Origin of the sequence: Bacillus sp. MSP13 (assembly GCF_000815295.1) — a bacterium.
In the GTDB taxonomy this organism is placed as follows: domain Bacteria; phylum Bacillota; class Bacilli; order Bacillales; family Bacillaceae; genus Bacillus; species Bacillus vallismortis.
Genome location: NZ_JXAQ01000013.1, coordinates 113,500 through 169,678, shown reverse-complemented (window position 1 = coordinate 169,678; position 56,179 = coordinate 113,500). Strand labels below are relative to the sequence as shown.

At 45.8% G+C, this 56,179-nt stretch carries 59 protein-coding genes and 4 pseudogenes (1 of these 63 cut by a window edge); 37 read left to right on the top strand and 26 right to left on the bottom strand.

All coding sequences use genetic code 11. The features are described 5' to 3' along the window. Window positions 1–1,162 carry the 3' portion of an aminotransferase-like domain-containing protein gene (locus SC79_RS15850; RefSeq protein WP_039075874.1) on the top strand. 173 nt of this gene lie to the left of the window's left edge, so 1,162 of the gene's 1,335 nt are visible here — the last part of the coding sequence; its start codon lies beyond the left edge, outside the window; it ends in the stop codon at window positions 1,160–1,162. Here the strand turns inward: SC79_RS15850 and SC79_RS15845 are convergent. From SC79_RS15845 to bsdA, 10 genes are all read right to left on the bottom strand, one after another. Then, window positions 1,157–1,831: a 4'-phosphopantetheinyl transferase family protein gene (locus tag SC79_RS15845; RefSeq protein ID WP_039075873.1), complete on the bottom strand. Its 675-nt coding sequence runs from the start codon at window positions 1,829–1,831 to the stop codon at window positions 1,157–1,159. The two genes, SC79_RS15850 and SC79_RS15845, sit on opposite strands and share 6 nt — an antisense overlap. Before the next feature lie 53 nt (window positions 1,832–1,884). After that, a complete protein-coding gene (locus SC79_RS15840; protein WP_231559202.1) occupies window positions 1,885–2,751 on the bottom strand; it encodes a TIGR03943 family putative permease subunit in 867 nt (288 codons plus the stop codon). Window positions 2,752–2,754: 3 nt separating this feature from the next. Continuing rightward, the gene (locus SC79_RS15835; protein WP_039075871.1) at window positions 2,755–3,747 is read right to left on the bottom strand and encodes a permease; all 993 of its coding nucleotides are present in this window, start codon (window positions 3,745–3,747) and stop codon (window positions 2,755–2,757) included. Window positions 3,748–3,875: 128 nt separating this feature from the next. Continuing rightward, window positions 3,876–4,523 (bottom strand): YczE/YyaS/YitT family protein, encoded by a 648-nt coding sequence (locus SC79_RS15830; RefSeq protein WP_039075870.1) that lies wholly within the window; start codon window positions 4,521–4,523, stop codon window positions 3,876–3,878. Window positions 4,524–4,641: 118 nt separating this feature from the next. Further along, a complete protein-coding gene (locus SC79_RS21555; RefSeq protein ID WP_257392407.1) occupies window positions 4,642–4,764 on the bottom strand; it encodes a hypothetical protein in 123 nt (40 codons plus the stop codon). Continuing rightward, complete coding sequence (locus tag SC79_RS15825) at window positions 4,764–5,894, bottom strand: Rap family tetratricopeptide repeat protein (RefSeq protein ID WP_039075869.1); 1,131 nt, start codon at window positions 5,892–5,894, stop codon at window positions 4,764–4,766. Before SC79_RS15825 ends, SC79_RS21555 begins: the two co-directional genes overlap by 1 nt. A 151-nt stretch (window positions 5,895–6,045) precedes the next feature. Further along, the gene (tcyC, locus tag SC79_RS15820; RefSeq protein ID WP_010330778.1) at window positions 6,046–6,789 is read right to left on the bottom strand and encodes a cystine ABC transporter ATP-binding protein TcyC; all 744 of its coding nucleotides are present in this window, start codon (window positions 6,787–6,789) and stop codon (window positions 6,046–6,048) included. A 13-nt stretch (window positions 6,790–6,802) separates the two neighbouring features. Further along, window positions 6,803–7,507, bottom strand: coding sequence for a cystine ABC transporter permease TcyB (gene tcyB, locus SC79_RS15815; RefSeq protein ID WP_039075868.1), 705 nt, complete (start codon window positions 7,505–7,507; stop codon window positions 6,803–6,805). After that, window positions 7,494–8,300, bottom strand: coding sequence for a cystine ABC transporter substrate-binding lipoprotein TcyA (gene tcyA, locus SC79_RS15810; protein WP_039075867.1), 807 nt, complete (start codon window positions 8,298–8,300; stop codon window positions 7,494–7,496). The genes tcyB and tcyA overlap by 14 nt, the downstream gene beginning before the upstream one ends. A gap of 114 nt (window positions 8,301–8,414) precedes the next feature. Beyond that, on the bottom strand, window positions 8,415–9,287 hold the full coding sequence (gene bsdA / locus SC79_RS15805) for a transcriptional regulator BsdA (RefSeq protein WP_039075866.1): 873 nt from the start codon (window positions 9,285–9,287) through the stop codon (window positions 8,415–8,417). 88 nt (window positions 9,288–9,375) lie between these two features. Between bsdA and SC79_RS15800 the strand changes: the two are divergent. The 4 genes and pseudogenes from SC79_RS15800 (at window position 9,376) to SC79_RS15785 (ending at window position 12,120) form a co-directional block, all read left to right on the top strand. Next, window positions 9,376–9,991: pseudogene (locus SC79_RS15800) on the top strand (non-oxidative hydroxyarylic acid decarboxylases subunit B). Window positions 9,992–9,993: 2 nt separating this feature from the next. After that, complete coding sequence (gene bsdC, locus SC79_RS15795; RefSeq protein WP_010330782.1) at window positions 9,994–11,415, top strand: phenolic acid decarboxylase BsdC; 1,422 nt, start codon at window positions 9,994–9,996, stop codon at window positions 11,413–11,415. 16 nt (window positions 11,416–11,431) lie between these two features. Then, window positions 11,432–11,659: a phenolic acid decarboxylase subunit BsdD gene (gene bsdD / locus SC79_RS15790; protein WP_039075865.1), complete on the top strand. Its 228-nt coding sequence runs from the start codon at window positions 11,432–11,434 to the stop codon at window positions 11,657–11,659. Beyond that, complete coding sequence (locus tag SC79_RS15785; protein ID WP_039075864.1) at window positions 11,656–12,120, top strand: pyridoxamine 5'-phosphate oxidase family protein; 465 nt, start codon at window positions 11,656–11,658, stop codon at window positions 12,118–12,120. The genes bsdD and SC79_RS15785 overlap by 4 nt, the downstream gene beginning before the upstream one ends. A gap of 193 nt (window positions 12,121–12,313) precedes the next feature. On the opposite strand, the gene SC79_RS15775 is transcribed toward SC79_RS15785, so the two are convergent. Beyond that, window positions 12,314–13,792 carry a peptide MFS transporter gene (locus SC79_RS15775; RefSeq protein WP_039075862.1) on the bottom strand — a complete coding sequence of 493 codons (1,479 nt, stop codon included), beginning with the start codon at window positions 13,790–13,792 and terminating at the stop codon, window positions 12,314–12,316. 279 nt (window positions 13,793–14,071) lie between these two features. On the opposite strand from SC79_RS15775, the gene SC79_RS15770 reads away from it, so the two are divergent. Beyond that, on the top strand, window positions 14,072–15,826 hold the full coding sequence (locus tag SC79_RS15770) for a right-handed parallel beta-helix repeat-containing protein (RefSeq protein WP_039075861.1): 1,755 nt from the start codon (window positions 14,072–14,074) through the stop codon (window positions 15,824–15,826). Window positions 15,827–15,828: 2 nt separating this feature from the next. On the opposite strand, the gene SC79_RS15765 is transcribed toward SC79_RS15770, so the two are convergent. After that, entirely contained in the window at window positions 15,829–16,062 is a 234-nt protein-coding gene (locus SC79_RS15765) for a hypothetical protein (protein WP_039075860.1), read from the bottom strand. Window positions 16,063–16,192: 130 nt separating this feature from the next. On the opposite strand from SC79_RS15765, the gene gerKA reads away from it, so the two are divergent. From gerKA to phrC, 5 genes are all read left to right on the top strand, one after another. Beyond that, window positions 16,193–17,818 carry a spore germination protein GerKA gene (gene gerKA, locus SC79_RS15760; protein ID WP_039075859.1) on the top strand — a complete coding sequence of 542 codons (1,626 nt, stop codon included), beginning with the start codon at window positions 16,193–16,195 and terminating at the stop codon, window positions 17,816–17,818. Further along, complete coding sequence (locus tag SC79_RS15755; protein ID WP_039075858.1) at window positions 17,808–19,028, top strand: Ger(x)C family spore germination protein; 1,221 nt, start codon at window positions 17,808–17,810, stop codon at window positions 19,026–19,028. Before gerKA ends, SC79_RS15755 begins: the two co-directional genes overlap by 11 nt. Window positions 19,029–19,056: 28 nt before the next feature. After that, complete coding sequence (locus SC79_RS15750) at window positions 19,057–20,181, top strand: GerAB/ArcD/ProY family transporter (RefSeq protein WP_039076032.1); 1,125 nt, start codon at window positions 19,057–19,059, stop codon at window positions 20,179–20,181. A gap of 150 nt (window positions 20,182–20,331) precedes the next feature. Next, a complete protein-coding gene (gene rapC / locus SC79_RS15745; protein WP_039075857.1) occupies window positions 20,332–21,480 on the top strand; it encodes a response regulator aspartate phosphatase RapC in 1,149 nt (382 codons plus the stop codon). Next, a complete protein-coding gene (gene phrC / locus SC79_RS15740) occupies window positions 21,464–21,586 on the top strand; it encodes a phosphatase RapC inhibitor PhrC (RefSeq protein WP_010330797.1) in 123 nt (40 codons plus the stop codon). Before rapC ends, phrC begins: the two co-directional genes overlap by 17 nt. 97 nt (window positions 21,587–21,683) lie before the next feature. Here phrC and SC79_RS20725 read toward each other — a convergent pair whose 3' ends face one another. From SC79_RS20725 to SC79_RS15725, 3 genes are all read right to left on the bottom strand, one after another. Then, window positions 21,684–21,779 carry a YjcZ family sporulation protein gene (locus SC79_RS20725; RefSeq protein WP_026014550.1) on the bottom strand — a complete coding sequence of 32 codons (96 nt, stop codon included), beginning with the start codon at window positions 21,777–21,779 and terminating at the stop codon, window positions 21,684–21,686. Between the two features lie 136 nt (window positions 21,780–21,915). After that, window positions 21,916–22,029, bottom strand: coding sequence for a YjcZ family sporulation protein (locus SC79_RS15730; RefSeq protein ID WP_039075856.1), 114 nt, complete (start codon window positions 22,027–22,029; stop codon window positions 21,916–21,918). A 154-nt stretch (window positions 22,030–22,183) separates the two neighbouring features. After that, a complete protein-coding gene (locus SC79_RS15725) occupies window positions 22,184–23,548 on the bottom strand; it encodes an aspartate kinase (protein WP_039075855.1) in 1,365 nt (454 codons plus the stop codon). Between the two features lie 387 nt (window positions 23,549–23,935). Between SC79_RS15725 and yclN the strand changes: the two genes are divergently transcribed. From yclN to SC79_RS15705, 4 genes are read left to right on the top strand one after another with little or no spacing between them, the layout of a single operon-like run. Then, window positions 23,936–24,886, top strand: coding sequence for a petrobactin ABC transporter permease YclN (yclN, locus tag SC79_RS15720; protein ID WP_039075854.1), 951 nt, complete (start codon window positions 23,936–23,938; stop codon window positions 24,884–24,886). Then, window positions 24,879–25,826, top strand: a complete 948-nt coding sequence (gene yclO, locus SC79_RS15715; protein WP_039075853.1) for a petrobactin ABC transporter permease YclO — start codon at window positions 24,879–24,881, stop codon at window positions 25,824–25,826. Before yclN ends, yclO begins: the two co-directional genes overlap by 8 nt. Further along, window positions 25,820–26,578, top strand: coding sequence for a petrobactin ABC transporter ATP-binding protein YclP (yclP, locus tag SC79_RS15710; RefSeq protein WP_039075852.1), 759 nt, complete (start codon window positions 25,820–25,822; stop codon window positions 26,576–26,578). Before yclO ends, yclP begins: the two co-directional genes overlap by 7 nt. A 21-nt stretch (window positions 26,579–26,599) precedes the next feature. Then, entirely contained in the window at window positions 26,600–27,556 is a 957-nt protein-coding gene (locus SC79_RS15705) for a siderophore ABC transporter substrate-binding protein (protein WP_039075851.1), read from the top strand. Between the two features lie 44 nt (window positions 27,557–27,600). On the opposite strand, the gene SC79_RS15700 is transcribed toward SC79_RS15705, so the two are convergent. The 4 genes from SC79_RS15700 to SC79_RS15685 all read right to left on the bottom strand — a co-directional run bounded on the left by SC79_RS15700 (window position 27,601) and on the right by SC79_RS15685 (window position 31,132). After that, window positions 27,601–29,007 carry an MDR family MFS transporter gene (locus SC79_RS15700; protein ID WP_039076031.1) on the bottom strand — a complete coding sequence of 469 codons (1,407 nt, stop codon included), beginning with the start codon at window positions 29,005–29,007 and terminating at the stop codon, window positions 27,601–27,603. A gap of 31 nt (window positions 29,008–29,038) precedes the next feature. Further along, window positions 29,039–29,917: a TetR/AcrR family transcriptional regulator gene (locus SC79_RS15695; RefSeq protein WP_039075850.1), complete on the bottom strand. Its 879-nt coding sequence runs from the start codon at window positions 29,915–29,917 to the stop codon at window positions 29,039–29,041. Window positions 29,918–30,079: 162 nt separating this feature from the next. Continuing rightward, window positions 30,080–30,829, bottom strand: coding sequence for an NADPH-dependent oxidoreductase (locus tag SC79_RS15690; protein WP_039075849.1), 750 nt, complete (start codon window positions 30,827–30,829; stop codon window positions 30,080–30,082). A gap of 15 nt (window positions 30,830–30,844) precedes the next feature. Beyond that, window positions 30,845–31,132, bottom strand: coding sequence for a putative quinol monooxygenase (locus SC79_RS15685; protein ID WP_019713321.1), 288 nt, complete (start codon window positions 31,130–31,132; stop codon window positions 30,845–30,847). Between the two features lie 140 nt (window positions 31,133–31,272). On the opposite strand from SC79_RS15685, the gene SC79_RS20190 reads away from it, so the two are divergent. After that, on the top strand, window positions 31,273–31,587 hold the full coding sequence (locus SC79_RS20190) for an ArsR/SmtB family transcription factor (protein ID WP_010330808.1): 315 nt from the start codon (window positions 31,273–31,275) through the stop codon (window positions 31,585–31,587). A 17-nt stretch (window positions 31,588–31,604) separates the two neighbouring features. Here the strand turns inward: SC79_RS20190 and SC79_RS15680 are convergent. Further along, window positions 31,605–32,072, bottom strand: a pseudogene (locus tag SC79_RS15680) (GntR family transcriptional regulator); the annotation flags it as partial. Between SC79_RS15680 and SC79_RS15675 the strand changes: the two are divergent. The 4 genes and pseudogenes from SC79_RS15675 to gdh form a co-directional block, all read left to right on the top strand. Further along, window positions 32,064–32,632: pseudogene (locus tag SC79_RS15675) on the top strand (aminotransferase class III-fold pyridoxal phosphate-dependent enzyme); the annotation flags it as partial. The pseudogenes SC79_RS15680 and SC79_RS15675 overlap by 9 nt on opposite strands. Before the next feature lie 69 nt (window positions 32,633–32,701). Further along, window positions 32,702–34,090, top strand: a complete 1,389-nt coding sequence (gabD, locus tag SC79_RS15670; RefSeq protein WP_039075847.1) for a succinate-semialdehyde dehydrogenase — start codon at window positions 32,702–32,704, stop codon at window positions 34,088–34,090. 124 nt (window positions 34,091–34,214) lie between these two features. After that, window positions 34,215–35,078 (top strand): glucose uptake protein GlcU, encoded by an 864-nt coding sequence (glcU, locus tag SC79_RS15665; protein ID WP_039075846.1) that lies wholly within the window; start codon window positions 34,215–34,217, stop codon window positions 35,076–35,078. Window positions 35,079–35,097: 19 nt separating this feature from the next. After that, complete coding sequence (gene gdh / locus SC79_RS15660; RefSeq protein ID WP_039075845.1) at window positions 35,098–35,883, top strand: glucose 1-dehydrogenase; 786 nt, start codon at window positions 35,098–35,100, stop codon at window positions 35,881–35,883. 44 nt (window positions 35,884–35,927) lie between these two features. Here the strand turns inward: gdh and SC79_RS15655 are convergent, their stop codons facing one another. From SC79_RS15655 to SC79_RS15645, 3 genes are read right to left on the bottom strand one after another with little or no spacing between them, the layout of a single operon-like run. After that, a complete protein-coding gene (locus SC79_RS15655; protein ID WP_039075844.1) occupies window positions 35,928–36,542 on the bottom strand; it encodes a YcnI family copper-binding membrane protein in 615 nt (204 codons plus the stop codon). 14 nt (window positions 36,543–36,556) lie between these two features. After that, window positions 36,557–38,182: a copper resistance CopC/CopD family protein gene (locus SC79_RS15650; protein WP_039075843.1), complete on the bottom strand. Its 1,626-nt coding sequence runs from the start codon at window positions 38,180–38,182 to the stop codon at window positions 36,557–36,559. Between the two features lie 34 nt (window positions 38,183–38,216). Further along, window positions 38,217–38,789: a DeoR family transcriptional regulator gene (locus tag SC79_RS15645; RefSeq protein WP_039075842.1), complete on the bottom strand. Its 573-nt coding sequence runs from the start codon at window positions 38,787–38,789 to the stop codon at window positions 38,217–38,219. 164 nt (window positions 38,790–38,953) lie between these two features. Between SC79_RS15645 and SC79_RS15640 the strand changes: the two genes are divergently transcribed. The 6 genes from SC79_RS15640 to sipU all read left to right on the top strand — a co-directional run bounded on the left by SC79_RS15640 (window position 38,954) and on the right by sipU (window position 44,347). Further along, window positions 38,954–39,307, top strand: a complete 354-nt coding sequence (locus SC79_RS15640) for a hypothetical protein (protein ID WP_039076030.1) — start codon at window positions 38,954–38,956, stop codon at window positions 39,305–39,307. A gap of 179 nt (window positions 39,308–39,486) precedes the next feature. Then, entirely contained in the window at window positions 39,487–40,920 is a 1,434-nt protein-coding gene (locus SC79_RS15635) for a PTS mannitol transporter subunit IICB (RefSeq protein ID WP_039075841.1), read from the top strand. 24 nt (window positions 40,921–40,944) lie between these two features. Then, entirely contained in the window at window positions 40,945–41,376 is a 432-nt protein-coding gene (locus tag SC79_RS21360) for a PTS sugar transporter subunit IIA (protein WP_039075840.1), read from the top strand. Window position 41,377: 1 nt separating this feature from the next. Continuing rightward, a complete protein-coding gene (locus SC79_RS15625) occupies window positions 41,378–42,499 on the top strand; it encodes a mannitol-1-phosphate 5-dehydrogenase (protein WP_039075839.1) in 1,122 nt (373 codons plus the stop codon). An 87-nt stretch (window positions 42,500–42,586) separates the two neighbouring features. Beyond that, on the top strand, window positions 42,587–43,651 hold the full coding sequence (locus SC79_RS15620; protein ID WP_082022762.1) for a tartrate dehydrogenase: 1,065 nt from the start codon (window positions 42,587–42,589) through the stop codon (window positions 43,649–43,651). A 132-nt stretch (window positions 43,652–43,783) separates the two neighbouring features. After that, complete coding sequence (gene sipU, locus SC79_RS15615) at window positions 43,784–44,347, top strand: signal peptidase I sipU (protein ID WP_039075838.1); 564 nt, start codon at window positions 43,784–43,786, stop codon at window positions 44,345–44,347. A 51-nt stretch (window positions 44,348–44,398) separates the two neighbouring features. Here the strand turns inward: sipU and SC79_RS15610 are convergent. Further along, window positions 44,399–44,974 (bottom strand): annotated as a pseudogene (locus SC79_RS15610) (dienelactone hydrolase family protein); the annotation flags it as partial. A gap of 84 nt (window positions 44,975–45,058) precedes the next feature. On the opposite strand from SC79_RS15610, the gene SC79_RS15605 reads away from it, so the two are divergent. Continuing rightward, a complete protein-coding gene (locus SC79_RS15605) occupies window positions 45,059–45,451 on the top strand; it encodes a 3-hydroxyacyl-ACP dehydratase FabZ family protein (protein ID WP_039075837.1) in 393 nt (130 codons plus the stop codon). A 35-nt stretch (window positions 45,452–45,486) separates the two neighbouring features. Here SC79_RS15605 and SC79_RS20185 read toward each other — a convergent pair whose 3' ends face one another. After that, complete coding sequence (locus SC79_RS20185; RefSeq protein WP_010330829.1) at window positions 45,487–45,651, bottom strand: hypothetical protein; 165 nt, start codon at window positions 45,649–45,651, stop codon at window positions 45,487–45,489. A gap of 132 nt (window positions 45,652–45,783) precedes the next feature. Here SC79_RS20185 and SC79_RS15600 point away from each other — a divergent pair, with 132 nt between their 5' ends. The 9 genes from SC79_RS15600 (at window position 45,784) to SC79_RS15560 (ending at window position 53,456) form a co-directional block, all read left to right on the top strand. Then, entirely contained in the window at window positions 45,784–46,533 is a 750-nt protein-coding gene (locus tag SC79_RS15600) for a Cof-type HAD-IIB family hydrolase (protein WP_039075836.1), read from the top strand. A 202-nt stretch (window positions 46,534–46,735) separates the two neighbouring features. Continuing rightward, complete coding sequence (pxpA, locus tag SC79_RS15595; protein WP_039075835.1) at window positions 46,736–47,509, top strand: 5-oxoprolinase subunit PpxA; 774 nt, start codon at window positions 46,736–46,738, stop codon at window positions 47,507–47,509. Window positions 47,510–47,523: 14 nt separating this feature from the next. Then, window positions 47,524–48,738, top strand: coding sequence for an NRAMP family divalent metal transporter (locus SC79_RS15590; RefSeq protein WP_039075834.1), 1,215 nt, complete (start codon window positions 47,524–47,526; stop codon window positions 48,736–48,738). A 5-nt stretch (window positions 48,739–48,743) separates the two neighbouring features. Continuing rightward, on the top strand, window positions 48,744–49,535 hold the full coding sequence (locus SC79_RS15585; RefSeq protein ID WP_039075833.1) for a putative hydro-lyase: 792 nt from the start codon (window positions 48,744–48,746) through the stop codon (window positions 49,533–49,535). A 44-nt stretch (window positions 49,536–49,579) separates the two neighbouring features. Beyond that, window positions 49,580–50,299, top strand: coding sequence for a 5-oxoprolinase subunit PxpB (pxpB, locus tag SC79_RS15580; protein ID WP_039075832.1), 720 nt, complete (start codon window positions 49,580–49,582; stop codon window positions 50,297–50,299). Window positions 50,300–50,301: 2 nt separating this feature from the next. Further along, entirely contained in the window at window positions 50,302–51,309 is a 1,008-nt protein-coding gene (locus tag SC79_RS15575; protein WP_082022789.1) for a biotin-dependent carboxyltransferase family protein, read from the top strand. Between the two features lie 15 nt (window positions 51,310–51,324). Next, window positions 51,325–52,077: an IclR family transcriptional regulator gene (locus SC79_RS15570; protein ID WP_039075830.1), complete on the top strand. Its 753-nt coding sequence runs from the start codon at window positions 51,325–51,327 to the stop codon at window positions 52,075–52,077. A 63-nt stretch (window positions 52,078–52,140) separates the two neighbouring features. Continuing rightward, entirely contained in the window at window positions 52,141–52,782 is a 642-nt protein-coding gene (locus SC79_RS15565) for a GDSL-type esterase/lipase family protein (protein ID WP_039075829.1), read from the top strand. A 428-nt stretch (window positions 52,783–53,210) separates the two neighbouring features. After that, window positions 53,211–53,456, top strand: coding sequence for a YczI family protein (locus tag SC79_RS15560; RefSeq protein ID WP_010330838.1), 246 nt, complete (start codon window positions 53,211–53,213; stop codon window positions 53,454–53,456). A gap of 5 nt (window positions 53,457–53,461) precedes the next feature. On the opposite strand, the gene SC79_RS15555 is transcribed toward SC79_RS15560, so the two are convergent. Then, window positions 53,462–53,731, bottom strand: a complete 270-nt coding sequence (locus SC79_RS15555; protein WP_039075828.1) for an antibiotic biosynthesis monooxygenase family protein — start codon at window positions 53,729–53,731, stop codon at window positions 53,462–53,464. A 169-nt stretch (window positions 53,732–53,900) separates the two neighbouring features. On the opposite strand from SC79_RS15555, the gene pbpC reads away from it, so the two are divergent. Then, window positions 53,901–55,907 (top strand): penicillin-binding protein 3, encoded by a 2,007-nt coding sequence (pbpC, locus tag SC79_RS15550; protein WP_052245617.1) that lies wholly within the window; start codon window positions 53,901–53,903, stop codon window positions 55,905–55,907. The last annotated feature ends 272 nt before the right edge of the window (window positions 55,908–56,179 follow it).

Here is a 56,179-nt window from a genome sequence, read left to right as displayed (position 1 = left end):
CGTTCCGAAAAGCGGCTATTATATTGTGAAAAAGACGGGCACACCAAAAAGCGGACAGCCGGGGCTCATCGACTTTGCCACATCTGCGCCAGATCCCGACGTATTTCCGTATCTTGATTTTCAGCACTGCATCAACAAAGCCATTGATACATACAAAAACGATTTGTTTATTTATGGGACGCCAAAGGGGCTTCCGTCGCTCATCCGTGTACTCCGAAAGCTGCTCGCCAATCAGCAGGTATTTGCGGACGAACGGCACATTTTCATTACATCAGGTGTCCAGCAGGCGTTATCCCTGCTTTGCGCCATGCCGTTTCCAAATGGGAAAGAGAAGATCGCCATTGAGCAGCCGGGCTATCATTTGATGATTGAACAGCTTGAAACGCTTGGGATTCCTGCCATCGGAGTAAAACGAACGGAAGAGGGGCTTGATATGAACGAGATTGAGCGGCTGTTTCAGACGGAATCGATCAAATGGTTTTATACGATGCCCCGCTTCCATAACCCGCTAGGCTGCTCTTTGTCAGAGCGTGATAAACAGGAACTTGTAAGACTGGCGGAAACGTATGATGTCTATCTCGTTGAGGATGATTATCTCGCTGATTTGGAGGAAAATAAAAAGGCAGATCCGCTGTACGCATATGATCTGTCCTCGCATGTCATCTATTTGAAAAGCTTCTCAAAAATGATGTTCCCCGGCCTTCGCGTGGGGACCGCTGTTTTGCCGGATGCGCTGGCTGACACGTTTCATACGTACAAAAAACTGAACGATATCGACAGTTCTATGATTTCTCAAGCGGCGTTGGAAATCTATTTGAAAAGCGGCATGTATGGCAGGCATAAGGAGAAAATCCGCACATCCTATAAGGAACGGTCACTGAGGCTTCATCAGGCCATTCAAACACATAGGAGTCTGGGAAGCGGCCGCTTTGCGTTCTCCAGCGGACAGGCGCCCTGCATGCATACCCATCTGGTGCTCCCTCGGGATTTGCAGGCCTCAAGGGTAATGCAAAAGCTGAAAAAACAAGGGGTTCTCCTTGAGGCGATAGACCGTCATTATTTATCAGATTATCCGAGAGAAAATCTATTAAAAATCAATATTTCCAATGTGAAAACGGAAGATATTGAACACGGCGTCAAGCTGCTGATGAGCCATTTATAAAAGCGCATCGTATGAGACCATTGTGATATCCTCAGGGAAATCAGGGTGCGCGGCGCATACGGCCATTTTGTAGCCCGGATCTACTTCATATGTTTTGATATAGCATGGTGAATGTCTGTCCGGAAGCTCAATGGTTACTCGTCCGTCCTGATGCAGGCGCACCGAAAAGGAGTCAAGCGGAAGCGATAAGCCTTTGCCTTCCTGTTTGATAAAACTTTCTTTCATTGACCATAGATGATAAAAATAGTCTGTCTGCTGGTCGATGTTTTTGGCTATAAGGTCGTTGTACTCTGTTTTTGAAAAGAAGCGTTTGGCGATATCGAGACTGATCGGTTTCATTTTTTCAATATCCACGCCGATCGGCTGTGAATCAAACGCGCAAACGACCCAGCGGCCGGAGTGAGAAATATTGAAATGGGCGTCAGGAAGATCAGGGATGCAAGGCTTCCCGTATTCCTGCGCGCTGAAGCGGATCTCGGCTTTGTCCAGCTGATACTGCCCGCTGATAACAGAGCGAACGAGCACATCTCCCAGCAGGGTGCGGTGAGCATCTTCTTTATGATAAAATCTCCGGCATTTCTCCCGTTTTTCAGGCGATATGAAAGACATGAACCGTTCAGTCTCTTCCTGTGAAAGCGGGCGGTCCATATACATTCCGTAAATCTTCATTCTAAGTCCTCCGTCTGCAAAAGATTGTCAAAACCATCCTATCATATTTTGTTTTACTTCGGAGTAAGATCCTCGATAATCTCGTATACGTAGGGGTTTTTTGGTGTACTAATTGTTTGCGTGTGTGTGACGGATAAGATCGGAAGCTGTTTGCCGTTCTTATCAAATACAGTCAGTTTTCCGGTGATCTGAACCCACTCGCCTTCCTTTATATCATGTTTTTCTGAGAAAGAAGCCGGCAGTCCGTATACCGCAGCATCTGCAATACAGCAGGATATGCCGTAACGTCCAACGATATAGCGATCCAGCTGTTCATCAAAATAGACAAATCCTTTCATGTCGATCTCTTTTCCTGCATACGCTTCTGCATGTTCCAGCAATAGATTGACAATGGGCACATAATACTTGTCTGAAACCGGAATGACATTCTTCCGTTCCAGCTCCCGCGAAAGTTCTTTTTCATAACCACTGGGCAGGACGGCGGCCGTTCCTGCTTCATGAGAGGATTCCGCCTGAGTATTAGATTTCCTCTGTTCCGGGCTTTTGGCACTGTTTGCTGAGAAGATTCTGTTTTGTGCCACTTCCTTTGTCAGCACATGATCAGGGAAAAGGAAACCGGTAACGATAGGAATCAGAAAAAAACTGTACAGCCATGGGTGAGACGGAGAATGTGTTTGACTGCCGGCACATGCACAGCAGGTATGCGGACTGTCTTGTTTTCTCCAGATCAATGACAGTATGCCAAGCGCAAATGCAGCGACGATAAAAAACTTCGCAAACCAAAGCATCCGCGGAGAAATGAAATGCAAAATATGCCCTGTCAGATAAAGTTTAAAGATCATTAAAGCAAAGCCGACCAATAGAAGCCCCCGGACAACAGCATCAAAAGAATACGGTTTATTTTGTTTCAATTCACTCATCCTTTATGAGGTAATCAAACCATAAAGCCAAGCTATTGCAAGAACTGAAGCGGAAATCACAACAAAAAATACAAACACAAAGCGTTTTTTAAAAAATGAAGCATACACAAACGTGTTTTTTACATCTAACATTGGGCCGTACAGCATGAAGGAGAGGAGGGAAGCGTGAGAATAGGTGCCTGAAAAAGTAGACGCGACAAACGCATCCGCATGTGAGCAAAGTGACAGGACAAATGCCAGTCCCATCATGACAGCGGAACCAGACAGGTCGCTTGTCCCCAGCTCAGCGAGAGCCCCGCGGTTTAGAAACGTTTGAAACAGGCTGGCGATACATGCGCCCATGATCAAATAGCGGCCCATATCGAAAAATTCTTCTACAGCATGGGTGACGATAGGTTTCAAGCGTTTTCCGTGCTGCTGATGACTGTGTTCCAAGGCAGCTGTTTTATGCGGTTTCAGCATGTTCTTTTTTCCGAATATCCAATACATCAGGAGCCCGATTATGATACAAATAACGACGGAGAGCCCAATCCTCGCGAACACAAGTTCCAAATGCTTGCTGAAGGCATAGTAGGTGGAGAGGATGACAATCGGATTTAAGATGGGCGCCCCAACTAAGATAACCGCGCCGACATGCAGAGGGAGCCCTTTTTGAATGAGACGGCGCACCACCGGAATGACCGCACACTCACATACAGGGGAGAGAATACTGATGGCGACAGCGGACCCTATTGCGCCATAAGGGTTTTTGACGATCCATTTGGCCATCCATTCATCTGAGACAAAGAATTCAATGCACGAAGAAAAAAAGATGCCGAGCATGATAAATGGAATGGATTCAAGCAAAATACTCAGGAAAATGGTATTCACATTTAGCAGTGAAACTGGAATAGCAAAAGACAGTTTTGCAGGTTCAAGCAGAATAAAACAATACAGTAAAAAGAAAAAGAGCAATATGCTGAAGGAGCGTCTTGCAAAGCGTTGGAGAGCTTCCATCATGATACCTTCCGATTCTAGTATTTCTCTTTCTCAGAGATAGTACCAATCTATGAGACAAGCCTGCCAAACATGAGTGAAAACAAAAAACGGGCCATTGAATTGGTCCGTTTTTCTTTGACAAAAGATTAGTGCAGAGGCGGAGATGTTTTCACAGCGGCTGTCCGCCTTGCCACCGCATAATTCAGCAGCTGGATTGACTGCGGCAATGAAAAGCGCAGAATGAGTCCGGTGAGAATGGCGGTCAAAATGGTGCCAAAACCGATCGGACCGCCCATGCCCCATGCCGCCAACAAAATGATGATTTCCATGCCGTTCCGCACCCATTGCACATTCCAGCCGGTTTTTTCTGTAATCAGCATCATCAGTGAATCACGCGGGCCCGCGCCAAGGCCTGCCGATACATAAACACCGACGCCGTAGCCGATCATGACCACGCCAAGAGAGAAGACGATGACGGAGCCCGTATAAGTGGAGGGGGCAGGCAGAAGAAAATTGAAAAAATCTATAAAAACACCAATGAGTACCATGTTCAGGATCGCCCCAATTTTTGGCCAAGCCTTCGTAAACAATGACGTTAATCCAACGATGAGCGCGCCAATCATGATGGACCACTGGCCGACGGTAAACCCGAAGTGCTGAAACAGGCTGTAATGAAATGCATCCCACGGGCTAATGCCGAGCGCTTTCCCTTCAATCGTCAGGGATACACCAAAAGCCAATATGATCAAACCGGCAAAATAAAATGTCCAACGCAGCACAAGTTCTCGCTTCACGTGAGGTCCCTTCTTTCGTAAAAATCAGTCGAGTGTCATTGTAGCACATCTGACAGAAGGGCGGAATAGGCGAAGGGGACTCAACAAAAAAACAGGGCTGCCGCAGCCCTGTTTTGGTTTAAATATTTATTGCCTTTTCTGCTACATGAAATGAATCTGACTCGTTAGCGTATGATCCAGCAGTTAATAAACCAGCAAAAAGGAAACCAATCAAACCGGTGCTAATAATAAGTTTTTTCATTATAGCGCCTCCGTAACTTTTAGTATTTGATTTTGGGCATTAATAGCCCTTTTTAAGAAATTCCTCCCTTCTATAAAATTTCCTGTATCAAAATGAAAATCCCCTATTTTTTCTGTTAATTCGGCATATTCAGACCACAAGTGTTTCTTTTCCAAATAGTTAAGGCTTTGCTCCACTTCTTTCTCATTATACTCTTCATAAATTGAATAAATGATTGTTAATTTTGCTTTATACTCTTCTTCGTTACAATGTAAAGCTAGTTTTAATGCTTTTTCATAGAACGAACGCGCTTCTTCCTGTTTAGAAGATTGATAAAGCACATTTGCCATCATATATAATGTCCTAACGCCATTAGCTGTGTTTAGGTGATCTTTCATTTCTAATGCTTTTCTAAAAAAATACTCAGCATCTGTTAGATTTTCGCTTCTTGCTGATACAAGCCCTAAGTTGTGGTGGATTATCCCGATAATCCGGTTTGCTTGTTTCCCTTTCAAATGTTCAGCCGTTTGCAAAGCCTCTCGATAATAGGTTTCAGCTTCAGAGAGACGATGCATATCATACATATTTGCTCCAAACATCATATTGCATCCGATAACTTTTACTTTGTAAAAACGATTACTTTCAAACAAATTTTTTGCTATTGTTAGATGATTCAACGAAACAAAATGTTGATCAATTTGATAATATGCATCAGCTAGTTTGTAATGAAATTCTGCTTTTTCAATCTCATCAGTAACTTCATTCAACTCTTTCTCGGCTTCTCGATAATAATGGATTGCTTTTACATATTCTTTTTGGTCAAATTCATACATTCCTCTGAAAAATAATGAATAATATTTAAGAAGGCCAGTTAGCCTTTTTTGGTGGTTTTCAATTTTCTCAAGCAGTTCTGAGATGCTTGGTCGTTCATATTTCTTTTCTGGCGGTTCTAAGGAGTCTAACATTAATTGGTGGCGAAAACACATAAGAGAATAATAGAGAAGCAAATCTTGGTCCTCTTTCATTATCTTTATTTCTAGCTCAACCTCTGCCTTTAAAACTTCAGCATCCGGTACACTAAATTGTCGAATCATCTTATACCATTCGTTAATTTTAACACCTACATGAGATGATGGTACTGCTGACCCCATGGTTCATCCTCCCTAATAACCCTTTTTATGTAATATTTTATCATTTTCCATATGCTGCTTGTCCGCAAAAAAACCGCAAACTTCTAGGAGCTTTTTTTAATCTAATAAAAGAAAAAACCCAAAACGGCAATCGTTTTGGGTTTTAAAGATTTTACAACGGGTTCAAAATCCGGTTCAAGAACCGCTGCGTCCGTTCTTCTTTTGGTGCGGAGAAGATTTGCTCCGGCGGTCCCTGTTCCACGATGACGCCGCCGTCAATGAAGACGACTTCGTCCGCCACATCCTGGGCGAATTTGATTTCGTGGGTTACAACGACCATGGTCCAGCCTTCATTGGCCAAATCCTTGATCACCTTCAGCACCTCTCCGACAAGTTCGGGGTCAAGAGCTGAGGTCGGTTCGTCAAACAGCATGAGTTCAGGCTGAATCGCAAGAGCGCGGGCGATGCCGACGCGCTGCTGCTGTCCTCCGGAAAGCTGGAACGGATATAAATTCATTTTGTCCTTCAGTCCGACTTTCTCAAGTAACTGAATCGCTTCTTTTCTGACTTCCTCTTTGTTTCGTTTTTGCACCTGAACAGGGCCCTCCATCACGTTCTCAAGGGCTGTGCGGTGCGGGAACAGGTGATAGGCCTGAAACACCATTCCGGATTTCCGGCGAAGCTTGAGGATATCTGCCTGTTTCACCTTTTTAGAGAAATCAATGGAGAAATCGTCAAATGCAAGCTCCCCGCGATTGGGGATCTCCAGCGCGTTCAGGCAGCGGAGCAGCGTCGTTTTCCCTGAACCTGAAGGCCCAAGTATGGCGATGACTTTCCCTTTTTCAATCTTCATATCTATCTTTTTTAAAATTTCATTTTCACCGAATGATTTGTTTAATCCTGTTACGGTAAGCATACCCGGAACCTCCTTATTTGGCCACGTAGCGGTCAAGACGCCGTTCGATGACATGCTGGACGAGTGAAAGCAGGAAGCAGATCATCCAATAAATAAAGGCTGCTTCAATATAGATCACTAAAATCTGGTCAAGATTCCGCGCGCCGATTTCTTGGGCTTTTCTGAACAGTTCAGCGACCAGAATTTGAGAGGCGAGGGATGTATCTTTGATCAGGCTGATAAAGGTATTGGATAATGGCGGGATCGACACACGAAACGCCTGCGGCAAAATGACGCGGAACAGCGTTTTCTGATGGGTCATGCCAATTGTATAGCCGGCTTCCCACTGTCCTTTCGGCACGGATAAAATAGATGCCCGGATGATTTCAGATGCATAGGCGCCGACGTTAAGTGAAAAGGCGATAACTGCGCTTGGAAATGGATCTAATGTGATATTAAAGGCCGGGAACAGATAGAAAATGATGAACAATTGAACGAGAAGAGGAGTGCCGCGTATCGCGGATACGTATACGCTGAACACCCATCTCAAAGGTTTCATTTTCGACATTCTGGCAAGCGCTGTAATCAGCGCGATGATCATCCCAAATAGGAAGGAAAGAATCGTAAGGGGAATCGTATAGTAGATTCCCCCTGAAAGGATCGGCCAGAATGACTGCTGCACCAGATCCCACGGGATCGCCGTGCCAAGCGTCAATGCCGGCAGATTATTTAGAAACATCTTCGCCGAACCATTTTTTCGAAATGCTAGAAAGAGTCCCGTCCTCTTTCATTTCTTTTAATGCTTTATTGACTTGATCCACAACCTCGCCGCTTCCTTTGCGGAATGCGAAATAGGTGAACTGCGGATCGCCTGTTTCAAAAGCGATTTTTACGTTTTTGTTGTCTGATGTTTTTAAGTAGTTCAATACAGCAAGCTTATCGTTGTATGTCATATCGACGCGGCCTTGCTGGATGAGCTGAAGGGATTGTGCCAAGCCTTCTACGCCTTCAACTTTCGCGCCTGCATCTGTAGCTAATTTGTTGTAATTGCTTGTCAGTGATTGTGCCGATGTTTTTCCTTTTACATCTGCTTCAGACTGAATATCGTTGTTGTCTTTTTTCGTCACGACAACGGCTCTTGAAGTTGTATATTTATCAGAGAAATCGTATTTGTCTTCACGGTCTGTTTTTCCGACTTGGTTGGCAATGACGTCAAACCGTTTGGAATTCAGGCCGGCAAACATACTATCCCATTGTGTTTCCTTAAAATCGACTTTCAGCCCTAGGCGTTTTGCGGCTTCTGTAATGACTTCCACATCATAACCAGTCAGCTTATCAGTGTCTTTGTCGTGGAAAGTGAACGGTTCATATGTTCCTTCCGTACCGACTGTCAGCTCACCTTTTTTCTTAATTGAAGCCCAAAGATCGCCGTCTTTGGCGTTGTCTTTTGACTGATTGTCATTTCCTGCTCCGCAAGCTGCGAGCACTGCAATGCTTACGATCATGAATAAAGCCAAAAATGCTTTTTTCATCTTATTCCCCACTTTTCTGGTTGATTTTATTGAAATAAAAAATTAGCTTACAAATCTAAAGGATAACTTTTTTTAGTATGAGTCAAGTAATTGGTTTTCATAAGGCGATTTCTCTTAAAATAAATCCAAAAATTGCTGTACCGGTTTTGGCAAATAACTGTCAGTTCTCCACATCACAGCCGGTTTCATAATAAAGGGATTGTTTTCGATACGAATGGTATGAACGTGGTTCCTCATGTGAACAGGAATCATTGTGACGGGCAGAATGGAAGCGCCGAATCCGGATGAGACGAGGCTGAGCAAAGTTGCGGAATCGTGGCATTCACAAACAGTACGCGGCTCCAGATTCAAACGCTGAAATTCATTCATGACCTGATTATAGACGCCCTTCCCGTTGACAGGCCGCAGCAGAATCAGCGGAAAGGAAGGGATGTCTTCCATTTTAATGGTGTCCCCGCACGGATATCCTGCTTCTTCTGAAAGCACCAGTACACATGGAATATCATCAAGCTGTTTGAATTGAACTGTATCGCTTTTGATCAGCGTCGTGGTGACCGCCGCATCAATTTGACGGCTTTCCAGAAGTTCTAACAGTGTCGCGGGCTCATTCTCCCAAATGTTAAAGGTGAGGTGCGGGTATTTCTCTTTCATCTGTGTGACTTTTTCAAGCATCAGAGAGGCGCAATAAATCGTTGACCCCACAGCCAGCGTGCCGGCAACTTCCTCCTTCAGCTCTTGTACCTCGATGACGGCATCTTCAAACCTATGCAGAATCTCTTTGGCTCTTTTCAGAAAAACAGTTCCTTCATATGTAAGCGTCATTTGTTTTTTCTTATTCCGGTCAAAGAGAATGACACCTAGCTCGTCCTCCAGCTGTTTCAGCTGTCTGCTTAAAGGCGGCTGTGCCATGTGGAGTTTTTTGGCGGCGGATGTGATTTTTTGTTCTTGGGCGATGGTAATAAAATATCGAAGCTGGCGAATGTCCAAAAAAAGCGCCTCCTCAGTATACCTTTTAGGTATGATATATAGATTTTAGAGATATTTTTCATATGGATATATCAGGAGTATGATGGAAATGAAAGCGGAATTCAAGCGTAAAGGAGGGGGCAAAAATGAAACTCGTTGTCGGAATGACAGGGGCAACAGGGGCCATTTTCGGAGTCAGGCTGCTGGAGTGGCTGAAAGCGGCCGGAGTGGAAACCCATCTCGTTGTGTCTCCTTGGGCGAACGTCACGATCAAACACGAAACAGGCTATACCTTAAAACAAGTGGAACAGCTGGCTACATACACATATTCGCATAAGGATCAGGCTGCAGCCATTTCTAGCGGATCGTTTGATACCGATGGAATGATTGTCGCGCCATGCAGCATGAAATCTCTCGCAAGCATTCGCACCGGGATGGCGGATAATCTGCTGACACGTGCGGCGGATGTCATGCTCAAGGAGAGAAAAAAACTCGTCCTCTTAACGAGGGAGACGCCTTTGAACCAGATTCATCTCGAAAATATGCTAGCGCTTACGAAAATGGGCGCCATCATTCTTCCTCCAATGCCGGCCTTTTATAACCAGCCCGGCAGCTTAGAGGAAATGGTCGACCATATTGTATTCAGAACATTGGACCAATTCGGTATTCGCCTTCCTGAAGCGAAACGCTGGAATGGGATTGAAAAGCAAAAAGGAGGAGCTTGATCATGGCTTATCAAGATTTCAGAGAATTTCTCACTGCCCTTGAAAAAGAAGGGCAGCTGCTGACAGTGAAGGAAGAGGTAAAGCCGGAGCCGGATTTAGGGGCCGCGGCACGAGCAGCCAGCAATCTGGGCGATAAAAGCCCCGCGCTTTTATTTAACAACATTTACGGCTATCACAATGCTCAAATTGCGATGAATGTAATCGGTTCCTGGCCGAACCATGCGATGATGCTCGGCATGCCGAAAGACACGCCGGTAAAAGAACAGTTTTTTGAATTCGCCAAGCGTTATGAACAGTTCCCGATGCCGGTCAAACGTGAGGAAACAGCGCCGTTTCATGAAAATGAAATCACAGAAGACATCAATTTGTTCGATATCTTGCCTCTTTTTAGAATTAACCAAGGGGACGGCGGCTACTATTTAGATAAAGCATGTGTCATTTCCCGCGATCTTGAAGATCCTGAGAATTTTGGCAAACAAAACGTCGGCATTTACAGAATGCAGGTCAAAGGAAAAGACCGCCTCGGCATTCAGCCTGTGCCGCAGCATGATATTGCGATCCATTTGCGTCAAGCTGAAGAACGCGGCATCAATCTTCCAGTCACGATTGCGCTCGGCTGTGAGCCGGTTATTACAACGGCGGCGTCGACTCCGCTTCTTTATGATCAATCAGAATACGAAATGGCGGGCGCAATTCAAGGCGAGCCGTATCGCATCGTCAAATCTAAGCTGTCTGATCTTGATGTTCCATGGGGCGCTGAAGTTGTGCTTGAAGGTGAAATCGTGGCCGGAGAACGTGAATATGAAGGCCCGTTTGGTGAATTCACAGGCCACTATTCCGGCGGACGCAGCATGCCGATTATCAAAATTAAACGCGTATATCATAGAAACAATCCGATTTTTGAACATTTATACTTAGGCATGCCTTGGACAGAATGCGATTACATGATCGGCATTAACACTTGTGTGCCGCTTTATCAGCAGTTAAAAGAAGCATATCCGAATGAAATTGTCGCTGTGAACGCCATGTACACACACGGTTTAATCGCGATTGTTTCCACAAAAACCCGCTATGGCGGATTTGCAAAAGCGGTCGGTATGCGTGCACTCACAACACCGCACGGACTCGGCTACTGCAAAATGGTCATTGTTGTTGACGAGGATGTCGATCCATTCAATCTGCCGCAGGTCATGTGGGCGCTTTCGACTAAAATGCATCCAAAACACGACGCGGTCATCATTCCAGACTTATCTGTCCTGCCGCTTGACCCTGGATCTAATCCATCAGGGATCACTCACAAAATGATTCTGGACGCCACTACGCCGGTTGCGCCGGAAACAAGAGGCCATTATTCACAGCCGCTTGATTCACCATTAACAACGAAAGAATGGGAACAAAAATTAATGGACTTGATGAATAAATAAGGAAAGGATGATCGACATGCATACATGTCCTCGATGCGATTCAAAAAAGGGAGAAGTCATGAGCAAATCGCCTGTAGAAGGCGCCTGGGAAGTTTATCAGTGCCAAACATGCTTTTTTACATGGAGATCCTGTGAGCCGGATAGCATTACAAACCCGGCGAAATACAATCCGGCGTTTAAAATTGATCCGAGTGAAACAGAAACAGCAGTTGAAGTTCCGGCTGTGCCGGAACGAAAGGCTTGATCAGCGTGAACTGTCTATCAGACCCCCTTTTTGAGCTGCTTGACGGGAATCGCTTGGATGAGAAGCAGCATGAGGCTTTCGTTCTGCAAACGGTATCGGATGATGGCTGGCCGCATGCCGCCATGATTAGCGTGGGAGAAATCATCGCTCTCAGCCGAACAGAAATCCGAATCGCTCTGTGGAAAAACACAGCGACTGCAGCCAACATCCGTCGCAGAGGAAAAGCGCAGTTTATGGCATGGTGGAAGGGAGCCGCCCATTATGTGAAGCTGCAATGTGAGCCTTTGCCGTCTTTGAAAGAAGCTGAATATGAAAGAGACCGTTTTGCCTGCCGCATCGTTTCGGTGAAGGAGGATGTGGCGAAATATGCAGATTTGACTTCCGGTGTCCGAATCCAGCTTCACAGCCCTGAAGAGGTGCTGAACAGATGGGAAAAGACACGAAAGGAATTGAAACGGTAATATGACAGAGCCTGACGCCATGCGTCAGGTTTTTATTTTTAATAATAAAAATGAAATGGGGGGCCGCACCTCCAACAATCCATTCAGGATGCATTTCCTGAATGAACAGCGGGTCTTTGATCAAAGCTCAGCAAATGGATGGACAAATAAAAAAACAGCCCGTGGGATCAAAAATCCGCGGGCTGTTTTTTTATTATAAGACCCCTTTCATCGCACGCTTGATAATTGGCGAAAGCAGCAGCAGAATGCCGCCGAGCACGATAGAAATCAAGCCGATGGTGCCGAAGTAAGTTGTTTCAGGAATTTTATCAAACAATCCGGCTACTTGGGCATTGATTGCTTGGGCGGCTGCGTTAGTCAAAAACCACATGCTCATTGTTTGTGCAGAGAATGCAGCTGGTGCTAGTTTCGTTGTGACGGATAAACCGACTGGAGACAGGCACAGCTCTCCAAGCACGACAAGCAGGAAGCTGAGAACGAGCCAAAGCGGGCTTACGAGTACATCTTTCCCTTGCATAGCCGGGAATACCATAATGATAAATGACAATCCGGCTAGAATAATTCCGATTGAGAATTTAACTGGTGTGGACGGCTGGCGTTTGCCAAGCTTCATCCATAACCAAGCGAAAATTGGCGCGAAAATGACGACAAACAATGGATTTAATGATTGGAACCAAGATGACTGAAGTTCTAATCCGCCCAATGAAAGCTTTATGCGTTCATCAGCGTAAACCGCAAGAATGGTCGCTCCCTGTTCCTGAATGGCCCAGAACATGACAGCGCCGATAAATAAAGGAATGTAAGCGGCAAGACGAGATTTTTCAGTTTTGTCCGCTTTTTTGCTAGTAAACATGATGATGAAATAAACAATAGGGATCAGAATACCGAGAATACTCACAAGGTCGATGAAACGATTGATCGTCAGCGCGCCTGTTTGTACAGAGACCATCACTGCGATCGCTAAAATGATAATACCGATTCCAGTGCCAATCGCAGATTTTTTAGACAGCGGATTCGGCACATTTGAGCCTGCGAGCCCTAGGTTTTTCTTTCTTGTTACAGCATATACGATAAGTCCGAGAAGCATTCCGACTGCGGCCACTCCGAAGCCAAGATGATAGTTGTACTTCTGTCCGAGTGTTCCGACAATTAACGGCGCGAGCAAACCGCCGAGGTTAATCCCCATGTAGAAAATACTAAAACCTGAGTCGCGGCGCGGGTCTTCTTTCGTGTAAAGATCTCCAACCACGCTTGAAACGTTTGGTTTTAATAAGCCTGTTCCGATAATGATAAGCGCCATGCTGATATAGAATGCTGTCGCGCTGCCCGGAAAGGCGAGTGCAATGTGGCCGAACATAATGAATATGCCGCCGTAAAACACGGTGTTTGCGGTTCCGAATACCCGGTCAGCAAGCCATCCGCCAATAATAGTCGACATGTATACGAGAGATCCGTAAATTGACATAATGGCTACCGCTGTGCCTTTGTCAAAGCCAAGCCCTCCGTTTATCGTCTCTGTATACAAATAGTAAAGTAAGATTGCTCTCATTCCATAGTAAGAGAAACGTTCCCAAAATTCGGTGAAAAAGAGCGTAAATAGTCCCCTCGGGTGACCAAAGAACCCTTTTTGCGGGACGCTTTTAATGATACTTTCGTTATCAATTGAAGCCATGTCAGCCAAACCCTTTCTTAAAAAAGTGTATTATAAAAATCATATTCTTATATAATACTTGTGTCAATATAATTTATACGCATTTCAAATAGTTCCATAATGGAAAAATTGTAACAGTATAAAGATAGTGATTTTATCCTAATGATTAAGTCCTTTTTCCGTAAGGTTTTCTGACAAAACGATTCCTTTATATTTTTTCAATAAAATTTTAGAGAAATGTACAAGCGGATCGGGCCGTTATGAGTATCATGATAGTATCATGAAGAAGGAGGCTCGCAATTGGCTGAATTCATATTAAATGCGGCTGATTTCGGTATTTCAGGAGATGGCAAAACGGATTCAACAGAACTGATTAATCAATGCCTCAGTACCGCTGTTTCGAAAGGATATCATACGGTCTGGTTTCCAAAGGGAACATATTTAGTAGACGGAACGCTTGGGGGTGATCCCAATCAGAGGTTTCGAAACGCGGGGATAAAAGTTCCTGCCAACCTTGAGATTGTGATGGACCCCGAGTGTATCATGAAAGTCATTCCGAACAGTTCGTGGGGTTATTCCGCATTTTATGTAGGCAAGCAAGAGAATATAACCATTTCCGGAGGACAAATCATCGGCGATCGCGATGAGCATACGTATGCGTCCGCGGGCATCAGGTCAACCCATGAATGGGGCTTCGGCATATGTATTGAAGGATGTTTGAATGTTGTGATTGATGATGTCAAAATTTCTGGTTTTACCGGAGACGGGATCATTGTCAGTCCGAGAGGATTAAAGACAAATGATGATTATCGAACGTCAGAGCATGTCACCATCAGCCGCTGTGAGGTTCGGCGGTCGAGAAGGAATAACATTTCCATTACCGGATGTGACATGGTCACAGTGGAGGGATGCTTGATTGAGGACGCCGGAACGGGAAATGGAACAGCTCCGAAGTTCGGAATTGACATAGAAGGATATGGCGAAGGTGATATTGACTATGAAGAACCGGTCAATGTATCCATTCGTAATAACCATTTTACGGGAAATGTTTCGAGTTCTGTGACCAACTTTAACGGGTACGGCATTTCAATAGAAGGTAACCACTCAGACAATACGATCAGCTATGGGTATGGAACGCAAACGGTGATCAAAGGAAATATTCTCAGATGGGAGAAAGACGCGGCTGCCGCACCTAGAGTCGGGATTACGGGACTCGGTGTGTCACAAGGAAAAGAGAGCAGTGATGCGGTCATCGCCGGCAACCTCATTACCGGGTTTTCAACAGGGATTGATGTCAGGGGAAAGAGCGTGCTTGTCACGAACAACAAAATCAGCAACTTTCAAAACACAGGCATATTGGTATATCAGTCTTCCGACGTAAAGGTGGACGGCAACCAGATTCAAAACGGATTGTCTGAAACAAGGCGCAGCACCGGCCTTCGCGCAGTGCTGTCAGATGATACCGCATTTTTGAATAACTGCCTCATTCAAGTCATTGACGGCGTGAACATTTCCGGCGGCGATATGATCATAAAAGATAATGTGATGAGAAAATTCAGCCGGGGGATCTGGATCGCTCAAGGAAACGCCGTGATTGAAGGAAATACAATGATCCCCGATGCGTTTGAAGGCGCCTTGGAGTCGTATACCATTTCCGTCACGAACAATGCGAGCGCTATCATCAAAAACAACACATGTAAAGCGTTTAAAAACTACCCGATCTACTGTTCAACAAGGGCGAAAACCTCAATTATCGGCAACCATTTTGAGAGATCTCCGCTTTTGGTCACCATCTATATCAACGCTGGTGTGCATGAGATTTTTGATAATACCATTTCAGTCAACAGAACAGCTGGGAATCCGATTGTGATATATGTGAACGATTCAGCAGGCTCTATCATCTCTGGAAATACCATCAATAACCTCTCCGCAGGCACGGCGACAGCCATCCAAACAAACACCTCAACCAATTCCAAAATCATCGGCAATCACATCTTCAAAGGAACCATCAGCAAACATAGCAGTGATACCGCAGACGGCAATATCATCTCCTAAAATTAGCGCCCCGCCTTGGGGTTCTTTTTTTTCGAGTGATACATTACTATCCCTTTTTTGATTAACAAAAGAGCATAAGCAAAAAGCAAAACCCACTCAGCGAATGTGGTCATTCTAAAGGTGGAGAAATTATTATAAATGGCTTCTTGTAGTGTGAAGTTTTGCAGAATATCCATGGAAATGGAGATCAGGATCAAACAAATTAACATAGATGCAATGGCGGCTAACAATTTCATTAGTTTTGCTCCTTTCAGTTTTCATTTTGTTCATCTATCCGCATGTTATGCAAATGATGACAAGTGAATAATTCCAAGAAGAAGCGGAAAAATATGAAAAAAACAGGAAAGGTTTTTTGCATATGCCTTCATTTTTCAAAGAAAAAAGAAAACAGAGAAAAACGACAGACAGGACAACGCAAAAAATCATCGACAAGCAGAAGTTCCGACTGAGCCTGTTTCTCCCATCCTGACAAAAAATATATCGCGATTAAAGCGAGCCGTAGGGGGAAGTGCAGATGTTGTGATCCGTGAAGTGAGAACGGGAGAACAGGATAACTTGCATATGGCGGTCATCTACTTTGCCGGCCTGGTTGATCAAAAAACGATAAATGAGTCTTTGATTGAGCCCTTGGTCGAAAATCAATCCTTACACCATCCTCATGCCGTTGAGAAATTATTAGGTGGAACACTCCCTCTTGGCGGTGTAAAACAAGAGAAGCTGTGGGATAAGCTCATTTCAGAATTCATGCAAGGCAATGCGGTGATATTCATTGAAGGTTGCGATAAAGCACTGATTGCAAGCACACAAGGCGGAAAAGAGCGTTCAATTCAAGAGCCTGGAACACAAGTCGCTTTTCGCGGCCCGCGGCAAGGATTCACAGAATCCTTGCAAACCAATATCTCAATGATCCGAAGGTACATTAAGAACCCTGATTTATGGGTAGAGAAGATGAAAATCGGATCAGTTACTCATACTGATGTCGCGCTCATGTATATCCATGGGATTTGCGAAGAAAAAGTATTGCGGGAAGTGCGGAGACGTTTAAAAAAAATTGATATCGACAGTGTATTAGAATCCGGATATATCGAACAGTTGATAGAGGATGAAACGTTCTCGACGTTTCCCACCATCTATCACACAGAGCGGCCGGATGTGGTCGCCGGCAATCTGCTCGAAGGGAGGTTCGCAATCGTTGTTGACGGGACTCCGTTCGTGCTGATCGCTCCTGCTTTGTTTGTTCAGTTTTTTCAGTCCGTTGAAGATTACTATTCCCGCTTTGATATTGCGACCAGCATACGTGTGCTGCGAATTTTGGTTTTTTTCATTTCCCTTGTCTTACCGGCCATTTACGTAGCGGGCACGACATTTCATCAGGAGATGATCCCGACACAGCTTTTGGTGGTGATCGCCGCGCAAAGGGAGGTTGTCCCATTTCCGGCTGTGATTGAAGCATTGACGATGGAAGTCGCTTTTGAAATTCTCAGAGAAGCAGGTGTGCGGCTTCCCCGCGTTGTCGGATCCGCTGTTTCGATTGTCGGAGCGCTTGTGATTGGACAGGCGGCTGTCCAGGCGGGCATCGTATCGCCGGCCATGGTTATCATTGTTGCTTTGACAGCGATTTCTAGTTTTGCGACACCTGCTTTTGCCATGGCCATATCCGCCCGGCTGATCCGTTTTCTTTTGATTATCGCTGCCGCTTTTATGGGATTTTTCGGCTTGATATTGGGGATATTGGTTATGACAATTCACTTGTGCAGCCTGAGGTCTTTCGGTGTGCCTTATATGTCCCCGCTTGCACCATTTTCGCCAGAAGGTATGAAAGACGCTCTTTTTCGTGTTCCGTGGTGGGCGGATGACAAAAGACCGGAAGCTATCAGTGAACTGGATGAAAAGCGACAGCCAAAAGGGGAACGCCCTTTACCTGATACGGCGCGCGGTATGATAAACAAAGAATTGAAAAAAGGGAAAAAAGGAGACCGTGATGATGCGTAGGTGCGGATTAGTGATGATCATGTTACTCAGCTTGAGTATGGTTCCGGGTTGCTGGGATAAGCAAGAACTGACAGATCTTGCGATTATCTCAGCCATCGGTATTGATCGAACAAATGATGGAAAATATCTGGTGCATTTTCAAATCATTAATCCCGGAAATGTGGCAGGCGGTCTGCAAGGAGGAGGCACGGGAGACAGACCGCCGGTTTCTGTTTATTCGATGTCAGGCGATAATTTGGCGGAGGCATTGCGAAAAGGTGCGCAGAAAGTGTCAAGACGGCTATATTTTGCCCATACAAGCCTGATTGTCCTTAGTGAAAACCTTGCAAAGAAAGAGGGGCTTTATGCTGTTTTGGACAATATTGACCGCGATACGGAAATCAGATCCACTTCAACACTTGTCATCGCTCATGAAACAAAAGCGGAAAATATTGTGAAAACCCTCACGCCTATAGATAAAATCCCTTCAAATAAAGTGAACAAGACACTCAAATTTGCGAATTCCCAATATGGAGGCACCATCAAAACAAGTATTCAGGAGGTCATTCAATGTTTAGCCGCTAAAACGAAGACACCGGTTATTCCGGGTTATGTAATCGTTGGAGACAGTAAAAAAGGAGTGAGCATGGAAAATACGCAGGCTACAGATCCAAACACGATTTTGAAAGCGAACGGATTAGCGGTATTTGATGAAAATGGTCGCTTAAAGTACTGGATTGAAGGTGACACAAGTGTGGGAGCTGTTTGGCTGAAGAATAAAGTCAAACAGACGTATGTAAATGCGGATTGGAAAGGTGTGAATCCTGCGGTCAGCTTTCAGGTGATCCGTCAAAAAACGAAGCTGTCTCCAAAAATGGAAAACGGAAAGCTCAAGTTTGATGTGAAGATTTCTGCGGAAGGGACGATAGACGCTGTCAATTATCCTTTTCACTTATCAGATCCAAAAGTGCTTCTTCAATTAGAAAGATTGGTCGGCAAGCAGATTGAAAAAGACATGAATAAAACAGTAAAAGAGATTCAGGATAAAAAAGTAGATTTTGTCGGATTTGGTGAGAAGGTGCTCCGTACGTACCCAGATTATTGGAAAAAAGTAGAAAGTGAATGGAACGAACAAACTTTCGCCAACATACCAATACACGTAAATGCAGACGTTTTTATCAGGCGTACAGGCTTACGAAATGACCCGCTTCGTTACCAAATAAAGCAATAAGTAAAACGAGAAAGGGGGGCAAATGCAGGTGGAAAAGGCCAAAATAAATATAAGACAGCTATTTGTCATGATTGTGCTATTTGAACTTGGGAGCTCTTTATTAATTCCCCCTGGAGCAATGGCGGGGAGGGATGCTTGGCTTGCCATACTCCTAGGCTGCGCGGCGGGCCTGATTCCGTACTATATATACCAGGGATTATATCAATACTATCCTGAGAATTCTCCGAAAGGTTATTTGAATGATTTGCTTGGCAAGAAGTTGAGCTGGATCATCTCATTTATATACATTCTATATTTTGCTTATATCGCAGCGCGTGTTTTGCGCGATTTCGGAGAGATGCTTCTTACATTTGCATATGAAGATACCCCCATCATTGTCGTAAACGCCTTATTGGTAATCGTCTGTCTTTATGCAGTTAAAAAAGGGATTGAAGTCCTAGCGAGAGCGTCAGAACTTCTTTTTGGCGCTGTTCTTTTGTTAGGCGTAACGGGACTCATTCTTATCATTGCTTCAGGTTCAATCGACATTCATTATTTGAAACCGGTTCTCGCCGATGGCATAGCCCCTGTTTTCCGTGCTGTTTTTTCTCAAACCATGTATGTGCCCTTTGGGGAACTTGTCCTGTTTGTTGTCATCTTTCCCAGTCTGAATGATAGAAAAGGCGTAAAGAAAGCAGGGATGCTGGCAATCGGATTAAGCGGCATATTGATTGCCCTTAGCTCTGCGGTTAACATCAGCGTATTAGATGTCGATATAATGGTGCGTTCCCAATTTCCGTTATTAAGTACGATTCGCACCATTAAAGTAGCCGAATTTCTTGACCGTTTGGATGTATTCTTTATGTTGGGTTTGATTATTGGCGGTTTTGTTAAGGTCAGTCTTTTTTTATATGCCGTTGTCATTGGTGCTTCAACGCTTTTTAAGGTGAAGAATCCGTCACAAATTGCAATGCCTATTGGATGTGTGGTATTAGTGCTGTCGATTACAATTGCCACAAATATTTCAGAGCATTTAAATGAAGGATTAAACGTAGTGCCGCTTTACATACATTTGCCCTTTCAAGTGCTGTTTCCTTTATTGCTATTTTTACTTGCCGTTATGAAAAATCGAAAAAAGAAAAAGAACAAGCCTGCGGAAAAAAATAGGCAATAAAAAGAGCGGGGATGCAGCCGCCTTTTTTTACACACCGCTTCGGTTGATTGCGTGCCCCCGAAACAAAGATTGCGTATTTTTCGGGGCGGGACGGTCTCCAAACATGATAAAATATGACATAAACAGTTTTTGATGGGAGAGGGTGAAGGAATGAAGAGCGGGGTAATTCCTTCTTCAGCGGTCGGTCAAAAAATTAACGAGTGGTACAAATATATCCGCACATTCAGCGTGCCGGATGCCGAAGTGTTGAAAGCTGAAATCCAGCAGGAACTGAAACACATGCAGCATGATTCCAACTTGCTGCTTTATTATTCACTAATGGAATTCCGCCACCAGCTTATGCTTGATTATCTTGAGCCGTTAGAGAAGTTAAATATCGAGGACCAGCCAAGCCTGTCTGAATTATCAAGAAACATTGACAGCAACCAGGCGGATCTCAAAGGGCTGCTCGACTATTATGTGAATTTTTTCCGTGGGATGTATGAGTTTGATAAACGGGAATTTATTTCTGCGATTACATATTATAAACAGGCGGAAAAAAAGCTTTCCTTTGTCGCAGACCATATTGAGCGTGCTGAATTCTATTTTAAAATCGCGGAAGCTTATTATTATATGAAGCAAACGTACTTTTCACTGATTAATATAAAAAACGCCTATGAAATTTATGTGGAGCAGGAAACCTATAATGTGAGAATCATTCAATGCCATTTTGTCTTCGGGGTTAACCTGATGGATGAAAGGAATTTTGAACAAGCCGCACGCCATTTCAAATTGGCGCTCGATATGGCCGAAGCAGAACAAAAAGCTCAGCTGGTCGGAAGGGCATACTACAATCTCGGATTATGCTATTACAATCAAGACATTCTCGACCCTGCTATTGACTACTTTGAAAAAGCGGTCTCCACGTTTGAAAGCAGCCGGATCATCAATTCTCTGCCGCAAGCCTATTTTTTAATCACCCTGATTTATTATAAACGGGGAAAACATGATAAAGCTTGGGAATATCACAAGCGGGGCTATGAATATGCTAAAGAAACAGACGATGCAGACTACGCGGTAAAATTCGAGTTTTTGCAATCCCTATATCAGCAACAGCCCAATGAAGAAGGAATCGATCAATGTTTCCAATACTTAAAAAATAAAAATATGTACGCTGATATAGAGGATTTAGCCCTAGAAGTAGCAAAATATTACTATGAACAGAAATGGTTCAAACTGTCTGCTTCCTACTTTTTACAAGTTGAAGAGGCAAGAAAACAAATACAAAGGAGTGAAGGTTTGTATGAAATTGAAATCTAAGTTGTTTGTTATATGTTTAGCCGCAGCTGCGATTTTTACAGCTGCCGGCGTCTCTGCTAACGCGGAAGCACCCGACTTTCATGTGGCGGAAAGAGGAATGACATAAAAAACAGCCCCTTCTCATTGCGAGAAGGGGTTTTTTACAGTAACAGCGCCGCAAGACATGTCTCTTTCGGCGCTGCCCTTCCATGGAGAATATTTTCTTAGTATCCTCCGTTATAAAACGCAGTACCCACAATAATCAAGAGGATAAATAACACAACGATCAAAGCAAATGAGTTTCCTCCATAACCTGACATCTTGTGCCACCTCCTTGTGAGATTACCTTATTATATGCGCAATAGCCAGAAGAGGATTGGGTATAGACATATCAAAACAAAAACGCCGTAAGACTAATTTTAGTCTTACGGCGCCTATGAGGTAAGTGAAAAAGGTTTAGTAGAAGCCGCCGCCTACATATGCCGCTCCAACAATAATCAAAAGAATAAACAATACAACGATTAAAGCGAATGAATTATTGTAACCGCCGCCGCCAGTGTATCCTGACATAAGGCTCCACCTCCCTATCATGGATACTATAAGATATGCGCAACAGATTCATTTGACAGGGCCATTAGTGGACAAGAGAAAAAATGGTCAATTCGGCTATGAGCCAGATCGCATAAAAAAAATAGCGGGGCGTTTGCGCCCGCTATTTATGTAACTAAGAGATCAGCACGCCCGCGAAAAATTCCTGATATAACGCTTGAACGGCTTTTCTTTCTTCGGCTTCTTTTACGCCGAACATCATGCTTACTTCAGAAGATCCCTGATTGATCATTTCAATATTCACTTTTGCCTCTGATAATGCTTTGGCCGCTCTTGCCGTTGTGCCGACATTATGGCGCATTGCTTCTCCAACAACCATAATCAGTGCGAGATGATGCTCGACAATGACTTCGTCGGCCTGCAGATCCTTTTCGATCTGTTTGATCACGCTGCGTTCGGAGGCGGTATCCATTTGACCCTCGCGCAAGATGATGGTCATGTCATCAATCCCCGATGGAACATGCTCATACGTCAAACCATGTTCTTCGAGGATTTGAAGGGCTCTGCGGCCAAATCCGATTTCTCTGTTCATTAAATACTTGCTGATATAAATGCTGCAAAAGCCTGTATCGCTGGCGATGCCGACGACAGGGCCGTTTGTGTTATCCCGCTTGTTGACGACGCGGGTGCCTTGGGCTGACGGGTTATTCGTATTTTTGATTTGCACGGGAATCCCCGCTCTAAACGCCGGAATGAGCGCTTCGTCATGAAACACTGAAAACCCCGCGTAGGACAGCTCCCGCATCTCTCTATATGTCAGCTCGCTGATTTCCTTGGGATTTTTAACGAAGGACGGATTGACAGAGTACACAGCGTCTACGTCTGTAAAGTTTTCGTACAAATCGGCTTGAAGCCCGTTGGCAAGAATGGAACCGGTAATATCAGAACCGCTCCGTGAGAATGTGATCACATCGCCAGTCTTGCTGAATCCGAAAAAACCGGGAAAAATGATAAGGCCGTCACGTTCCCGAAGACGATAGAGGTTTTCATAGGATTCAGGAAGAACTTGCGCGTTGCCGGGTTCATTTGTCACAAAAAGGCCGGCATCCTTCGGGTTGACATATTCCGCTTTGACACCTTTATGGCGAAAATAGGCGGCGATCAGCTTGGCATTGTTATCCTCTCCGCTGGCTTTGACTGCGTCAAGATATTGCTCGGGATTGTTTTGCTCTCCTTCTAAAAGCGTAAACAGATCATCGCGGATTTTTTCGATAATGCTTTGCTCCAATTGAAGCTCATTGGCGATGAGGGCATACCGTTCCATAACAGCTTCCGCCAATTCAGGGGCGCTGCCTGATGCCAAATATTGTTCTGCACATGCGATTAAGAGATCAGTCACTTTCGTATCCCCAGCATAGCGTTTTCCCGGAGCTGAAACGACGACAGCTTTCCGTGCCGGGTCTGAGGTTACGATGTGAAACACCTTTTCAAGTTGGGCACTTGAAGCAAGTGAGCTGCCTCCGAATTTAACGACCTTCATGTTCACATCTCCTAATGTTTAAAATTTTCAAATAAATTTAGTATACATTATCTCTCTTTCAGTCCTGTAAATCAAGGATAATTTCTTTCTGTAATGAACATTTGTGTTTTCCACGAGGATTAATGTCAGGTTTACTGACCGCATACATGCGTTGTGAAGATAAATATGATAAACAGCCTAACGATTTGGGATGGAAAATGAATCGAATGATTAGTAAAATTGAATAAATGACCACATTAATATTTTGAAAGAATATTGACTAACACTAGAAAAATGGTAATATTGTAAATGATAATGATAATCAATTACTATATGGCCATATTGTTTTGAGTCCTTGCGGAAGTAGGAGATACGTTCTTTTTGCTGTAAGGATTGTAAGGAGGCAGCATGAAGCTACGTTACTTATTTATTCTACTTATCATATTAGCAATCACATCTGTGTTTATCGGCGTAGAAGATCTGTCGCCGCTTGATCTCTTCGATTTAAGCAAACAAGAGGCATCAACGCTGTTTGCAAGCCGTTTGCCGCGATTGATCAGCATTCTTATCGCGGGCTTAAGCATGAGCATTTGCGGTTTGATTATGCAGCAGATCAGCAGAAACAAATTCGTGTCACCAACAACGGCGGGCACGGTGGATTGGGCGAGGCTCGGCATTTTAATTTCTTTGCTGCTGTTTACATCCGCCAGTCCTTTAATCAAAATGCTGGTCGCGTTTGTCTTTGCCCTTGCAGGGAATTTTCTGTTTATGAAAATTCTTGAAAGAATCAAGTTCAACGACACCATTTTTATTCCTCTTGTCGGTTTAATGCTCGGGAATATCGTCAGTTCCATCGCGACATTTATCGCATATAAGTATGACTTGATCCAGAATGTGTCATCATGGCTTCAGGGAGACTTCTCTTTAGTCGTGAAAGGAAGATACGAGCTTCTTTTTCTGAGTATTCCGCTCGTCATCATTGCCTATTTCTATGCGGATAAATTTACAGTGGCCGGTATGGGAGAAAGCTTTTCTGTCAATCTCGGCCTCAAGTATAAACGAGTTGTGAACATCGGGCTCATGATCGTGTCCCTGATCACGTCTCTTGTCATTTTGACTGTCGGTATGCTTCCGTTTCTCGGTTTAATCATCCCGAATATTGTATCGATGTACAGAGGAGACAATTTGAAGAACAGCCTGCCGCACACGGCGCTATTGGGAGCGGTTTTTGTACTGTTTTGTGATATATTGGGCAGAATCATTATCTTCCCTTATGAAATCTCGATTGGCCTGATGGTCGGAATCATCGGCAGCGGCATTTTCCTGTTTATGCTGTTAAGGAGAAAAGCATATGCGTAACCAGATGAAAATTGCGTTGCTCGTTGGTTTATCCATTGTATGTATCGGCTTATTTCTATTTTATGATGTAGGCAATTGGGATTACACCCTGCCGAGAAGAATCAAAAAGGTCGCCGCCATTGTGCTGACGGGGGGAGCGATTGCGTTTTCGACGATGATCTTTCAAACGATTACGAACAACCGCATTCTGACACCGGGCATCTTGGGCCTAGATTCTCTCTACATGCTGATTCAGACCGGCATCATCTTTTTGTTCGGTTCTGGAAATATGGTCATCATGAATAAAAACATGAACTTTATCATCTCTGTTTTGCTGATGATCGTGTTTTCTCTAGTTTTGTATCAGCTCATGTTCAAGGGAGAGGGGAGAAATATCTTTTTCCTTCTGCTCGTCGGAATCGTGTTTGGCACGCTGTTTGGCAGCCTGTCTTCCTTTATGCAGATGCTGATTGACCCGAATGAGTTTCAAGTTGTACAGGACAAGATGTTTGCCAGCTTTAACAACATTAATACGGATTTGTTATGGCTTGCGTTCATCATCTTCCTGCTGACAGGCGTTTATGTCTGGCGTTTTACGAAGTTTTTTGACGTGCTGTCGCTCGGGCGCGAGCACGCCGTGAATTTGGGCATTGACTACGACAAAGTGGTGAAGCAGATGCTGATCGTGGTTGCGATCCTTGTTTCTGTTTCAACAGCGCTAGTCGGGCCGATCATGTTTTTAGGGCTTCTTGTCGTCAACCTGGCGAGAGAATTCTTGAATACATATAAGCACTCATACTTAATCGCAGGCTCCGTCTTGATCAGCATCATTGCGCTGGTGGGAGGACAGTTTGTGGTTGAGAAAGTATTTACCTTCTCAACGACACTGAGCGTCATTATCAATTTTGCCGGCGGGATTTATTTTATCTACTTGCTGTTAAAGGAGAATAAATCATGGTAGAGGTCAAAAATGTAAGCAAACAATATGGGGGGAAAGTTGTCCTTGAAGAGACGTCAGTCACGATTCAAAAAGGCAAAATCACCTCGTTTATCGGGCCTAACGGCGCCGGCAAAAGTACGCTGCTGTCTTTGATGAGCCGCCTGATCAAAAAAGACTCCGGCGAGATTTTCATAGACGGCCAAGAGATTGGATCCTGCGACAGCAAAGAGCTTGCTAAAAAAATGAGCATTTTGAAGCAGGCGAACCAAATCAACATCAGGCTCACCATCAAAGATCTTGTCAGCTTCGGCAGATTTCCGTACTCACAAGGCCGGCTGACAGAGGAGGATTGGGTTCATATCAACCAGGCGCTCGGCTATATGAAGCTGGAAGACATTCAGGACAAATACCTGGATCAGCTGAGCGGCGGACAGTGCCAAAGGGCATTTATCGCAATGGTCATTGCCCAGGACACCGATTATATTTTTCTGGATGAGCCGCTGAACAATCTGGATATGAAACATTCAGTTGAAATTATGAAACTGCTGAAACGGCTGGTGGAGGAGCTAGGAAAAACAATCGTGATCGTGATTCATGATATCAACTTCGCATCCGTCTACTCCGATCATATCGTGGCCTTGAAGAACGGCCGAATCGTAAACGAGGGGCCGCCTGAGGAGATTATTGAAACCTCTGTGCTTGAGGAAATTTACGATATGACCATCCCGATTCAGACAATTGATCATCAAAGAATAGGTGTTTATTTTTCTTAATATATAGAAGAGGTGAGGAGCATGAAAAAATTCGCATTACTATTCATCGCGTTGGTAACGGCAGTTGTGATTTCTGCATGCGGAAACCAAAGCACAAGCAGCAGCAAAGGTTCTGATTCAAAGAATGAACAAATCACAGTGAAACACCAGCTGGACAAAGACGGCACAAAAGTGCCAAAGAATCCGAAAAAAGTCGTCGTATTTGATTTTGGAAGCTTAGATACGTTAGATAAACTCGGTCTTGATGATAAAGTGGCGGGCCTGCCGAAACAAGCCCTTCCTAAGTATCTGTCCCAATTCAAAGATGACAAATATGCTGATGTGGGAAGCTTAAAAGAGCCTGACTTTGAAAAAGTGGCTGAAATAGACCCTGACCTGATCATTATTTCAGGAAGACAATCTGAGTCATACAAAGAATTCTCTGATATCGCGCCGACGATTTACCTTGGCGTGGACACAGCGAGATACATGGAGTCATTTAAGTCAGACGCGGAAATAATCGGTAAGATCTTTGATAAAGAAGATGAAGTAAAAGATGAACTTGCAACAATTGATAGCTCCATTGCAGACCTTAAGAAAACAGCTGAAAAGCTTAACAAAAACGGTCTTGTCATCATGGCGAACGACGGAAAAATCAGCGCGTTCGGTTCTAAATCAAGATACGGCTTGATCCACGACGTATTCGGTGTGACTCCGGCTGATAAAAACATCAAAGCGTCTACTCACGGACAAAGCGTTTCTTATGAGTACATCTCAAAAACGAACCCGGATTATCTGTTTGTCATTGACCGCGGAACAGCGATCGGAGAAACATCATCTACAAAACAAGTCGTTGAAAACGATTATGTGAAAAACGTAAACGCAGTGAAAAATGATCATGTCGTTTACCTTGATTCTGCTACTTGGTACTTATCAGGAGGCGGACTTGAGTCTATGACGCAAATGATTAAAGAAGTGAAAGACGGTTTAGAGAAGTAAAAAAAATGAGCCTCCGCTTAAAAGCGGGGCTCTTTTTTTATGAATCAGCGTGCCGCCTGCTGTTCGGCAGGGCGCTGAGGTTTCTTTAATGTAAAAGAGAGAAGGAAGCCGGCAAGCGCGATGCAGGCTGCCACAAGAAATGCGGCGTTCATGCCGTGCAGGGCTGCGTGTTTCGCATTTGTCGTGCCTGCGTGTGCCGCTTGGTTGCTCATGACGGATACCAATAGTGCGGTTCCGATCGAGCCGCCGACTTGGCGGATGGTGTTGTTCATCGCTGTTCCGTGCGGGATCAGGTGGCGCGGCAACGCGTTGATTCCGGCAGTGGTCACCGGCATCATGATCATGGCGGTACCTAAGAGACGAACGGTATACAACATAACAATCCAAGCGAGTGACGTATGGTCGGTCAGCTGCATAAACGGCAGCGATGTCAGGAAGATGATGCAGAAACCGGTGATCGCCAGCCCTCTTCCGCCGACACGGTCAAAGATTCTGCCGATAATCGGTGACATGAAGCCCATCACAATGGCCCCCGGGAGAAGCATGAGTCCTGTATCAAAAGCTGTAACGTCTCTGACGTTTTGTGTATAAAGCGGCAGGATGGTTTCCGTACCGATCAATAGTGCAAAGACAAGCGTTCCAAGCAGTGTTGTTAAGCTGAACACGCCAAATGTGAAGACGCGGAATTCCAGCATCGGTTTTTCAAGCTTCATTTGTCTCGTAATAAACAAGATCAGTGCGACGACACCCACCAGCAGTGAAATCAAGACGGTTGAACTGGTCCAGCCGTAAGATCCGACGCTTGAGAAGCCGTACAGAAGCCCGCCGAATCCAAATGTCGAAAGGATCACTGATAAAATATCAATCTGTGTTTTTCTTAAAGTCGTCACGTTCTTCATTAGAATGCTAGCAAGAAGTAAATCAATCACAGCAAATGGAAGAATGATATAAAACAGCGATCTCCAAGAGAAAGCTTCGACTGCCCATCCGGAAAGAGTCGGTCCGATCGCAGGCGCGAACGAGATGACCAATCCGACCATCCCCATCGCTTGGCCGCGCTTTTCAATCGGAAAGATTGTCAAAAATACGGTCTGCATGAGCGGCATCATAATACCGGCGCCAGCTGCTTGTATGATACGCGCTGTCAGAAGAACCGGGAAGTTCGGCGCGAACGCTCCGACAACTGTTCCGGCAGTAAAAATGCTCATTGCTGTAATGAGCAGCGTCCGGCTCGTGAATTTCTCAATTAAAAACGCGGTGATCGGAATTAAAATCCCGTTGGTTAACATAAATGAAGTTGTCAGCCATTGCGCTTGGTTGGCATCTACATTGAATTCCCTCATAATATGGGGAAGCGCGGTAATTAACAGCGTCTGATTCAAGATCGCGACAAACGCCCCGGCTAATAAAATGCCGACAATGATAGAACGGTTAAAAGGTTTTGGTGCCATACTTTTTTCCAATACTTATCCCTTCTTTTCTTTACGTAATGAACAGTGTTTTTAACATCGAAACGGGCTGTGTTAAAACACCGGTTTGTTCTAGATAGCCAATCAGTGATTTGAGCAAAAAAGCGCGGGGTTCTTCCTTCTTCGCTTCTTCTTCCAGCATGGCGGCTGCGGATGTCAATTCATCTACGTCATAGTCCGCGGCGGGCAGGGAAGAGATGCCTTGATGTAATTCTTTCAGGGTTTCCGACAACAGGGCTGATTTATCCTTTGGTTTGCAGGAGGATGCTGAATGAATATAAAGCTCGATGGCTTCTGGAGGAAGGAGAGACTTCTGGGTTTCCTTGTTTTTGACAAGCTGATTGAGGGTGCTGATGATAAACGCTGCGATCGGGTCAAGCTCAAGCGGTTTTTCCTCTATTTTGATCAGCATGACAAACTCACGCATCATGCCGTGAAGAATGATGACCAAATCCCATACGAACGGGAGAATGGTTTCTCCATATGCCTGAATCAGTGAATCGCGGTGCCAGCGGATAATCGTTGATCTGGTCTGATGGATATGCTGTTTGACCCGGTTATTATGCAGCTTGGGGTCTCCGTAGGTCAGCATATTGAAAAACTGCTGATTCCGCCTGAAGCCTTCCAGCTCCATTTTGACCTTTTGCATCAAACGCTCCTCCGGTGTCAGCTCGGTATTTTCCTGAAGTCTTGAGGCCGCGGCCACCATTTGCTTCTGGTTAAATGCCAGCAGCTCTAAAAGCAGATCTTCCTTAGACTGAAACAGCTTATATATCGAAGCTTTTGACATCTTACATTCTTCTGCGATCGCCTGCATGGAAACTGACGTAAAATCCTTTTCCGAAAAAAGCTTTCTCGCAGCTAACAAGATATCTGTTCTTTTATCAAGCATCTCATGGCTTCCTTCTTTCCTGAACATTAGAAAACCCATTGGTTCACACAAAACCAATGAGTAACAATGAAAAAATTTTACCAAATAAACGAAATAGAAGTCAATGGATTTTAACCGGACAATCAAAAGGCCCGCCGGAAAATCCGACAGGCCGGGTGAGGCTTATTTTTCAACTTTGAATCCTTGTTTTTCAAGCATTTCACGGATGTGCGGATAGTACAGGCGCTCATAATAGGATGCGATGCCCTGTGACCAGTTTCTTGTTTCTTTTCCGTTTGTTCGCTCTTTCATATATTCAGACATCGTCTCGTCATATGCCTGGATGTGGGACGTCAGCTCATCTTGATTCAAATAGGTTTCCTGATGATTGACGGCTTCCTGTGGAAGACGCGGTTTTTTCGCCGAACGGTCTGAGGGATGGCCGATGACAAGGCCTGATACAGGAAACACGTATTTTGGAAGCTCAAGCAGTTCAATCAGCTCTTGAGGGTTTCCGCGAACCGCGCCGATCGGTACCGTGCCCAGTCCGAGGGATTCGGCAGCTGCTGTCGCTGTGCCAAGGGCAATACCAGCGTCTACGGCGCCGACAAGAACAGACTCCAAACCGTTGGTGATCTCCATATTGAAATCATGCAGATCTTCAAGCGCGATTTTAGCCCGGTTGAAGTCTGCGCAGAACAGAAGGAAAACAGGAGCCTGATCAATCCAAGGCTGACCGCCTGCCAGCTCGGAAATTTTCTTTTTGCGTTCTTTATCCTGCACTGTGATCACAGTCACTTGCTGTCCGTTGATCGAAGTTGGGGCTGCTTGCACCGCTTGAATGATGTGGTCCAATTGTTCCTGGGATACAGGCTCATCTGTATAGCTGCGAATCGAACGGTGGTCTGTTAATGATTTGATGACTTCATTCATATGGGACACCTTTATTTACTCGCTAAGCTCTGTGCGGACAACATCAAGAGGGGCGCTCAGCAGTTCTTTTCCTTTTGCGACAAATCCTTGGAAATGCGCAGTTTCATTGTGGAACTTCATCGCCGCTTCATCTTTCCATTGCTCAAGCATCACAAATGTATTTTCTTCGCCCACTTTTTCAAATAGGTCGTATTGCGCGTTGCCTTCCTCAGCTCTTGAATGCTGAACAAGCGATTGCGCCTCGTTCAAAAATTCCTCGCGTTTTTCTGGTTTTACTTTGATGTAAGCTTGTAATACGATCATGTCAATCTCCTCCATCGTTATGCTGATTTTATTGTTCGAATTTCATCGAACTAACTGTAACATGTATTCAAATTGAGGTAAAGGAAAAACCCTCAAATAGTAAAATTGTCATTCGAATTGTTGTGTGATACATTTGTGTCATGAACATTCCAAACCATCCAGAAACAGAGACGTTGCAGCTGACAAAGGTTCTTCACGCACTTAGTGATCCGCTTCGTTTAGAGCTCGTCAAGCAATTAGCTGAAGCGAAAGAAAAAACATGCGGCACCTGTGCGGATGTACAGGTTGCCAAGTCGACCTTGTCGCATCATTTTAAAGTGCTGAGAGAATCAGGCATCGCTCAAGTTCGGATAGAAGGGAAGCGCCGGTATTATTCGCTTCGCGCTGAAGACCTTGAAAAGGCGTTTCCCGGCCTGCTTGAAGCCGTACTGAATGTGGACCAGGACCGCTGGTGAATCAATCCCCTGTACCGGGGGATTTTTTTATGCCCGTAAACAGTACGGAACAGCCTCTCGACACCCTCTTGAATGTCTTCTTCCTTCAATCGCGCGAAGCCGATAATGAGAGCGGGCCGGCCTGTTTGCCGCTTGTTTTCCTTCAAGCCAAACCGGCTCATTCCGAAGATTCCGAGCTGCTGGCCGGCGGCATGTGCCAGGATGTCTTGTTCGATGCGGCTTGTATGAAATTTGGAGACGAAATGCAGTCCCGCATTTGCCCCTTGTACGGAAACCTCTCCTCTGAACTTTGTTTCTAAAGCGGTGATCAGGCGCTCTCTCTTTTCTTTATAATGCTGCTTCATTTTCTTAATATGCTTCTGATATTCTCCGAATTCGATAAATTCCTGCAGGGCGAGCTGCGTAAGCGAGGAGCATGTCTGCAAATCATAGCCCCGCTGTTTATATATCCGCAATAGCTCCGGCGGCAAAACCATATAGCTGATGAAATTCAAACCGGTATTGCCAGAACAGGTACTTATTTTGCCAGTAAACATTTTGATGTTGTTCTTGGCCTGATCACGGTTTCTAAATCACTAGCGGCGGGCCTCCCGTTAAGCGGTGTGATCGGCCGTGCGGAACTGATTGATGCGACAGCGTCCGGGGAGCTGGGCGGCACGTACGCAGGCAGCCCGCTCGTCGGGTGTGCGGCGGCTTTAGCTGTTTTGGATATCATTGAAGAAGAAGGGCTGAATGAGCGATCTGAAGAAATCGGCAAAATGATTGAAAGCAAGGCGTATGAAAGGAAGCGAGAATTCCCGTTCATCGGTGATATCCGGGAGACTCGGGGCAATGGCGGCAATCGAAATGGTCAAGGATCCGGTCACGCGAGAACCTGATAAGGCGAAAGCGGCAGGGATTGCGGCGTATGCGAATCAAAACGGATTGCTTTTGCTGACAGCGGGAATCAACGGCAATATGATTCGCTTTCTGACGGCCGCTCGTCATCTCAGGAAACCTTCTGAATGAAGGGCTCAGCATCTTGGAGGCGGGTCTGCGAGCGTAATCATTGGAAAGAAAACGGCTGGGTCTGCTATCATTTTAAGTAATCATAAAACAGAAAGGAATGTTCAACATGCCAGATCAATTAACGGTCTACAACCCGGCTACGGGCGAGGAGATCAAAACGATTCCCCAGCAATCCGCCCAAGAAGTAGAAGAAGCCATTGAACGTTCACATCAAGCGTTTAAAACGTGGTCCAAAACATCAGCGAATGAAAGAGCGTCTCTTTTGAAAAGATGGTATGAGCTAATTGTTGAACATAAAGAAGAACTTGCAGATGTAATTACAAAGGAAAACGGAAAACCGTATCAGGAAGCGGTCGGCGAGGTCCTATACGGCGCAGGTTATATCGAATGGTTCGCAGAGGAAGCGAAGCGTGTATACGGAAGAACGGTTCCTGCACCGACAACCGGCAAACGAATTGTCGTCTCACGCCAGCCAGTAGGCCCGGTTGCTGCCATCACGCCATGGAATTTTCCGAATGCGATGATTACACGCAAAGCGGCGCCTGCTCTTGCCGCCGGCTGTACATTTATCATCAAGCCGGCACCGGACACACCGCTGTCTGCCTATGAGCTTGCGCGGCTCGCATATGAAGCGGGCATTCCAAAAGATGTTCTGCAGGTTGTCATCGGTGACGGCGAAGAAATCGGGAACGTGTTCACAAGCAGTCCAAAAATCCGCAAAATCACGTTCACAGGATCGACGCCGGTCGGGAAAATCCTCATGAAAAACAGTGCGGACACCGTGAAACATGTCTCTATGGAGCTCGGAGGACATGCGCCGCTGATCGTGGATGAGGATGCCAACATTGACCTTGCCGTCGAACAGGCAATGGCGTCTAAATACAGAAACGCCGGCCAGACGTGTGTTTGTGCAAACCGTCTTATTGTTCACGAATCCATCAAAGACGAATTTGCCGCGAAACTAAGCGAACAGGTGTCTAAGCTGAAAGTCGGAAACGGCCTTGAGGATGGCATTAATGTGGGCCCGATTATCAATAAAAGAGGCTTTGAAAAAATCGTCAGCCAAATTGATGATGCTGTTGAAAAAGGAGCGAAGGTTCTTGCTGGGGGCACGTATGAGCGAAACGATGACAAAGGCTGCTACTTCGTCAACCCGACAGTGCTCACCGATGTCGATACGTCAATGAATATCATGCATGAGGAAACATTCGGCCCGGTTGCACCGATCGTCACATTTTCTGATATTGATGAAGCGATTCAGCTTGCCAACGATACCCCGTACGGATTGGCTGCTTACTTCTTCACAGAAAACTACCGCCGCGGCATCTATATTTCCGAGAATCTCGAGTACGGTATTATTGGCTGGAATGACGGCGGGCCGTCAGCGGTTCAAGCGCCATTCGGAGGTATGAAAGAAAGCGGAATCGGCCGCGAAGGCGGTTCGGAAGGCATCGAGCCTTATCTTGAAACAAAATATATGTCCATCGGTTTGTAATAGAATGCAAGCTCCTTAAGAGCTGCCGGATCTTCCGGCAGCTCTTTTTGTGTTCCCAGCGAATAACCCAAACGATTTCAGCCAAAATAACAGCAAATACATTTTGAAAGAAGGTTCCCCAACAATGGATTTATTATTGGCTCTTCTCCCGGCTTTGTTTTGGGGGAGCATTGTTCTTTTCAATGTGAAATTAGGCGGCGGGCCGTACAGCCAGACACTCGGGACGACGATCGGGGCGCTCATTGTGTCTATCGTCATTTACTTTTTTGTTCAGCCCGCTCTGTCACTGCGTATCTTTACTGTCGGCATCGTATCCGGGTTATTTTGGTCCCTTGGACAGAGCAACCAGCTGAAAAGCATTGAATTGATGGGTGTGTCCAAAACAATGCCGATATCCACTGGAATGCAGCTCGTTTCAACCTCGCTGTTCGGTGTGATTGTGTTTCGTGAATGGTCAACACCGATTGCGATTACGCTTGGCATTCTCGCTCTGATCTTTATCATCGTGGGAATCATTCTCGCGTCATTGGAAGATAAAAAAGACAAAAAAGAGGGAGAGCCAAGCAACTTAAAAAAGGGCATATTGATTCTTCTTGTCTCAACGCTTGGCTATTTGGTCTATGTGGTCGTCGCCAGGTTGTTCAACGTGTCGGGCTGGTCGGCTCTTTTGCCGCAGGCGATCGGGATGGTAATCGGGGGGCTTGCTTTAACCTACAAGCACAAACCCTTTAACAAATATGCGGTCAGAAATATCCTCCCGGGCTTAATCTGGGCAGGCGGAAATATGTTTTTGTTTATTTCTCAGCCGAAGGTCGGTGTCGCGACAAGCTTTTCCCTCTCACAAATGGGAATTGTCATTTCAACGCTTGGCGGCATTTTCATCCTGCGTGAAAAGAAAACAAAACGCCAGCTTATAGGGATTGGAATTGGAATTGCCCTGATTATTGCGGCAGCCATATTTTTAGGAATCGCCAAAACAAATTCATAACAATTGGAGGAAGATAAAGATGTATCCGGATTTAAAAGGGAAAGTCGTCGCCATTACAGGAGCAGCATCAGGTCTTGGGAAAGCCATGGCCATTCGCTTCGGCAAGGAGCAAGCAAAAGTGGTGATCAACTACTTTAGCGATAAACAGAATCCGAACGAGGTAAAAGAAGCGGTCGTCAAGGCTGGCGGTGAAGCCGTTATCGTCCAAGGTGATGTCACGAAAGAGGAAGATGTAAAACATATTGTGGAAACTGCCATTAAAGAGTTCGGCACACTCGATATTATGATTAATAATGCAGGTCTTGAAAATCCTGTCCCCTCTCACGAAATGCCGCTGAAGGATTGGGATAAAGTCATCAGCACGAACTTAACCGGCGCTTTTTTAGGAAGCAGGGAAGCGATTAAATATTTCGTAGAACACGATATCAAGGGAAATGTCATCAACATGTCCAGTGTGCATGAAGTGATTCCGTGGCCGTTATTTGTCCACTATGCGGCTAGTAAAGGCGGGATTAAGCTAATGACGGAAACGTTAGCGTTGGAGTACGCGCCGAAGGGAATTCGTGTCAATAATATTGGTCCGGGCGCGATCAACACGCCAATCAATGCCGAAAAATTCGCTGACCCTAAACAGAAAGCAGATGTTGAAAGCATGATTCCGATGGGATACATCGGCGAACCGGAGGAAATCGCCGCAGTAGCGGTATGGCTTGCTTCGAAGGAATCAAGCTACGTCACAGGCATCACGTTATTCGCGGACGGCGGCATGACACAATATCCTTCCTTCCAGGCAGGACGCGGATAAATCAAAAAAGCGACCCAGAAATACTTCTGGATCGCTTTTTTTCATTAGGCGCGCTTTTTCTTTACAAGCGCTGCCACAGATAAAATAATGGCTGCAGCAGACAGCACAACCGCTGTGATGTCAAGAGCTGAAGAGCCCGTGTCCTTGGAATCGTCTTCCGTTTTCGTGGCGCCGTGCTCATCTGTTACTTGCTTTGCAGCGGTAATATGTGTAATGGAATGAGGCGTATCGGCATCTTCGTCACCCGTCCACTCGACAATGCTGCCGTCTTTGTAATATTGATATGCGTCCCAAGCGGCTTCATCCGCTTTATCAGGGTTTTTGGCAACAAAGGTAAAGCGCTGGAACTGTCCTTCTTGAATGCCGCCGTCAGTTGCCTCCCATGTGACGGAAACTGATTGATCATCGTGTTTCTGGGTAGATACCTTCCAGCCTGGAATCGGCTCGTATTGTTGGAACTCAACATCCTTCGGCATTTTGAGGACAACCTTTGTTGTCGGCAGGTTTTTTTCAGAAGGAACCTTCATTGTATAGGTTTCCCATGAGCCTGCAGCAGATTCAGCGGGCTTTACGGTAACGTGCGCGCTGGCAGAGGCCGTAAAGAATAAAAGTGAGCCGACAATAGCTGAACATAGTGTACATGCGATTTTTTTAAACAACGTAAAACACTCCTTTAATTGGTTTTTGTAAACATGATATTGATTTCGTTAAAGTCACCGGTCAAACCGTGGACTTTGATCTTCCAGTTTCCTTTTTCATTAATGGACAGATTTTCGTCCTGGAAGACGCCATTTTCTTTCTCTTTTAATTGAAAAGTGTTTTTGTTTTCGCTGCCTGACAGACCTGTTTTATAAACGGTTAACGTGATTTGCTGGATGTTTTTCACCGGGTCGCCGTTATGGTCGGTGACTCGCAGATCAAATACGTTTTTGCCTGGCTGATTCGGACTGATGCTGAGAGAAACGCTTTGCCCGTTCTCAATCGCTTTGGTTTGGTAGAACGGTTCCGGCACGGGCTCAGGCGGGCTCGGCAGGCTGGTAAACACGGCCGCTGTGATCAATACAGCGATGCCGATTGCCCATTCCGCTTTCACCGTCCGGCTGATTCCTGCGCGGCGCTGTTTTCTGGTGAGCAGAAAATGAACCGCGCCTAAGGCCAGCATCAACACAAACAGTCCGCTTTTCACTAAAAGAGCTTGGCCGTATGCTGTGTGGAACAGCGAATCCATCGAACGTATGATAAAAAATCCATTAAGCAAGCCTGAAAATAAAATGACGCCGACCGCAGTAAGCGCCCATGGAGAGAACCGGCTTACCGTTTCCCATGCGAGCGTTTTGTCCGGCCGCTTCCATTCGTTTGCGAGCAGCAAAACGAGTGCCGCTATTCCGCCGACCCAGATGGAAGCAGATGATAAATGTAGGAAATCCATCAAAATTCCGACCGCTTTTTCTTCAACAACCGCCGCATGGCCGGTAAACGCTTTGGCGAGCAGGAGGCCGAAAAAGAAAATGAGCGGCGCTGTCCAATATCCGAAGGACGAAAAGCGGTTTTTGCGTATCGCAGGAATGACAGAGAGCGTAAGCAGCACGTACAGCGCGGCTTGAATGATCCAAATGGTGCCGCCTGCTGTTTTTAGCAGTGTTTCTCTGATGTAGTCCGGCTGGAAGGCGCTGCCCCAGCCGCCGCCCGCGTTTGCTTTTGTTTGAATCGGAAGCTGAAGCAAAAGCGCCAGCCCCAATGCGGTGATCGAGATGATGAGGATATATCTCGTCCGTTTGGCAAGTTGTTTTGAATCTCCTTTATACCAGAAGAGATGGAAAAAAACCGTCCCGATAAATAGAGATAAGGCTGTATACAGAATCGCGCGGTCTGCGGCTGTTGCCGGATTAAGCGCTGAACCGGCTGCTTTTTGGGTGTTGAATCCGCCTTCCGCTTTCCCGATGCTGAACGGTATGACGCCGGAGACCGGATGCCCGTCCGCGGATACAGCATTCCATTCCGCTCTGTATACATCACGTGGCAGATCCTTTTTCAGCTTCACCGCCATGATGTGATTGTTGTTTTTTTTGATTTCAGTTTTATCTGTATCCACCCGGTCGCCGTTTGAATTATAGACTTTAATGTAATGAAACCCTTCTTCAACCGGTTCATTAAATTCGATTTCCACCTGTGCAGGAGCGCTTTTTAATTCGCTGTTTTCCCCGGGTGAAGATGTAACAATATAGGCGTGAGCAAAGCTTGTTTTCGGGAGGAAAACAAGAAAAAGCAGAAGGATAATCCACCATCTGTTTTGCTTCATCACTCAAACACCACCTTCCGCTGTATATGTTGTGTTATGTCTTGGTGCAGGTGCAGCGCTTTTTTCTGTCTCGAAGCATGTCTTCGAGCGCCTGGTCGAACGTGCGGACGGCTCCGCCGAATCCTTTTTGAAACCGTTCGGCATGGTCGAGTGTCGCAAACGGAATCGCCTGCGGCTGGCAGCAGTGCAGGTTTAATTCAGCATTAACCACAAAATAAGCCGAACAGGCACTGACCGTTGTGTGTAACAGAAAATCTCGGCAAATCAAGTGTGAAACCTCTTCCGTTTTATCTGCGTAGCGCAAAAACGCGCAGTGTGCGCAGCATAGCTGTTCAATGTCTTGGTTTACCGTAATCATCTGAACCGAATAAGCCTGATTGACCGGCTTCAGGCAATAGCTGCACATATGATCCGCTTGAGGTATTTGGGCTGGGAGCGTGATGCCGCCGGCCGTTTTGATGACCTGATTTGACTGAACAAGCTGGTTGACATCTCTGTATACGGTCATTTCCGAAACACCGAACTTTGCGCTGATGTCAGAAATTCTGAGCGCGCCTTCTTCTTTCAGCCACTTCAGTATGTGTTGCTGTCTATTAATCGGAAGCATACATACATCCCCTCCATTAAGATCTATTTAAGCGTAGAGGATTTTAGAGACAGAGACAAGTAAGTAGATGATAAAAAATGTGAAAATGTGTTGAACAGCAACAGAACGAAACAGAAGGGACTCTGGTATAATAGACATATGGAATGGAAAGTGAGGAATACCCTATGAAAGAAACACAATGTCCGAACTGCGGCAAACCTTTGACAGGCGACATGGTCAGATCATCAAACGTGCCTTGTCAATTTCGCTGCGGACACTGCCGGGAACGGCTTTATGAATATAAAGTATCAGCTCCGATGATGCTGCTGTCACTAGCAGTGATCGTGCTGCTTATTTATCTTTTGCTGCTCCTCCGCGATGCGGTTGGCTCAATGCTGCCGGCCGTACAGCACGTGCCGATGGCTGTTTTTGCACTTGTGTGCGCCTATCCCGTTTTCATAGTGAGTGAGCGGATGATCGCCAAGTACGTGATTCAAAACGGCAACATTATTTATAGAGGCAAGAGAAAAGGCTCCTAGGCTCCTGAAATCAGGAGCCTTTTTTATTTAAAAAATTGTCACACCCGTATGCCAAAGTCCTCTTTACTTTCAATTGTATAGAGTGTGTAAGCGTTTTAACATAGAGTCAAAGGGAAGCATGATTCTCTGAACATCTTTTTCTATCTTACAGCCACAAACAAAACAGGGAGGGTTTATATATGCAGCAAGAACAACAGCAAGGCGGCATGAAAGTGAAAGTGCAGCGTTTCGGCAGTTATTTGAGCGGAATGATCATGCCGAATATCGGCGCGTTTATCGCGTGGGGCATCATTACCGCGCTGTTTATTCCGGCGGGGTGGTTTCCGAATGCGCAGCTGAATACACTTGTCAGCCCGATGATCACATATTTACTGCCGCTTTTGATAGCGTATACAGGCGGAAAAATGATTTACGACCACCGCGGCGGAGTCGTCGGGGCGACAGCGGCAATCGGGGTGATTGTCGGGTCGGATATTCCGATGTTTTTAGGCGCAATGATCATGGGGCCCCTTGGCGGATACCTCATTAAACAGACTGATCAATTATTCAAGGATAAAGTCAAACAAGGCTTTGAAATGCTCATCAACAACTTTACGGCAGGGATTGTCGGCGCGGCTTTAACGATTCTCGCGTTTTACGCTATCGGACCGGTTGTCCTGACGTTAAACAAATTGCTGGCGGCCGGTGTAGAAGTCATTGTACACGCGAATTTACTGCCTGTAGCCAGCGTTTTTGTAGAACCGGCGAAAGTGTTATTCCTCAACAACGCCATTAACCATGGAATCTTAAGTCCAATCGGAATCGAGCAGGCGGCCCAAACGGGAAAATCGATCTTGTTCTTAGTAGAAGCAAACCCTGGGCCGGGGCTCGGCATTTTGCTGGCGTACATGTTCTTTGGCAAAGGCTCTTCAAAATCGACGGCTCCCGGCGCGGCGATCATTCATTTCTTTGGCGGGATTCATGAGATTTACTTCCCGTACATTTTGATGAAACCGGCCCTGATTCTGGCGGCGATTGCCGGCGGCGCAAGCGGACTCTTAACATTCACGATCTTTCATGCCGGACTTGTCGCAGCAGCGTCACCGGGAAGCATCATCGCATTGCTGGCGATGACGCCAAGAGGCGGCTACTTCGGCGTATTGGCGGGTGTGTTGGTCGCCGCCGCTGTTTCGTTCATCGTATCAGCAGTGATCCTGAAATCTTCAAAAGCAAGCGAAGAGGATCTCGCTGCCGCAACAGAAAAAATGCAGTCCATGAAGGGGAAAAAAAGCCAAGCGGCCTCTGTTTTAGAAGCGGAGCAAACGAAAGCTGAGAAAGCATCTGAGCGGTCTTCTGAAAGCGTAAACAAAATCATCTTCGCATGTGATGCGGGAATGGGATCAAGCGCGATGGGAGCATCGATTTTAAGAAACAAAGTGAAAAAAGCGGAGCTGGATATTAGTGTGGCCAACACGGCCATTAACACTCTGCCAAGCGATGCGGACATTGTCATCACACACAAAGATTTAACAGATCGCGCGAAAGCGAAGCTGCCGAACGCGACACACATATCAGTGGATAACTTCTTAAACAGCCCGAAATATGACGAGCTGCTTGAAAAACTTAAAAAGTAATCTCATAGAAAGAGAGTGATACCCATGCAAGTACTCGCAAAGGAAAATATTAAACTCAATCAAACGGCATCATCAAAGGAAGAAGCCATCAAAATGGCAGGCCAGACGCTGATTGACAACGGCTATGTGACAGCAGATTACATTGGCAAAATGTTTGAACGTGAAGAAACATCATCTACTTTTATGGGAAATTTTATAGCCATACCACACGGCACAGAAGAGGCGAAAAACGAGGTGCTTCACTCTGGAATATCCATCATACAGATTCCAGACGGCGTCGAGTACGGAGAAGGCAACACCGCAAAAGTGGTATTCGGCATTGCGGGCAAAAATAATGAGCATTTAGACATGTTGTCTAACATCGCCATCATTTGCTCAGAAGAAGAAAACATTGAACGCCTGATCTCTGCTAAAAGCGAAGAAGATTTGATCGCCATTTTCAACGAGGTGAACTGACATGATCGCCTTACATTTCGGTGCGGGAAATATCGGGCGGGGGTTTATCGGCGCGCTGCTTCACCACTCTGGCTATGACGTAGTGTTTGCGGATGTGAACGACACGATGGTCAGCCTCCTCAATGAAAAAAAGGAATACACAGTGGAGCTGGCAGAAGAGGGGCGTTCATCAGAGGCCATCGGCCCGGTCAGCGCCATCAATAGCGGCAGCCAGCCGGAGGAGCTGTATCGGCTGATCAATGAGGCGGTGCTCATCACAACGGCGGTCGGTCCGAACGTGTTAAAGCTGATTGCTCCGTCTATCGCAGAAGGGTTAAGACGAAGAAACGCTTCAAACACACTGAATATCATTGCCTGCGAAAATATGATCGGAGGAAGCAGCTTCCTGAAGAAAGAGATATACAGCCATTTAACTGAGGCGGAGCGGGAGTCCGTCAGTGAAACGGTCGGTTTTCCGAATTCCGCCGTTGATCGGATCGTGCCGCTTCAGCATCATGAAGATCCGCTCAAAGTGTCGGTTGAACCATTTTTTGAATGGGTCATTGATGAATCAGGCTTTAAAGGAAAAACACCGGTCATAAACGGCGCGCTATTTGTTCATGATTTAACGCCGTACATCGAGAGAAAGCTGTTTACGGTCAATACCGGACACGCGGTGACAGCGTATGTCGGCTATCAGCGCGGGCTCAAAACGGTCAAAGAAGCAATCGATCACCCGGAAATCCGCCGTGTCGTTCAGTCCGCGCTGCTTGAAACCGGTGACTACCTCGTCAAAACGTATGGCTTTAAGCAAGCCGAACACGAACAATATATCAAAAAAATCATCGGACGCTTCGAAAATCCATTCATTACAGACGATGTGACCCGCGTAGCGAGATCACCTCTCAGAAAACTGGGAGAAAATGATAGGCTCGTAGGCCCGGCAAAGAAAATAAAAGAGCCGAATGCAATGGCGGAAGGAATTGCCGCTGCGCTGCGCTTCGATTTCACCAGTGATCCTGAAGCGGTTGAACTGCAAGCACTGATCGAAGAAAAAGGATACAGCGGCGTGCTTCAAGAGGTATGCGGCATTCAGTCTCATGAACCGCTGCATGCCATCATTTTAAAGAAACTGAATCAATAAACGACCCGTGACAGCATGTCACGGGATTTTTTTACCATCTCGCATTCTAGTATAATAGAAAACGCTTACGATAACAGGGGGAGGAGAATGAAAATGAAACAATTCGAGATTGCGGCAATACCGGGAGACGGAGTAGGAAAAGAGGTTGTGGCGGCTGCTGAGAAAGTGCTTCATACAGCGGCTGAGGTGCACGGCGGTTTGTCATTCTCATTTACGTCTTTTCCATGGAGCTGTGATTATTACATGGAGCACGGCGACATGATGCCTGAGGACGGCATACATACGCTTACTCAATTTGAAGCGGTTTTCTTAGGAGCGGTCGGAAACCCGAAGCTGGTTCCCGATCATATTTCGTTATGGGGGCTTCTGCTGAAAATCCGGAGGGAGCTTGAGCTTTCCATTAATATGAGACCGGCCAAACAAATGGCAGGCATAACGTCGCCGCTTCTGCATCCAAATGATTTTGATCTTATGGTGATTCGCGAGAACAGTGAAGGAGAGTACAGTGAAGTCGGCGGACGCATTCACAGAGGCGACGATGAAATCGCCATCCAGAATGCTGTATTTACGAGAAAAGCGACAGAACGAGTCATGCGCTTCGCCTTCGAATTGGCGAAAAAACGGCGCGGCCATGTGACAAGTGCGACAAAATCGAATGGCATTTATCACGCGATGCCGTTTTGGGATGAAGTCTTTCAGCAGACTGCGGCTGATTACAGCGGAATCGAAACGTCATCCCAGCATATTGATGCGCTGGCCGCTTTTTTTGTGACGCGTCCGGAAACGTTTGACGTCATTGTGGCGAGCAACTTGTTCGGTGATATTTTAACGGATATCAGCTCAAGCCTGATGGGAAGCATTGGTATTGCGCCGTCCGCGAATATCAACCCGTCCGGCAAATACCCATCTATGTTCGAACCGGTTCACGGCTCAGCTCCCGACATTGCCGGCCAAGGCCTTGCCAATCCAATCGGCCAAATTTGGACAGCGAAGCTGATGCTTGACCATTTCGGTGAGGAAGAACTGGGGGCGAAGATCCTCGATGTCCTGGAACAAGTAACAGCTGATGGCATCAAAACACGCGACATTGGCGGACAAAGCACAACGGCTGAGGTGACGGATGAAATCTGTGCTCGTTTGAGAAAATGGTGATGAAATAGGGCGGGTGGATGGTTGCCCCGGCCAATCAATTTCCGTACACAACTATCCGAAAAATACTAACCAAGAAGATCCAAATGCTGTATAATAATTTGGGATTCTTAGGAAGGTATTGGGTGAAGGAAGTTGAATGCGAAAAAAATCACATTAAAGAAAAAAAGAAAAACAAAATGGATCGTTGTATTCAGTATCGTTTTGATCGCTGCACTTATTTTGACGATTAGAATGGCGTTTTACAGGCCTTTTCTCGTTGAAGGCTTGTCAATGGCTCCAACGCTTCAAGACTCAGAAAGAATTTTGGTTGACAAAGCAGCCAAATATACAGGCGGTTTTCATAGAGGCGACATCATAGTCATTCAAGACAAAACGAGCGGCCGTTCATCAGTCAAACGTTTAATCGGTTTGCCTGGTGACAGTGTAAAAATGAAGGATGATCAGCTATACATAAACGATAAGAGGGTGGAAGAACCGTACCTCAAGGAACATCAACAAGAGGCCAAAGAAATAGGTGTGAGCTTAACAGGTGACTTCGAAGCTGAGGTTCCTTCAGGCCAATATTTCGTAATGGGAGATAACCGCCTCAATTCGAAGGATAGCAGAAACGGAATGGGTATGCCTTCTGATGAAGAGATCGTCGGTACTGAATCTCTCGTCTTTTATCCGTTCGGTGAGATGAGACAAGCAAAGTAAAAAACGACTGAGGTACTGATGACCATTTTTGCGCGTTACAGAACAATCTAATGAAATAGGACGAGGTGGTTTTTCCGCCTCGTTTTTGATGAGGGACAGTGTTTTGAGAAAGAGGCCCTGTCAAAATAAAACGACTCAATATTGGCAAAGCCATGTAGGGCATCAAATTGATATATCGCCAAACTGGGGTGCTGTTTGTCCCGCAGTTTTTTGATGAGAAGCGCAACATCAAACGACAGTTCATATGAAGGGAAAAACAATAGGACCGGGTAGACTGGCGCGTGATGGAGAGAATCACGTATTCGGGAACCGTAATAACAAACAGCTCCGCTCACCTCAGGCATACTGCTGCATTTCCATGCAATCGTCACGCCTGCGCTGAATCCTGCCACAAAGACCTGCCGTCCGGCGTTTTGAATGATGGTTTCTCCCATTTTCAGCCGTTCATGTTTTGTAAACTGTTCGTATGTTGTTATTTCCTCTAGCAATGTGTAAACTTCACCATCCTCGGGGAGGTTAGGTGTCACTACATCATATCCAGCCATTTTGATTAGCCGGGCCATTTTTTTCATATGGCTGTTTACCGTATATTTCATGGGCGAGAATGACGAGCGGCTTTGGGGGCATAACGTTCTCCTTTTTCGTTTCTACCACTATATCATAACGTTCAGCTGTAGGCTGATATATAATAGTCAAAAAAGGAGAGAGAATATGAACCCATTATCTTTGCCTCACCGCTATCCGTTTTTGTTTATTGATCGCGTGACGAAAAGCGAGCCAGGCAAATATGCGGAAGCGTATAAGCTGATTAGTGAAAACGACTGGTTTATCACTGACACGCAAACAGAAATGCCGTTTTCACTTGTGATCGAAGCGCTGGCGCAAACCGCGGCTTTTACAGGGATGGCAGATGAGAACAGCTTAGGCTTATTGTCTTCCGTGAAGAAAGCGGAAAAGCTCGGAGCGGCCATGCCCGGTGATCGGCTTGAACTTGCGTTTGAGGTTACGCGCAACCGGCGCGGGTTTGTGTTCGGACATGCCAAGGCGTCAGTGTGCGGACAGCCTGTTGCTGAAGCTGAAATCGGTATCTATATCGAAAAGTGAAAAAAACCCTTCACAACGATTTGTGAGGGGTTCAATCATTTTGTATCGTAATCCCGTTCGCTTTGTGAGTCATCTCTTTGCTGCCGTTTGTGTTTTTCATCCTCCATATTTTCCTTCAGCTCTTCATTTGGAATCGGATCGGTTAAGTCATTGTGTTCGGGATTTTCATTTGGTTTATTTTGTTGTTTTCTTTCTGTCATCTATCATCACCTCACCGTTTGTTTTCCTCTTATTCGCGTGCCTCAAACATGTGAAATCGCTTTTTTGTCCCGCTGGGTATAATGTATTAGAATAGGTAGAAGCACAATTAAAAGATAAAGAGAGGTACATATATGTCTGTTCAAAGAGAAAATGTGGATATTAAGCTGATCGCAATTGATATGGATGGAACCCTGCTGAATGACGAGCAGCTGATTTCGGATGAAAACCGTAAAGCCATTCGGGAAGCGGAGGATAAAGGCGTGTACGTGGTGATCAGCACGGGCCGGACACTGATGACGTGCCGGGAGCTGGCTGAATCGCTGAAGCTGTCGTCCTTTTTAATCACGGCAAACGGCAGCGAAATTTGGGATTCGAATTTTAACTTGGTCGAACGTAAGCTGCTCCATACAGATCATATTCAAATGATGTGGGATTTGCGGAATAAGCACAACACGAACTTCTGGGCATCTACTGTAAATAAAGTATGGAGAGGCGAGTTTCCGGAAAACATTACGGATCATGAATGGCTCAAATTCGGCTTTGACATTGAGGATGACGACATCCGAAACGAAGTGCTGGAGGAGCTGAGAAAAAACAAAGAGCTCGAAATCACCAATTCAAGCCCGACAAACATTGAGGTCAACGCGCTTGGCATCAACAAAGCCGCAGCCCTTGCGAAGGTTTCTGAAAAACTCGGCTTTACGATGGAGAATGTGATGGCGTTGGGTGACAGCCTCAATGACATCGCCATGATTAAAGAAGCGGGTCTGGGTGTCGCGATGGGGAATGCGCAAGACATTGTGAAAGAAACGGCGGATTGGGTTACGAAGACAAATATTGAAGATGGTGTCGCGAAAGCGATTCGCCATTGGGTTTTATAAAAAAAGGAGTCCTGAGATGGGCTCTTTTTTTAGTTTGGCAGGTTTTCTTCTGGGCCCATGGTAGGTTTTCTAACAAAAGTATTTCACAAACTGAGAGGTTTGAATTATAATAAAGCAAAGTTCAAAAATTCGGAATAGTCGTTCCGAATTTCGGAACAATAAATACATCAAGCAAATCATTTGCTTTGGCAGGAGGGATTCTGTGTTTCAAGTTGATTTGAACTGTGATTTAGGAGAAAGCTTCGGAGCCTACAGGATAGGCCTTGACCAAGATATTTTAGAGTATGTCACATCTGCGAACATCGCATGCGGGTTTCATGCAGGAGATCCCGGTGTCATGCGGAAAACCGTTGCGCTCGCGGCAGAAAACGGTGTGAAAATCGGCGCGCATCCGGGTTTGCCGGATTTACTGGGCTTTGGCCGCCGCAATATGGCGATTTCACCTGAGGAAGCGTACGATCTCGTCGTCTATCAAATTGGCGCGCTCTCTGGTTTTTTAAAAGCAGAAGGACTTCACATGCAGCACGTCAAACCGCATGGCGCTTTATACAATATGGCGGCTGTCGATCAAAAGCTGTCAGACGCTATTGCGAAAGCAGTCTATAAGGTCGATCCCGGCCTAGTGCTTTTCGGTCTTGCTGGGAGCGAGCTCGTCAAAGCGGGTGAACGGATCGGACTTCAGACGGCAAATGAAGTATTCGCTGATAGAACATATCAAGCCGACGGCACACTGACACCGCGTTCCCAACAGGACGCACTCATTGAAAGCGATGATGCCGCCGTCACCCAAGTGATCAAAATGGTGAAAGAAGGGGCGGTTAAATCTCAGCAAGGCCATGACGTGTCCTTAAAAGCAGATACCGTTTGCATCCACGGAGATGGAGCCCACGCGCTGACCTTTGCGCAAAAAATCAGAAAAGAACTCAAAGCGGCAGGCATTGAAGTGGCCGCTATTTCAGCACAGAAGTCAACATAAAGGAGGAACAATAGATGGAGCATCAGAAAAAAACAGCAGGAAAAAAAGCGGGCAGCTGGTCATTGTTGATGGGGGCCGCCTTTTTAATGGCGACATCCGCGGTTGGCCCGGGATTCCTGACACAAACCGCAACATTTACAAACACACTCGCGGCAAGCTTCGGTTTTGTCATTATTATCTCTATTATTTTAGATATTTTCGCCCAAACCAACGTATGGCGCATCATCGCGGTTTCCGGAAAACGAGGCCAGGAAATTGCGAATATGGTGCTTCCGGGATTGGGTTATTTCATTGCCACTCTCGTCGTGCTTGGAGGACTGGCTTTTAATATTGGGAATATCGGTGGTGCCGGACTGGGACTTCAGGTGCTGTTTGGCATTACACCGGAAACAGGCGCTTTAATCAGTGCTGTTGTTGCCATTTTAATTTTTTTAATTAGAGAAGCAGGAAAAGCGATGGACCGTTTTACGCAAATAGCCGGTTTTGTGATGATCCTTTTAACTCTGTATGTCGCGTTTACAACAGCTCCGCCTGTTGGCGAGGCTGTAGCAAATACGATTGCGCCCGAGCAAATCAGCATTTTTGCTATTGTCACGCTTGTGGGCGGAACTGTCGGCGGTTATATCACATTTGCCGGAGGACACCGTTTGCTGGATGCCGGAATTAAAGGGAAGGAATCCATCCCGCAGGTGACAAAAAGTTCAGTTGTCGGCATTTTAATTACATCTGTCATGCGTATTGCTCTTTTTCTTGCTGTTCTTGGGGTTGTTTCAAAAGGCCTGCACATCGATGAAAGCAATCCAGCGGCTTCTGTCTTCAAGCTGGCTGCTGGAAATGTCGGTTATAAAATTTTCGGATTGATCATGTGGTCCGCGGCCCTTACATCTGTTATCGGGGCGGCTTATACATCGGTTTCGTTCTTTAAAACCTTTTCTCCGAAAATTGAAAAGAATTCACGCGGGATTATTATCGGGTTTATCGTAGTTTCTACGTTATCTTTTGTCACAATTGGACAGCCTGCGAAAATCCTCGTGCTTGTCGGGTCACTGAACGGCTTAATTTTGCCGATTGCGCTCGGAACGCTTCTGATTGCCGCATATAAGAAAAAGATTATCGGTGATTATAAGCATCCGCTTTGGCTGACCATTTCAGGTGCACTTGTTGTGGTTGTAATGGCTGTAATGGGCGTCTACACGTTATTTACACAACTTCCTAAATTGTGGAGCTGATAAAGGTGGAGCAATTAAATAAAATGGCGCCGAAGGATGTACGCGCCTTGATACGAGAGGGAAAAATAACCGGGCCTACCGCAGGCATAGCCGGCGGTTATGCCCAAGCGAACCTTGTGATTTTGAAAAAAGACCTTGCGTTTGACTTCCTGCTGTTTTGCCAGCGGAATCAAAAGCCATGCCCTGTGCTGGATGTGACCGATGAAGGTTCGCCTGTGCCGTCTCAGGCCGCGCCGGATGCTGATATTAGAACGGACTTCCCGAAGTACCGTATCTATAGGCAGGGTATCTTGACGGAAGAGGTATCTGATATCACGCCATACTGGGAGGATGACTTTGTCGGTTTTCTGATTGGATGCAGTTTTTCTTTTGAACAGGCGCTGATCAATAATGGAATAGCTGTCCGGCATATTGATGAGGGGACAAACGTCCCGATGTATCAAACGAATATCGATTGTGTTCCGGCGGGGGCGTTTCAAGGAAAGATGGTTGTCAGCATGAGACCCGTTCCAGAACAGCTGGCTGTACGGGCCGCACAAGTGACCTCGCGTTTTCCGGCTGTGCACGGCGGGCCGATTCATATTGGCAATCCGAGAGCAATCGGCATTAGGGAACTGGACAAACCGGATTTCGGAGATGCCGTTTCCATTCGTGAAGGAGAGGTTCCTGTTTTTTGGGCATGCGGTGTAACCCCGCAGGCTGTGGCTATGAATGTAAAACCTGAAATGGTCATCACACATGCGCCGGGGCATATGCTCATCACAGATATTCGAGACGAGTCGCTTGCGGTGCTGTAACCTCTCGTCCTCCTGATGAACGAGAAATAAAAGAGGTGAGAAAGATGACTGTATGTCAAATCGAACAGCTCGGTGATTCTGCGATGATGATCCGATTCGGAGAAGAAATAAATGAACAGGTCAACGGCCTTGTCCATGCCGCGGCCGCTATGATAGAAGAACAGCCATTTCCGGGATTCATTGAGTGTATCCCGGCTTTTACAAGTCTAACTGTATTTTATGATATGTATGAAGTGTACAAGCAATTGCCTAAAGGGATCAGCTCTCCTTTTGAAAAGGTAAAGCTTGATGTTGAAGAGCGGCTGAAGGAAATAGCCAAAGACTATGAAAACAGCCGCCGGATTGTGGAAATTCCCGTATGCTATGACGGTGAATTCGGGCCCGATTTAGAAGAGGTGGCGAAGCTCAATCAGCTCTCTCCGGAGGAAGTCATTGACATTCATACGAGCGGCGAATATGTGGTGTATATGCTAGGTTTTGCTCCCGGTTTTCCCTTTTTAGGCGGGATGTCCAAGCGCATTGCCGCTCCAAGAAAATCATCGCCAAGGCCTGCAATTCCCGCAGGTTCAGTCGGAATCGCGGGATTGCAGACAGGCGTTTACCCGATTTCAACACCGGGCGGCTGGCAGCTGATCGGCAAAACACCGCTGGCACTTTTCCGGCCGCAGGAAAACCCGCCGACATTACTGCGGGCGGGAGACATTGTGAAATTCGTCCGCATCTCAGAAGAAGACTATCACGCCTATAAGGAGGAGTCCAATTGAGCATGAAAGTGTTAAAGCCCGGACTGCTCACAACGGTTCAGGATATAGGCAGAACGGGTTATCAAAAATATGGCGTCCTGGCAAGCGGCGCTATGGACACGGTTTCACTGCGCATTGCCAATCTGCTCATCGGCAATAGCGAAAATGAAGCCGGTCTTGAAATTACGCTGATGGGGCCCGGTCCGTCATTTTATTTTTCAAAACAAACGCTGATTGCGGTGGCAGGGGCTGATTTTACGCTGCGTATTAATGACGAGGAAGCGCCTTTATGGAAGCCTGTGCTCATCAAGGAAAACAGCACAGTCAGTTTTGGTCCTTGCAAACTTGGCAGCCGTGCGTATTTAGCGGCAGCCGGCGGCTTCGATGTGCCTGACGTCATGGAAAGCAAAAGCACGTACGTCAGAGCAGGCATCGGCGGACTTCATGGCAGAGCGCTTCAGAAGGAAGATGAACTGTTCATTGGAGAACTGTCATCTCTTTCGCAAACCATCCTATCCCAATTAAACCCACAGCTTGGAAAGCGGGAATTTGCAGCACCGAAATGGTCGGTCAGCCGGGGCAGGTTTCTGCCATTAAAAAAGAATCCCATTATTCGTGTACTAGAAGGAAAACAATTCGGCTTTTTCACAGAGGAGTCGAAAACGCGTTTTTATGAAGAAACGTTTCGTGTCACACCGCAGTCCGACCGCATGGGCTACAGGCTCAAAGGAGAACCGCTCCAACTGAAGGCGCCGCTTGAGATGGTGTCAGAAGCCGTTTCGTTTGGAACCGTTCAGGTGCCGCCTGACGGAAACCCGATTATTTTGCTTGCAGACCGACAAACGACCGGCGGCTATCCAAGGATCGCGCACATCATATCAGCTGATCTTCCGATTGTCTCGCAAATCATGCCGGGCGAGCACGTCCAGTTTGAGCCTGTATCCCTTCAAGAAGCGGAAGCGCTTGCGATTGAACGGGAACAGCATATAAGAGAACTGAAAACGAGAATGAAGATGGAATGGCTGACATAACAAAGGGGATGAATGATGCAGAATAAAAACAAAACCGTAGTCAAATCTATGGCTCTGCTAAATTTGTTTTTGCATGAACCAAACCTGACCTTAAGTGAATTAGTGTCGTTGTCGGGAATGCCGAAAACATCTGTTCACCGGATGGTCAGCTCTTTAGAGGAAATGGGGTTCCTCAATCGGGATTCATCCGGCGCTTATTCGCTGGGACTGGTGTTTTTGCAATTCGGACAGATTGTCGCTGACAGGCTGGATATCAGAAAAATAGCAAAACCGGTGATGGAAGAGCTGTGCCGGGAGGTGGATGAGGCCGTGCAATTGATCATGAGGGACGGCAATGAAGCGATATACGTTGAGAAAATCGAAGGGACGCAGACTGTGCGGCTGTACACTGCGATCGGCAGACGTTCTCCTCTGTATGCAGGCGCGTGCGCGAGAAGCATATTGTCCTTTCTTCCCAGAGAAGAGATTGAAACATACATGAAACAAACAGAGCTTCTTTCCATTGGCGCCGGGACCATCACCGATTCGGAAAAACTGCTGCAAGAGATTGATGCCTCAGTGCAAAATGGCTATACCGTCAGCTATTCAGAGCTCGAAAACTATACTGCGGCCATCGGCGCCCCGATCTTCAACCATAAGCGGCAAGTGGCAGCCGGCATCAGCATAGCAGGCTTTGAAGCGAGATTTACAGAAGACAGGCTTCCTTATTTAACAGAAAAGGTGAAGAATGCCGCTATGCAGATTTCCAGAAAAATAGGGTATTCATAAGTAGCCGATCTTTTCTCCGCTGCGTACATTAACGTATCGACGTTCAAGAGTGGAGGAAAGAACATGGTGCTTCGATACACAGCACTGGGGGATTCTTTGACGACGGGGAGAGGCTCCGGGCTGTTTTCTCCCGGCTTCGTCCAACGTCTGGGAGACATGATGGAAGCTGACTTGAAAACAAAAACGGCAATCTCCATCTTTGCTAAATCAGGCTTAAATACAGAAGAAATTCTGGGGCTCCTGTCACATCCCCATGTGCAAAAATGCATTCAAGCTGCCGGCATGATAACCATCACAGGATGCGGAAATGATCTGATTGATTCAGTCTTTGCTTACCAAACGTCTAAAGATGAAACGATTTTCAGCCGAGCATCCGCCCATTGCCATGAAAACTTTGAAAAGATGATTGCGAAAATCGCCGCAATCAAAGGAGAAAACCCGTCCCCGTACGCCATCCGTGTGTTCAACTTATACAATCCGTTTCCCGGCATAGACATCGCTGGCCAATGGATCACATCTTTTAATTCTCATTTAGAAACACTTGCCTCAGCACCCCATGTCAAAATCGCGGATGCCTACAGCATCTTCAAAGGAAATGAGCACGAGTATTTGTCCTTTGACGGGGTCCATCCAAACAGCAAAGGCTATCAAGCGATGGCTGAAGCTGTTCACAAGTTGGGTTATCAAGAACTGTCAGTTTCATAGAAAAAGCGCCTTGTCATAAGGCGCGTTCAGCGTGTTGACAAACCCTCGCATTCGTTGTCAGGCCTGCGCGTCGGTGCTCAAGGCTTACGAAAGGAACGACGGCTAAATGCTTAGCGTCCTGCCTAAACGCCGCCGTCATCACATCCTGTGAAAGTCTGCTCCGATGCTCGCCCTTCCTAGACTTCAAAGGTTTTCAATCACGCTGAAAAGATGACAAAGTCATAAAACAAAAACCGTTTTATGACTTTGTCAACAATCTTAACGCGTCTTGTCATAAGGCGCTTTTTTATGTAATCGAAACATTAAAAGAAACTTAAAATTCCCTGTCTCCTGTTCTACAGACAAAAAAAGTGCGCTAGAATAATGGAGGGCTTAGGCAAATATAGCCATAACGTTCAATATTTCGTATATAAGGAAGGATGGTCCTTTTGTTTCGGATTTTTAAAATGTCTTTTGCAGTTATCATTATTATTCTGGCGCTCGTTGCTTTTAAATATACGGAACATACCTCTGTTATCCAATCGGTCATGCTTGTCTTTTTGGGCGCTGTCATGTTTATGCAAGGGCTTGAAGAGCGCAAAAAAGAAAACGACGGCTCGGGTGCGTTTAATATTTATACCGCCGTTTTCGTATGGTCTGTCTCTCTCATCGGTTTTACCCTTCATATTATATAAATCTATTACACATCCTGAAAATGCTCGACCGTCGGGAACAGGGTATAGAACCGATGAAGCAAGGCTTTCCACTCTCGATACTCTGAAGAACCGCGAAAGCCTTCCGTATTGTCCTCTAGTGTTTCCCATTCCACAAGCAGCAGGTATTTATGTGTTTCTTCCATGCATTTTGATAAGGAGTGCGTGATATAGCCCTTCCTGCCGGAAATGATTGGCGCCGCTTGCCGGAACGCCTCTTCAAACTCTTGTTCAAGCCCTTCTTTAATGTAAAGCATGGCTGCCTCTCTGACCGTCTCATCCCTTCTGTCCTTCTTTTCAAATAGTCTACAGCAAACGGCAGGACAATTCTGCAAAAACGGTGAAGCTTTTCCTTCATTTTCAAAAACATCTTGCGCGCACCAATTCATATAAGAGAAAATAACAAGTGGAAGGCAGGGGAAAGTCATGTTGAAAAAGTGTATTCTACTAGTATTTCTATGTATCGGATTGATTGGAATCATCGGATGCTCCAAAACAGATTCACCAGAGGATCGCATGGAAGCCTTCGTGATACAGTGGAACGATCAGCAATTCGATGACATGTATCAAAGCCTGACCAAAGATGTCAAAAAAGAAATCTCCAAAAAAGATTTCGTCAATAGGTATAAAACCATCTATGAGCAGGCAGGCGTCAAAAATCTGAAAGTCACCGCGGGAGAAGTGGATGAGGACGATAAAGACCACAAGACGATGAAGCACATTCCGTATAAAGTCAGCATGGATACAAATGCTGGCAAAGTCAGCTTCAAAAATACCGCTGTGCTGAAAAAAGAAAAAACAGATGATGAGGAGTCATGGAATATAGATTGGAACCCGTCATTTATATTCAAGCAGCTGGCTGACGATAAAACAGTGCAAATTGCCAGCGTGGAACCAAAACGCGGCCAAATCTACGATAAAAACGGGAAAGGCTTAGCCATCAATACAGATGTTCCGGAAATCGGAATTGTTCCCGGTGAGCTTGGCGATAAAAAAGAAAAAGTCATCAAAGAGCTCGCGAAAAAACTTGATTTGACTGAAGACGATATCAAGAAAAAGCTTGATCAAGGCTGGGTGAAAGACGATTCATTTGTGCCGGTCAAAAAGGTCAAGCTGGATCAGGAAAAGTTAGTGTCTGAGGCGACGTCATTACAAGGCGTAACGAGAACGAATGTCGGCTCCCGCTACTATCCATATGGCGAAAAGACAGCCCATTTGACAGGCTATGTCCGCGCCATCACTGCGGAAGAATTAAAGAAAAAGAAAGACGGAGCCTACAGCGATACGTCTCATATCGGCATCACCGGACTTGAAAATGTGTATGAGGATAAACTGAGAGGCACAACCGGATGGAAAATTTACGTCCCGCAAACAGGCGAAGTCATCGCTGAAAAGAAAGCGAAGGACGGAGAGGATCTTCACCTCACCATTGATATCAAAACGCAAACGAAGCTGTATGATGAACTGAAGGATGACAGCGGGGCGGCAGTCGCGCTGCAGCCGCAGACAGGTGAAACACTCGCGCTTGTCAGCGCGCCGTCTTATGATCCAAACGGATTTATTTTCGGCTGGAGCGATAAGGAATGGAAAAAACTAAACGACGATAAAAACAATCCGTTTTCTGCGAAATTCAACAAAACATACGCACCGGGTTCTACAATTAAACCGATCGCGGCTGCCATTGGAATCAAAAACGGCACCCTAAAAGCGGATGAGAAGAAAACAATCAAAGGTAAAGAGTGGCAAAAGGATTCGAGCTGGGGCGGTTATTCAGTGACACGTGTGTCTGAGCGCCTTCAGCAAGTCGACCTTGAAAATGCCCTCATTACGTCGGATAATATTTATTTCGCCCAGAACGCGCTTGATTTGGGAGCAGACAACTTGACAAAAGGCTTGAAAATGTTCGGCTTTTCAGAGGACGTTCCGTATGAATTCCCGATCCAGCAATCGTCTATCGCAAATGGCAAACTTGATTCAGACATTCTGCTTGCGGATACTGGATACGGGCAAGGGCAAATGCAAATGTCTCCGCTTCACTTGGCAGCTGCTTACACGCCATTTGTCGACAACGGAGATCTCGTCAAACCGACGCTGATCAAAAAAGACTCACAAACAGCTGATGTCTGGCACAAACAAGTGGTCACGAAGGAAGGAGCGGCAGACATTACAAAAGGTCTGAAAGGCGTTGTGGAAGATGAGCGCGGATCAGCCTATCAGCCTGTCGTGAAAGGAATCACCGTTGCCGGAAAAACTGGAACAGCCGAGCTGAAAACGTCAAAAGATGATAAAGACGGCACGGAAAATGGCTGGTTCGTCGGCTACGATTACAAAAACAAAGACCTGCTTGTCGCCATGATGATCCAAGATGTGAAGGACCGCGGCGGCAGCCACTATGTCGTTGAGAAAGCGAAAAAGCAATTTCAATCGAATTAACATACCCTTCGCTGTAAATGCGCTGACAAACAACTTGATCAGGATCAATGGTTTCGCATGTATGCAGCCGCACAGGGTTACGATATACGTTAACAAAAAGCATCAGCTTCGCGGCTGGTGCTTTTTCAATATTGTCACACCGCTTAGTGCCAAATTCCCATTTTTAAGTGATTGAATCTCGTTTGAAAGCGTTTTATATTATAAAGAAAACCTCTCTTATTCCTCTCTTGTATTTCCTTGCGACTTCATCCGCACATCAGACTGTCTAGGAG

What these genes read in the sequence shown, in the direction of transcription:
- SC79_RS20190 (WP_010330808.1), top strand. Translation starts at nt 31,273, where the DNA reads ATGAACATTCCAAACCATCCAGAAACAGAGACGTTGCAGCTGACAAAG.
- SC79_RS15625 (WP_039075839.1), top strand. Translation starts at nt 41,378, where the DNA reads ATGATCGCCTTACATTTCGGTGCGGGAAATATCGGGCGGGGGTTTATC.
- yclP (WP_039075852.1), top strand. Translation starts at nt 25,820, where the DNA reads ATGGTAGAGGTCAAAAATGTAAGCAAACAATATGGGGGGAAAGTTGTC.
- rapC (WP_039075857.1), top strand. Translation starts at nt 20,332, where the DNA reads ATGAAGAGCGGGGTAATTCCTTCTTCAGCGGTCGGTCAAAAAATTAAC.
- SC79_RS15765 (WP_039075860.1), bottom strand. Translation starts at nt 16,062, where the DNA reads ATGAAATTGTTAGCCGCCATTGCATCTATGTTAATTTGTTTGATCCTG.
- SC79_RS20725 (WP_026014550.1), bottom strand. Translation starts at nt 21,779, where the DNA reads ATGTCAGGTTATGGAGGAAACTCATTTGCTTTGATCGTTGTGTTATTT.
- SC79_RS15605 (WP_039075837.1), top strand. Translation starts at nt 45,059, where the DNA reads ATGAACCCATTATCTTTGCCTCACCGCTATCCGTTTTTGTTTATTGAT.
- pbpC (WP_052245617.1), top strand. Translation starts at nt 53,901, where the DNA reads ATGTTGAAAAAGTGTATTCTACTAGTATTTCTATGTATCGGATTGATT.
- SC79_RS15590 (WP_039075834.1), top strand. Translation starts at nt 47,524, where the DNA reads ATGGAGCATCAGAAAAAAACAGCAGGAAAAAAAGCGGGCAGCTGGTCA.
- SC79_RS15690 (WP_039075849.1), bottom strand. Translation starts at nt 30,829, where the DNA reads ATGAATGAAGTCATCAAATCATTAACAGACCACCGTTCGATTCGCAGC.
- SC79_RS15640 (WP_039076030.1), top strand. Translation starts at nt 38,954, where the DNA reads ATGAAAGAAACACAATGTCCGAACTGCGGCAAACCTTTGACAGGCGAC.
- gabD (WP_039075847.1), top strand. Translation starts at nt 32,702, where the DNA reads ATGCCAGATCAATTAACGGTCTACAACCCGGCTACGGGCGAGGAGATC.
- tcyA (WP_039075867.1), bottom strand. Translation starts at nt 8,300, where the DNA reads ATGAAAAAAGCATTTTTGGCTTTATTCATGATCGTAAGCATTGCAGTG.
- SC79_RS21555 (WP_257392407.1), bottom strand. Translation starts at nt 4,764, where the DNA reads ATGAAAAAACTTATTATTAGCACCGGTTTGATTGGTTTCCTTTTTGCT.
- SC79_RS15555 (WP_039075828.1), bottom strand. Translation starts at nt 53,731, where the DNA reads ATGCTTTACATTAAAGAAGGGCTTGAACAAGAGTTTGAAGAGGCGTTC.
- tcyC (WP_010330778.1), bottom strand. Translation starts at nt 6,789, where the DNA reads ATGCTTACCGTAACAGGATTAAACAAATCATTCGGTGAAAATGAAATT.
- SC79_RS21360 (WP_039075840.1), top strand. Translation starts at nt 40,945, where the DNA reads ATGCAAGTACTCGCAAAGGAAAATATTAAACTCAATCAAACGGCATCA.
- phrC (WP_010330797.1), top strand. Translation starts at nt 21,464, where the DNA reads ATGAAATTGAAATCTAAGTTGTTTGTTATATGTTTAGCCGCAGCTGCG.
- SC79_RS15705 (WP_039075851.1), top strand. Translation starts at nt 26,600, where the DNA reads ATGAAAAAATTCGCATTACTATTCATCGCGTTGGTAACGGCAGTTGTG.
- SC79_RS15565 (WP_039075829.1), top strand. Translation starts at nt 52,141, where the DNA reads ATGGTGCTTCGATACACAGCACTGGGGGATTCTTTGACGACGGGGAGA.
- tcyB (WP_039075868.1), bottom strand. Translation starts at nt 7,507, where the DNA reads ATGTTTCTAAATAATCTGCCGGCATTGACGCTTGGCACGGCGATCCCG.
- SC79_RS15570 (WP_039075830.1), top strand. Translation starts at nt 51,325, where the DNA reads ATGCAGAATAAAAACAAAACCGTAGTCAAATCTATGGCTCTGCTAAAT.
- gdh (WP_039075845.1), top strand. Translation starts at nt 35,098, where the DNA reads ATGTATCCGGATTTAAAAGGGAAAGTCGTCGCCATTACAGGAGCAGCA.
- glcU (WP_039075846.1), top strand. Translation starts at nt 34,215, where the DNA reads ATGGATTTATTATTGGCTCTTCTCCCGGCTTTGTTTTGGGGGAGCATT.
- SC79_RS15725 (WP_039075855.1), bottom strand. Translation starts at nt 23,548, where the DNA reads ATGAAGGTCGTTAAATTCGGAGGCAGCTCACTTGCTTCAAGTGCCCAA.
- SC79_RS15845 (WP_039075873.1), bottom strand. Translation starts at nt 1,831, where the DNA reads ATGAAGATTTACGGAATGTATATGGACCGCCCGCTTTCACAGGAAGAG.
- SC79_RS15730 (WP_039075856.1), bottom strand. Translation starts at nt 22,029, where the DNA reads ATGTCAGGATACACTGGCGGCGGCGGTTACAATAATTCATTCGCTTTA.
- SC79_RS15600 (WP_039075836.1), top strand. Translation starts at nt 45,784, where the DNA reads ATGTCTGTTCAAAGAGAAAATGTGGATATTAAGCTGATCGCAATTGAT.
- SC79_RS15620 (WP_082022762.1), top strand. Translation starts at nt 42,587, where the DNA reads ATGAAAATGAAACAATTCGAGATTGCGGCAATACCGGGAGACGGAGTA.
- SC79_RS15695 (WP_039075850.1), bottom strand. Translation starts at nt 29,917, where the DNA reads ATGCTTGATAAAAGAACAGATATCTTGTTAGCTGCGAGAAAGCTTTTT.
- SC79_RS15575 (WP_082022789.1), top strand. Translation starts at nt 50,302, where the DNA reads ATGAAAGTGTTAAAGCCCGGACTGCTCACAACGGTTCAGGATATAGGC.
- bsdD (WP_039075865.1), top strand. Translation starts at nt 11,432, where the DNA reads ATGCATACATGTCCTCGATGCGATTCAAAAAAGGGAGAAGTCATGAGC.
- yclO (WP_039075853.1), top strand. Translation starts at nt 24,879, where the DNA reads ATGCGTAACCAGATGAAAATTGCGTTGCTCGTTGGTTTATCCATTGTA.
- SC79_RS15835 (WP_039075871.1), bottom strand. Translation starts at nt 3,747, where the DNA reads ATGGAAGCTCTCCAACGCTTTGCAAGACGCTCCTTCAGCATATTGCTC.
- SC79_RS15825 (WP_039075869.1), bottom strand. Translation starts at nt 5,894, where the DNA reads ATGGGGTCAGCAGTACCATCATCTCATGTAGGTGTTAAAATTAACGAA.
- SC79_RS15635 (WP_039075841.1), top strand. Translation starts at nt 39,487, where the DNA reads ATGCAGCAAGAACAACAGCAAGGCGGCATGAAAGTGAAAGTGCAGCGT.
- SC79_RS15645 (WP_039075842.1), bottom strand. Translation starts at nt 38,789, where the DNA reads ATGCTTCCGATTAATAGACAGCAACACATACTGAAGTGGCTGAAAGAA.
- SC79_RS15650 (WP_039075843.1), bottom strand. Translation starts at nt 38,182, where the DNA reads ATGAAGCAAAACAGATGGTGGATTATCCTTCTGCTTTTTCTTGTTTTC.
- SC79_RS15755 (WP_039075858.1), top strand. Translation starts at nt 17,808, where the DNA reads ATGATGCGTAGGTGCGGATTAGTGATGATCATGTTACTCAGCTTGAGT.
- bsdC (WP_010330782.1), top strand. Translation starts at nt 9,994, where the DNA reads ATGGCTTATCAAGATTTCAGAGAATTTCTCACTGCCCTTGAAAAAGAA.
- SC79_RS20185 (WP_010330829.1), bottom strand. Translation starts at nt 45,651, where the DNA reads ATGACAGAAAGAAAACAACAAAATAAACCAAATGAAAATCCCGAACAC.
- SC79_RS15775 (WP_039075862.1), bottom strand. Translation starts at nt 13,792, where the DNA reads ATGGCTTCAATTGATAACGAAAGTATCATTAAAAGCGTCCCGCAAAAA.
- SC79_RS15700 (WP_039076031.1), bottom strand. Translation starts at nt 29,007, where the DNA reads ATGGCACCAAAACCTTTTAACCGTTCTATCATTGTCGGCATTTTATTA.
- pxpB (WP_039075832.1), top strand. Translation starts at nt 49,580, where the DNA reads ATGACTGTATGTCAAATCGAACAGCTCGGTGATTCTGCGATGATGATC.
- yclN (WP_039075854.1), top strand. Translation starts at nt 23,936, where the DNA reads ATGAAGCTACGTTACTTATTTATTCTACTTATCATATTAGCAATCACA.
- SC79_RS15685 (WP_019713321.1), bottom strand. Translation starts at nt 31,132, where the DNA reads ATGATCGTATTACAAGCTTACATCAAAGTAAAACCAGAAAAACGCGAG.
- SC79_RS15840 (WP_231559202.1), bottom strand. Translation starts at nt 2,751, where the DNA reads ATGAGTGAATTGAAACAAAATAAACCGTATTCTTTTGATGCTGTTGTC.